The organism is Sphingomonas sp. ERG5, assembly GCF_000803065.1.
In the GTDB taxonomy this organism is placed as follows: domain Bacteria; phylum Pseudomonadota; class Alphaproteobacteria; order Sphingomonadales; family Sphingomonadaceae; genus Sphingomonas.
On the sequence record NZ_JSXI01000018.1, the window covers coordinates 222,054 to 276,372 of the forward strand.

61 protein-coding genes and 1 tRNA gene (2 of these 62 only partly in view) are annotated in these 54,319 nt (G+C 64.9%); 29 read left to right on the forward strand and 33 right to left on the reverse strand.

Features of this window, described 5'->3' with window-relative positions; genetic code table 11:
* On the reverse strand, nt 1–96 hold the 5' portion of the coding sequence (rpmF, locus tag OO12_RS06560) for a 50S ribosomal protein L32 (RefSeq protein ID WP_034157833.1). 84 nt of this gene lie to the left of the window's left edge; 96 of the gene's 180 nt are visible here — the first part of the coding sequence; the start codon lies at nt 94–96; its stop codon lies beyond the left edge, outside the window.
* Nucleotides 97–297: 201 nt separating this feature from the next.
* Between rpmF and OO12_RS06565 the strand changes: the two genes are divergently transcribed.
* Nucleotides 298–741, forward strand: a complete 444-nt coding sequence (locus OO12_RS06565) for an MAPEG family protein (RefSeq protein WP_200887394.1) — start codon at nt 298–300, stop codon at nt 739–741.
* Between the two features lie 7 nt (nt 742–748).
* On the opposite strand, the gene OO12_RS06570 is transcribed toward OO12_RS06565, so the two are convergent.
* Nucleotides 749–1,411: an MBL fold metallo-hydrolase gene (locus tag OO12_RS06570; protein WP_034157834.1), complete on the reverse strand. Its 663-nt coding sequence runs from the start codon at nt 1,409–1,411 to the stop codon at nt 749–751.
* A gap of 168 nt (nt 1,412–1,579) precedes the next feature.
* Here OO12_RS06570 and pabB point away from each other — a divergent pair, with 168 nt between their 5' ends.
* The 5 genes from pabB to OO12_RS06590 all read left to right on the forward strand — a co-directional run bounded on the left by pabB (nt 1,580) and on the right by OO12_RS06590 (nt 6,227).
* Nucleotides 1,580–3,379 carry an aminodeoxychorismate synthase component I gene (pabB, locus tag OO12_RS06575; RefSeq protein ID WP_443024552.1) on the forward strand — a complete coding sequence of 600 codons (1,800 nt, stop codon included), beginning with the start codon at nt 1,580–1,582 and terminating at the stop codon, nt 3,377–3,379.
* Between the two features lie 59 nt (nt 3,380–3,438).
* Nucleotides 3,439–4,638 carry a pyridoxal phosphate-dependent aminotransferase gene (locus tag OO12_RS06580; protein WP_034157998.1) on the forward strand — a complete coding sequence of 400 codons (1,200 nt, stop codon included), beginning with the start codon at nt 3,439–3,441 and terminating at the stop codon, nt 4,636–4,638.
* A gap of 195 nt (nt 4,639–4,833) precedes the next feature.
* Nucleotides 4,834–4,977 (forward strand): hypothetical protein, encoded by a 144-nt coding sequence (locus OO12_RS28885; RefSeq protein WP_200887395.1) that lies wholly within the window; start codon nt 4,834–4,836, stop codon nt 4,975–4,977.
* A 117-nt stretch (nt 4,978–5,094) separates the two neighbouring features.
* The gene (msrA, locus tag OO12_RS06585; protein WP_034157835.1) at nt 5,095–5,742 is read left to right on the forward strand and encodes a peptide-methionine (S)-S-oxide reductase MsrA; all 648 of its coding nucleotides are present in this window, start codon (nt 5,095–5,097) and stop codon (nt 5,740–5,742) included.
* A gap of 119 nt (nt 5,743–5,861) precedes the next feature.
* The gene (locus tag OO12_RS06590; RefSeq protein ID WP_152616293.1) at nt 5,862–6,227 is read left to right on the forward strand and encodes a hypothetical protein; all 366 of its coding nucleotides are present in this window, start codon (nt 5,862–5,864) and stop codon (nt 6,225–6,227) included.
* 54 nt (nt 6,228–6,281) lie between these two features.
* Here the strand turns inward: OO12_RS06590 and pdeM are convergent, their stop codons facing one another.
* On the reverse strand, nt 6,282–6,944 hold the full coding sequence (gene pdeM / locus OO12_RS06595) for a ligase-associated DNA damage response endonuclease PdeM (RefSeq protein WP_034157837.1): 663 nt from the start codon (nt 6,942–6,944) through the stop codon (nt 6,282–6,284).
* 119 nt (nt 6,945–7,063) lie between these two features.
* Here pdeM and OO12_RS06600 point away from each other — a divergent pair, with 119 nt between their 5' ends.
* Together OO12_RS06600 and OO12_RS27920 are read left to right on the forward strand one after the other, a co-directional pair.
* Complete coding sequence (locus OO12_RS06600) at nt 7,064–9,013, forward strand: potassium transporter Kup (RefSeq protein WP_034157999.1); 1,950 nt, start codon at nt 7,064–7,066, stop codon at nt 9,011–9,013.
* Nucleotides 9,014–9,172: 159 nt separating this feature from the next.
* Nucleotides 9,173–9,556: a hypothetical protein gene (locus OO12_RS27920; RefSeq protein ID WP_160296748.1), complete on the forward strand. Its 384-nt coding sequence runs from the start codon at nt 9,173–9,175 to the stop codon at nt 9,554–9,556.
* A gap of 48 nt (nt 9,557–9,604) precedes the next feature.
* On the opposite strand, the gene OO12_RS06605 is transcribed toward OO12_RS27920, so the two are convergent.
* The 5 genes from OO12_RS06605 to OO12_RS06625 all read right to left on the reverse strand — a co-directional run bounded on the left by OO12_RS06605 (nt 9,605) and on the right by OO12_RS06625 (nt 16,124).
* A complete protein-coding gene (locus tag OO12_RS06605; RefSeq protein ID WP_034158000.1) occupies nt 9,605–10,984 on the reverse strand; it encodes a M20/M25/M40 family metallo-hydrolase in 1,380 nt (459 codons plus the stop codon).
* A gap of 102 nt (nt 10,985–11,086) precedes the next feature.
* Complete coding sequence (locus OO12_RS06610) at nt 11,087–12,052, reverse strand: aspartyl protease family protein (RefSeq protein WP_052215593.1); 966 nt, start codon at nt 12,050–12,052, stop codon at nt 11,087–11,089.
* A gap of 43 nt (nt 12,053–12,095) precedes the next feature.
* The gene (locus OO12_RS06615) at nt 12,096–12,983 is read right to left on the reverse strand and encodes a retroviral-like aspartic protease family protein (RefSeq protein WP_052215594.1); all 888 of its coding nucleotides are present in this window, start codon (nt 12,981–12,983) and stop codon (nt 12,096–12,098) included.
* 58 nt (nt 12,984–13,041) lie between these two features.
* The gene (locus tag OO12_RS06620) at nt 13,042–15,429 is read right to left on the reverse strand and encodes a ligase-associated DNA damage response DEXH box helicase (RefSeq protein WP_268747912.1); all 2,388 of its coding nucleotides are present in this window, start codon (nt 15,427–15,429) and stop codon (nt 13,042–13,044) included.
* A gap of 20 nt (nt 15,430–15,449) precedes the next feature.
* Entirely contained in the window at nt 15,450–16,124 is a 675-nt protein-coding gene (locus OO12_RS06625) for a hypothetical protein (protein WP_052215595.1), read from the reverse strand.
* Between the two features lie 57 nt (nt 16,125–16,181).
* On the opposite strand from OO12_RS06625, the gene OO12_RS06630 reads away from it, so the two are divergent.
* Nucleotides 16,182–17,180, forward strand: a complete 999-nt coding sequence (locus tag OO12_RS06630; RefSeq protein ID WP_034158004.1) for a ligase-associated DNA damage response exonuclease — start codon at nt 16,182–16,184, stop codon at nt 17,178–17,180.
* Between the two features lie 122 nt (nt 17,181–17,302).
* On the opposite strand, the gene OO12_RS06635 is transcribed toward OO12_RS06630, so the two are convergent.
* From OO12_RS06635 to OO12_RS06675, 8 genes are all read right to left on the reverse strand, one after another.
* Nucleotides 17,303–17,701, reverse strand: a complete 399-nt coding sequence (locus OO12_RS06635) for a hypothetical protein (protein ID WP_034157839.1) — start codon at nt 17,699–17,701, stop codon at nt 17,303–17,305.
* Between the two features lie 88 nt (nt 17,702–17,789).
* Nucleotides 17,790–18,161 carry a putative quinol monooxygenase gene (locus OO12_RS06640; RefSeq protein WP_200887396.1) on the reverse strand — a complete coding sequence of 124 codons (372 nt, stop codon included), beginning with the start codon at nt 18,159–18,161 and terminating at the stop codon, nt 17,790–17,792.
* Complete coding sequence (gene rpoN / locus OO12_RS06645) at nt 18,158–19,675, reverse strand: RNA polymerase factor sigma-54 (RefSeq protein ID WP_034157841.1); 1,518 nt, start codon at nt 19,673–19,675, stop codon at nt 18,158–18,160. The genes OO12_RS06640 and rpoN overlap by 4 nt, the downstream gene beginning before the upstream one ends.
* Before the next feature lie 189 nt (nt 19,676–19,864).
* Complete coding sequence (gene lptB / locus OO12_RS06655; protein WP_052215596.1) at nt 19,865–20,641, reverse strand: LPS export ABC transporter ATP-binding protein; 777 nt, start codon at nt 20,639–20,641, stop codon at nt 19,865–19,867.
* A 181-nt stretch (nt 20,642–20,822) separates the two neighbouring features.
* Nucleotides 20,823–21,383 carry an LptA/OstA family protein gene (locus OO12_RS06660; protein WP_034157843.1) on the reverse strand — a complete coding sequence of 187 codons (561 nt, stop codon included), beginning with the start codon at nt 21,381–21,383 and terminating at the stop codon, nt 20,823–20,825.
* A 6-nt stretch (nt 21,384–21,389) separates the two neighbouring features.
* Nucleotides 21,390–22,028: an LPS export ABC transporter periplasmic protein LptC gene (gene lptC, locus OO12_RS06665; RefSeq protein WP_034157844.1), complete on the reverse strand. Its 639-nt coding sequence runs from the start codon at nt 22,026–22,028 to the stop codon at nt 21,390–21,392.
* Complete coding sequence (locus tag OO12_RS06670) at nt 22,021–22,641, reverse strand: ribonuclease D (RefSeq protein WP_034157845.1); 621 nt, start codon at nt 22,639–22,641, stop codon at nt 22,021–22,023. The genes lptC and OO12_RS06670 overlap by 8 nt, the downstream gene beginning before the upstream one ends.
* A 43-nt stretch (nt 22,642–22,684) precedes the next feature.
* Complete coding sequence (locus OO12_RS06675) at nt 22,685–23,491, reverse strand: TerC family protein (protein ID WP_034157846.1); 807 nt, start codon at nt 23,489–23,491, stop codon at nt 22,685–22,687.
* 208 nt (nt 23,492–23,699) lie between these two features.
* Between OO12_RS06675 and OO12_RS29360 the strand changes: the two genes are divergently transcribed.
* Both OO12_RS29360 and OO12_RS28450 read left to right on the forward strand, forming a co-directional pair.
* Nucleotides 23,700–24,485 (forward strand): cold-shock protein, encoded by a 786-nt coding sequence (locus OO12_RS29360; RefSeq protein WP_034157847.1) that lies wholly within the window; start codon nt 23,700–23,702, stop codon nt 24,483–24,485.
* A 673-nt stretch (nt 24,486–25,158) separates the two neighbouring features.
* Nucleotides 25,159–25,329, forward strand: a complete 171-nt coding sequence (locus OO12_RS28450) for a hypothetical protein (protein ID WP_160296749.1) — start codon at nt 25,159–25,161, stop codon at nt 25,327–25,329.
* On the opposite strand, the gene OO12_RS06695 is transcribed toward OO12_RS28450, so the two are convergent.
* Together OO12_RS06695 and OO12_RS06700 are read right to left on the reverse strand one after the other, a co-directional pair.
* Entirely contained in the window at nt 25,326–26,159 is an 834-nt protein-coding gene (locus OO12_RS06695) for a DMT family transporter (RefSeq protein ID WP_034157850.1), read from the reverse strand. The two genes, OO12_RS28450 and OO12_RS06695, sit on opposite strands and share 4 nt — an antisense overlap.
* Before the next feature lie 49 nt (nt 26,160–26,208).
* Complete coding sequence (locus tag OO12_RS06700) at nt 26,209–27,804, reverse strand: cisplatin damage response ATP-dependent DNA ligase (RefSeq protein ID WP_034158006.1); 1,596 nt, start codon at nt 27,802–27,804, stop codon at nt 26,209–26,211.
* Between the two features lie 49 nt (nt 27,805–27,853).
* Between OO12_RS06700 and OO12_RS06705 the strand changes: the two genes are divergently transcribed.
* Nucleotides 27,854–28,717, forward strand: a complete 864-nt coding sequence (locus OO12_RS06705; RefSeq protein ID WP_052215598.1) for a metallophosphoesterase — start codon at nt 27,854–27,856, stop codon at nt 28,715–28,717.
* 1 nt (nt 28,718) lies between these two features.
* Here the strand turns inward: OO12_RS06705 and OO12_RS06710 are convergent, their stop codons facing one another.
* The 4 genes from OO12_RS06710 to OO12_RS06725 form a co-directional block, all read right to left on the reverse strand.
* Nucleotides 28,719–28,904: a DUF1328 domain-containing protein gene (locus OO12_RS06710; protein WP_034157851.1), complete on the reverse strand. Its 186-nt coding sequence runs from the start codon at nt 28,902–28,904 to the stop codon at nt 28,719–28,721.
* A gap of 70 nt (nt 28,905–28,974) precedes the next feature.
* Nucleotides 28,975–29,472, reverse strand: coding sequence for a Dps family protein (locus OO12_RS06715; protein ID WP_034157852.1), 498 nt, complete (start codon nt 29,470–29,472; stop codon nt 28,975–28,977).
* A gap of 137 nt (nt 29,473–29,609) precedes the next feature.
* On the reverse strand, nt 29,610–30,176 hold the full coding sequence (locus tag OO12_RS06720) for a TMEM165/GDT1 family protein (protein ID WP_034157853.1): 567 nt from the start codon (nt 30,174–30,176) through the stop codon (nt 29,610–29,612).
* A gap of 9 nt (nt 30,177–30,185) precedes the next feature.
* Nucleotides 30,186–30,509, reverse strand: a complete 324-nt coding sequence (locus OO12_RS06725) for a hypothetical protein (RefSeq protein WP_235364697.1) — start codon at nt 30,507–30,509, stop codon at nt 30,186–30,188.
* Nucleotides 30,510–30,673: 164 nt separating this feature from the next.
* On the opposite strand from OO12_RS06725, the gene rpmG reads away from it, so the two are divergent.
* On the forward strand, nt 30,674–30,841 hold the full coding sequence (rpmG, locus tag OO12_RS06730) for a 50S ribosomal protein L33 (protein ID WP_034157855.1): 168 nt from the start codon (nt 30,674–30,676) through the stop codon (nt 30,839–30,841).
* Between the two features lie 143 nt (nt 30,842–30,984).
* On the opposite strand, the gene OO12_RS06735 is transcribed toward rpmG, so the two are convergent.
* Nucleotides 30,985–31,347, reverse strand: coding sequence for a response regulator (locus OO12_RS06735; protein WP_034158008.1), 363 nt, complete (start codon nt 31,345–31,347; stop codon nt 30,985–30,987).
* 39 nt (nt 31,348–31,386) lie between these two features.
* On the opposite strand from OO12_RS06735, the gene OO12_RS06740 reads away from it, so the two are divergent.
* Genes OO12_RS06740 through OO12_RS06750 form a run of 3 tightly spaced genes read left to right on the forward strand, consistent with a single transcriptional unit; the run spans nt 31,387 to nt 32,725 of the window.
* Nucleotides 31,387–31,656 (forward strand): DUF3572 domain-containing protein, encoded by a 270-nt coding sequence (locus OO12_RS06740; RefSeq protein WP_034157856.1) that lies wholly within the window; start codon nt 31,387–31,389, stop codon nt 31,654–31,656.
* The gene (locus OO12_RS06745; protein ID WP_034157857.1) at nt 31,653–32,276 is read left to right on the forward strand and encodes a hypothetical protein; all 624 of its coding nucleotides are present in this window, start codon (nt 31,653–31,655) and stop codon (nt 32,274–32,276) included. Before OO12_RS06740 ends, OO12_RS06745 begins: the two co-directional genes overlap by 4 nt.
* Nucleotides 32,273–32,725, forward strand: coding sequence for an acyl-CoA thioesterase (locus OO12_RS06750; RefSeq protein ID WP_052215599.1), 453 nt, complete (start codon nt 32,273–32,275; stop codon nt 32,723–32,725). The genes OO12_RS06745 and OO12_RS06750 overlap by 4 nt, the downstream gene beginning before the upstream one ends.
* 19 nt (nt 32,726–32,744) lie before the next feature.
* Here OO12_RS06750 and OO12_RS06755 read toward each other — a convergent pair whose 3' ends face one another.
* Entirely contained in the window at nt 32,745–33,236 is a 492-nt protein-coding gene (locus tag OO12_RS06755; RefSeq protein WP_034158010.1) for a winged helix-turn-helix transcriptional regulator, read from the reverse strand.
* A gap of 127 nt (nt 33,237–33,363) precedes the next feature.
* Between OO12_RS06755 and OO12_RS06760 the strand changes: the two genes are divergently transcribed.
* Nucleotides 33,364–33,678: a CC_3452 family protein gene (locus OO12_RS06760; RefSeq protein ID WP_034157858.1), complete on the forward strand. Its 315-nt coding sequence runs from the start codon at nt 33,364–33,366 to the stop codon at nt 33,676–33,678.
* Between the two features lie 58 nt (nt 33,679–33,736).
* On the forward strand, nt 33,737–35,827 hold the full coding sequence (locus tag OO12_RS06765) for a RelA/SpoT family protein (RefSeq protein ID WP_034157859.1): 2,091 nt from the start codon (nt 33,737–33,739) through the stop codon (nt 35,825–35,827).
* Between the two features lie 428 nt (nt 35,828–36,255).
* Here the strand turns inward: OO12_RS06765 and OO12_RS06770 are convergent, their stop codons facing one another.
* Complete coding sequence (locus OO12_RS06770) at nt 36,256–36,939, reverse strand: RlmE family RNA methyltransferase (RefSeq protein WP_034157860.1); 684 nt, start codon at nt 36,937–36,939, stop codon at nt 36,256–36,258.
* A 13-nt stretch (nt 36,940–36,952) separates the two neighbouring features.
* A complete protein-coding gene (locus OO12_RS06775) occupies nt 36,953–37,987 on the reverse strand; it encodes a Ppx/GppA phosphatase family protein (protein ID WP_034157861.1) in 1,035 nt (344 codons plus the stop codon).
* 192 nt (nt 37,988–38,179) lie between these two features.
* Between OO12_RS06775 and OO12_RS06780 the strand changes: the two genes are divergently transcribed.
* Nucleotides 38,180–38,253: transfer RNA gene (locus OO12_RS06780), tRNA-Gln, on the forward strand.
* A gap of 171 nt (nt 38,254–38,424) precedes the next feature.
* Here OO12_RS06780 and OO12_RS06785 read toward each other — a convergent pair.
* Nucleotides 38,425–39,231: a hypothetical protein gene (locus OO12_RS06785; RefSeq protein ID WP_052215600.1), complete on the reverse strand. Its 807-nt coding sequence runs from the start codon at nt 39,229–39,231 to the stop codon at nt 38,425–38,427.
* A gap of 175 nt (nt 39,232–39,406) precedes the next feature.
* Here OO12_RS06785 and OO12_RS06790 point away from each other — a divergent pair, with 175 nt between their 5' ends.
* Genes OO12_RS06790 through OO12_RS06815 form a run of 6 tightly spaced genes read left to right on the forward strand, consistent with a single transcriptional unit; the run spans nt 39,407 to nt 45,709 of the window.
* Nucleotides 39,407–40,114 (forward strand): hypothetical protein, encoded by a 708-nt coding sequence (locus OO12_RS06790; RefSeq protein WP_034157862.1) that lies wholly within the window; start codon nt 39,407–39,409, stop codon nt 40,112–40,114.
* The gene (locus OO12_RS06795) at nt 40,111–41,337 is read left to right on the forward strand and encodes a hypothetical protein (protein WP_034157863.1); all 1,227 of its coding nucleotides are present in this window, start codon (nt 40,111–40,113) and stop codon (nt 41,335–41,337) included. The genes OO12_RS06790 and OO12_RS06795 overlap by 4 nt, the downstream gene beginning before the upstream one ends.
* A 2-nt stretch (nt 41,338–41,339) precedes the next feature.
* Nucleotides 41,340–42,290, forward strand: a complete 951-nt coding sequence (locus tag OO12_RS06800; protein ID WP_443024553.1) for an AAA family ATPase — start codon at nt 41,340–41,342, stop codon at nt 42,288–42,290.
* Nucleotides 42,287–43,603, forward strand: coding sequence for a DUF58 domain-containing protein (locus OO12_RS06805; RefSeq protein WP_034157865.1), 1,317 nt, complete (start codon nt 42,287–42,289; stop codon nt 43,601–43,603). Before OO12_RS06800 ends, OO12_RS06805 begins: the two co-directional genes overlap by 4 nt.
* On the forward strand, nt 43,600–44,616 hold the full coding sequence (locus tag OO12_RS06810; protein WP_034157866.1) for a stage II sporulation protein M: 1,017 nt from the start codon (nt 43,600–43,602) through the stop codon (nt 44,614–44,616). The genes OO12_RS06805 and OO12_RS06810 overlap by 4 nt, the downstream gene beginning before the upstream one ends.
* Nucleotides 44,609–45,709, forward strand: a complete 1,101-nt coding sequence (locus OO12_RS06815; RefSeq protein WP_082006376.1) for an RDD family protein — start codon at nt 44,609–44,611, stop codon at nt 45,707–45,709. Before OO12_RS06810 ends, OO12_RS06815 begins: the two co-directional genes overlap by 8 nt.
* Nucleotides 45,710–45,753: 44 nt before the next feature.
* On the opposite strand, the gene OO12_RS06820 is transcribed toward OO12_RS06815, so the two are convergent.
* Nucleotides 45,754–46,233, reverse strand: coding sequence for a TlpA family protein disulfide reductase (locus OO12_RS06820; protein ID WP_327196007.1), 480 nt, complete (start codon nt 46,231–46,233; stop codon nt 45,754–45,756).
* A 151-nt stretch (nt 46,234–46,384) separates the two neighbouring features.
* On the opposite strand from OO12_RS06820, the gene argH reads away from it, so the two are divergent.
* Genes argH through OO12_RS06840 form a run of 4 tightly spaced genes read left to right on the forward strand, consistent with a single transcriptional unit; the run spans nt 46,385 to nt 50,070 of the window.
* Nucleotides 46,385–47,755 carry an argininosuccinate lyase gene (gene argH / locus OO12_RS06825; protein WP_082006396.1) on the forward strand — a complete coding sequence of 457 codons (1,371 nt, stop codon included), beginning with the start codon at nt 46,385–46,387 and terminating at the stop codon, nt 47,753–47,755.
* On the forward strand, nt 47,752–47,988 hold the full coding sequence (locus tag OO12_RS06830; protein ID WP_034157868.1) for a hypothetical protein: 237 nt from the start codon (nt 47,752–47,754) through the stop codon (nt 47,986–47,988). The genes argH and OO12_RS06830 overlap by 4 nt, the downstream gene beginning before the upstream one ends.
* A 31-nt stretch (nt 47,989–48,019) precedes the next feature.
* A complete protein-coding gene (lysA, locus tag OO12_RS06835) occupies nt 48,020–49,303 on the forward strand; it encodes a diaminopimelate decarboxylase (protein WP_034157869.1) in 1,284 nt (427 codons plus the stop codon).
* Nucleotides 49,300–50,070 carry an NAD(P)-dependent oxidoreductase gene (locus OO12_RS06840; protein WP_034157870.1) on the forward strand — a complete coding sequence of 257 codons (771 nt, stop codon included), beginning with the start codon at nt 49,300–49,302 and terminating at the stop codon, nt 50,068–50,070. Before lysA ends, OO12_RS06840 begins: the two co-directional genes overlap by 4 nt.
* 70 nt (nt 50,071–50,140) lie before the next feature.
* Here OO12_RS06840 and OO12_RS06845 read toward each other — a convergent pair whose 3' ends face one another.
* From OO12_RS06845 to fliR, 5 genes are all read right to left on the reverse strand, one after another.
* Nucleotides 50,141–50,731: a response regulator gene (locus OO12_RS06845; RefSeq protein ID WP_235364698.1), complete on the reverse strand. Its 591-nt coding sequence runs from the start codon at nt 50,729–50,731 to the stop codon at nt 50,141–50,143.
* 72 nt (nt 50,732–50,803) lie between these two features.
* On the reverse strand, nt 50,804–51,199 hold the full coding sequence (locus OO12_RS06850; protein ID WP_034157871.1) for a flagellar export chaperone FliS: 396 nt from the start codon (nt 51,197–51,199) through the stop codon (nt 50,804–50,806).
* Nucleotides 51,199–52,632, reverse strand: a complete 1,434-nt coding sequence (gene fliD / locus OO12_RS06855; RefSeq protein ID WP_034157872.1) for a flagellar filament capping protein FliD — start codon at nt 52,630–52,632, stop codon at nt 51,199–51,201. Before fliD ends, OO12_RS06850 begins: the two co-directional genes overlap by 1 nt.
* A 47-nt stretch (nt 52,633–52,679) precedes the next feature.
* Nucleotides 52,680–53,807, reverse strand: a complete 1,128-nt coding sequence (gene flhB / locus OO12_RS06860; protein ID WP_034157873.1) for a flagellar type III secretion system protein FlhB — start codon at nt 53,805–53,807, stop codon at nt 52,680–52,682.
* On the reverse strand, nt 53,807–54,319 hold the 3' portion of the coding sequence (gene fliR, locus OO12_RS06865) for a flagellar biosynthetic protein FliR (protein WP_052215601.1). The gene runs 267 nt beyond the window's last position; only the last 513 of its 780 coding nucleotides appear in the window; the start codon falls outside the window, past its right edge — the gene reads right to left on this strand; it ends in the stop codon at nt 53,807–53,809. The genes flhB and fliR overlap by 1 nt, the downstream gene beginning before the upstream one ends.

A 54,319-nucleotide genomic window follows, 5' to 3' on the forward strand; every position in this document is an offset into this window, starting at 1 on the left:
GTTCGGGCATTCCTGATAGGACTCGATCGGCAGCGAATCGTGGCTGCGGCGCATGCCGCGCTTCGACGGCGTGGTTTTTCTCTTGGGGACGGCCATTTCGGCGAAACCTTTGTCTGGATCAAAACTGCGATAAGCCCGGAACAGGCCCCACGCAACCGACGGATAAGGTCGACCGCAGGTGGCACCGGCGGCCGGACACGTCGCGAAGCGTTGCGCCTATAGCGATTTGGTGCGGCGTTGCAAGCTCGGGCATAGCCTGTCAGGGTCGGCCCCGAGGAAATCAGGGGGATAATGTCGATGGAAACGGTCATGTTGCCGATCACTTTGGTGACGGCGGGCGGCGCGGCGCTGATCGCGCTCTGGCTGGCGATTCGCGTCGGTCAGGTGCGGACAAAGGCCAAGGTCAGCATTGGCGACGGCGGCGACGCGGCGCTGATCTGCCGCATGCGCGCCCAGGCCAATTTCGTCGAATATGCCCCGTTCATCGTCATCCTGATCGGCCTGCTGGAATTCTCCACCGGCACCTCGATCTGGCTCTGGGCCGCCGGCGCATTGTTCCTGCTTGCCCGCGTCGCGCATCCGCTGGGCATGGACGGCCTCAAATATGCGCGAATGGTCGGGACGGTCGTCACCTTCGTGCTGCTGCTCGGCCTGGGCGGCTATGCCATCGCGCTGCCGCTGATCGCGATGCAACACGCCCCCGCCAACGACCCGGTTGAGGTGGTCGCCCCGGCCGGATAGCGGCGCGCTATCCGGCGAGGGCCGAATCGCTGACGAACGGGTTGTACGCGCGTTCATGGGCGAAATTGCTCATCGGGCCATGGCCGGGGATGAAGGCGGTGTCGTCACCCAGCGGCCATAGCTTGGTCGCGATCGATTCGAGCAACTGGCCATGGTTGCCGCGCGGGAAATCGGTGCGGCCGACCGATCCCTGGAACAGCACGTCGCCGACCAGCGCCAGCTTCGATTCGGGGTGATGGAAGATGACATGCCCCGGCGTGTGGCCGGGGGTTTCGTAGACATTGAAGGTCAGATTGCCGACGGTCACGGTGTCGCCCTCGACCAGCCAGCGGTCGGGCACGAACGCCTTGCCGCCGAAGATGCCGTATTTCGCGCCATCCTCGGCCAGCGTCTCGAGCAGGAACAGATCCTCGCGATGCGGCCCTTCGATCGGCACGCCGAGTTCCTCGGCGAGCGGCTTGGCTTCGCCGCAATGGTCGAAATGGCCGTGCGTCAGGATGATCTTCTCGACCGTCACGCCGTGCTGTGCCGCCGCCGCTTTCAGCTTGGGCAAGTCGCCGCCGGGATCGACGAACGCGCCCTTCATGGTCTCGGTGCACCACAGCAGGGTGCAATTCTGCTGCAGCGGGGTGACGGGGATGATGGTGGCGCGCATCGGGGGATTGGACATGCCGTGCGAAATGCTCGCGCCATGCGTTCCCGTCAATCGATGCGGGGCAATCAATGAGGGTCAATCTTCGGGTCGGTCCCTGGCCAGGCGCCGGTTTTGCGCCGGGCGGATCGGCTTCCGGCGGCATCGATCATCCGCCACTGGCACAGCGGCATGGTTTCGCTCTACATGGCAGCGGCGATGCCGATCGAAGATACCCCCTTTGTCCTGCTCGACGATGCCCGTGAGCGCGGCGCCCCGGCGCGGCTGTATCGCGCCCCGCTGCGCATCATCCGCGCCGATCGGGCGGCGGACGTGCCGGTGGCGCTGGCCGAGCTGAAGGCCGCCCGCGCGGCGGGCCATGATGCGGCGGGGTTCATGGCCTATGGCGCGGGCATCGCGCTCGAACCCAGGCTGATCGACCTGACGCGCGAGGCGGGGGAGGCGCCCGCGCTGTGGTTCGGCATTTTCGGCGCGGGCGAGCGGCTGGATGGCGCTGCCGTCGCGGCGCTGCTGCCCGATCCGGCCGGCGGCTGGCTCGGCGCACCCGAACCGCGCATTGACCGTACCGCTTATGATGCTGCGATCGCCCAGGTCCTTGGCCTGATCGAGGCGGGGGATATCTACCAGGCCAATCTGACGTTCCGCGCAACGGTTCGCGCGATCGGCCATCCGCTGGCGCTCTATGCCGCGATTCGGTCGCGCGCCCGGGCCGGTTATGGCGGGGTGGTGTGGACCGGCGCGGAATGGCTGTTGTCCTTTTCGCCGGAACTGTTCTTCTCGCTCAAGTCCGGCGTGCTCACTGCCCGGCCGATGAAGGGCACCGCGCGGCGCGGCGGCACGCCCGAGGAGGATCGCGCTTTGGCGGCGGGGTTGCAGGGCGACGCCAAGCAGCGCGCGGAAAACCTGATGATCGTCGACCTGATGCGCAACGACCTGACTCGCGTGGCCGAGCCCGGCAGCGTCGCGGTGCCCGAATTGTTCGCGGTGGAGGGCTATCCGACCGTCCACCAGATGACATCGACCGTTACGGCGCGGTTGCGCGACGGGCTGGATGCGATCGATGTGCTTGAGGCGATCTTTCCCTGCGGCTCGATCACCGGCGCGCCGAAAATTCGCGCGATGGAAGTGATCGATGCGGTCGAGGCCGATGCGCGGGGCGCTTATACCGGATCGATCGGCTGGATCGGCGCGGGTGGTGATGCGGCGTTCAATGTCGCGATCCGCACGCTGCGGCTCGCCCGCGATGCGGAAAGCGCGACGATTGGGCTCGGCTCGGGCATCGTCGCGGATTCGCGCGCCGACGAGGAGTGGGACGAATGCCTGGCCAAGGGCGCGTTCGTGACCGCCGGGCAGCGCGGTTTCGACCTGATCGAGACGATGGCGTTCGATCCCGAAATCGGTTTGCCGCTGCTCGAGGGCCATCTTGCGCGGATGAAGGCGAGCGCGGCCCTGTTCGGTTTCACCTTTGATCGCCATGCGGCGCGCAACGAGTTGCAGGCCGCGACATTCCGGCTGCGCACGGCATGCCGGGTGCGGCTGATGCTGGCGAAAAGCGGGGCGATCGCGATCGAGGTGTCGCCGCTGCCCGAGCCTCGCACGACGCCGATGGCGGTTGCTATCGTGCCGCTTCCCGTTGCGCCGCATGATTTCCGTTTGCGCCACAAGACCAGCGACCGGCGCTTTTACGAGGCGGCACGGCGCCAGTCGGGCGAGGATGAAGTGCTGTTCACCGATCCCGCCGGTTTCCTGACCGAAGGCAGCTTCACCTCGATCTTCGTCGAGCGCGATGGCCGGCTGATCACCCCGCCACTGGCGCGCGGCGTGTTGCCCGGCGTGCTGCGCGCCGACCTCATCGCCAGTGGCCGTGCGGTCGAGGGTGAATTGAGTCCGGCCGACCTGGCCGGCGGTTTCCTGCTGGGAAATGCGCTGCGCGGGCTGTTTTCTGCCATTGTTGCAGTTGCGAAATCGAACGGGGTCAGTCTATAGCCGCGCCGCTCCCCTGAGCCGCTCGCGCCTTGAGCGGCTTCTCAAGCGAGGTTCATATCATGCAGCCATCCGCCGCGCTCGCCCGCATCAAGCCCTCGCCGACGCTCGCGATCACGTCGCGCGTCCAGGAGCTGCAGCGCGAAGGCGTCGATGTGATTGGTCTCGGCGCGGGTGAGCCCGATTTCGACACGCCGGAATTCATCAAGGAAGCCGGGATCAAGGCGATCCGCGACGGCAAGACCAAATACACCAATGTCGACGGCACGCCCGAGCTGAAGGACGCGGTGATCTTCAAGTTCAAACGCGACAATGGCCTGACCTATGCGCGCGACCAGATCACCATCAACGCCGGCGGCAAGCATACCTTGTTCAACGCGATGGTCGCGACGATCGACGCGGGCGATGAAGTGATCATTCCGGCGCCCTATTGGGTCAGCTATCCCGATGTCGTGCTGTTCGCGAACGGTACGCCGGTGTTCGTCGAGGCGGGCCCGAAGCAAAGCTACAAGCTGACCCCGGAACAGCTCGAAGCGGCGATCACGCCGCGCACCAAATGGGTCATCCTCAATTCGCCGTCCAACCCGACCGGCGCGGCCTATTCGCGCGCCGAGCTGAAGGCGCTGGGTGAGGTGCTCGAACGCCATCCGCAGGTGTGGATCTTCGCCGACGATATGTACGAGCATATCATTTATGACGGCTTCGAATTCACCACCATCGCCGAGGTGTGCCCGTCGCTGTACGACCGCACGCTGACCGCCAATGGCTGTTCCAAGGCCTATGCGATGACTGGCTGGCGGATCGGCTTTGCCGGTGGCGCGCCCTGGCTGATCAAGGCGATGGCCAAGCTGCAGTCGCAATCGACCTCGAATCCCTGCTCGATCGCGCAGGCCGCATCGGTCGCCGCGCTGACCGGCGATCAGGCGTTTCTCAAGGATAATGCGGCGAAGTTCCAGTCGCGCCGCGACTTGGTCGTATCGATGCTCAATCAGGCGAACGGCATCACCTGCCCGCGGCCGGAAGGGGCGTTCTACGTCTATCCCGAATTCTCCGCGCTGATCGGCAAGACCACGCCGAAGGGCAAGCTGATCGACACCGACGAGGCATTTGTCGCCTATCTGCTCGACGATGCGAAAGTCGCGGCGGTGCAGGGGGCGGCGTTCGGCCTCTCGCCGGCGATGCGAATTTCCTATGCCACGTCGGAGGACCTCCTGCGCGAGGCATGCGAACGCATCCAGACGGCGTGCGCCGCCGTACGGTAATCGGGGGACGGCAACGTCTCTTACGAACAGGTGCGGGATGAACGATCCGGTCAGCGGAGGTTAACGCTGGGTTTCGCAAAGCCGCCTTGTAACGGGCCGGGACAATCCCGACCTGCACGTTTCCGATGGGCCGACTTTCAGGTCCGACACTGGATTTCGGCCTGCATGGTGCGACGCAGGTCCATGAGGTAGTTTATGCGTAGCATCCTGAAATCAGGTTTTCTGTGGCAATTCATCGGCGGTTTCGCGCTGGGCGCGATCGGCGTGTTCACGCTGCAGCCCGCCGCGACCGAGACGCCGGCAAACCCCGTCGTGTCGGCGGCGCACATCGCGCGCTGAACCGCGACCGGAACGCCGCGGCGTTCCTGAACTGCCGCTGGATGTAACCATGCGGTCGATCGCTTCGTATATCATGGTAACGGCGCGCTTCCCGGCGCCCCTTACGAGGCGGATGTCATGAACAGAGTCACCATCGCAGCCGCGCTTGCCGCCACGCTCAGCGCGTGCGGCATCGCCAATGCCGAACGCGCGGTGCCGATTCCCGCGGCGGCGCAGGACATGCCCCAGGCGAAGGGCTTGCAGACCGCGATACTGGCGGGCGGCTGCTTCTGGGGCATGGAAGCGGTGTTCGAACATGTGAAGGGCGTGCGGACCGTCACGGCGGGTTATGCCGGCGGCACGGCGGCGACCGCGACCTATGATCAGGTCTCGACCGAGACGACCCGCCACGCCGAGGCGGTGAAGATCGTCTATGATCCCGCGCAGATCAGTTACGGCACGCTGCTGCGAGTCTATTTCTCGATCGCGCACAACCCGACCGAGCTCAACCGCCAGGGCCCCGATACCGGCATCAGCTATCGCTCGGCGATCTTCCCGCAAGGCGCCGACCAGAAAGCGGTCGCGGCCGCCTATATCGCGCAGCTCGGCAAGGCGAAGGTCTTCCCGAAGCCGATCGTGACCAAATTGGAGGGCGGCGGCTTCTTCCCGGCCGAGGCCTATCACCAGAATTTCTTCGACCGGAACCCGACTCATCCGTACATCGTCAATATCGACAAGCCCAAGCTTGCCGCGTTCAGGGCCGGCTTCCCCTCGCTCGCGCGGTAGGGCATTGAGAGTCGGATGATTTTAGGTCGACCTCTCTCTGTTATCCCCGCGAAAGCGGGGGTTCCGCTTTAGCCCGGCATCGGGCGGTGCCTTATCCAGCCATGCCCGTTCGCACGAAAATGCTGATCGTCCTGATGCCCGTCCTGCTCGCTTCTTGTCAGAAGGCAGTTTCGGCGGAAGAGAAACCGGTGAACTGCAAGCTCATCACGTTCGTTCTGGTCAATGTCCGGGACAGATCGGCCGAACTTTCGATCGGCGATCGACCGGTGGAGGGGTTGAATATCGCGCCACCGGAGCAACACGGCATGGCGTCCGGCTCGATCAGGCGGCGCATCTGCGGGGATGTCGCCGTGCGGTTTCACTCCGGCGCCATCGACGCGTCTCGGCGGATCGATGCAGCCGGGGATTTGAACATCGTCTATATCGATCCAACGGAAAGGCCGATTATCCGGCCGGCCAATCACTCTTTTCCTCTGCTGGACTGATCACGCACCCTCTCGGCGTTCCGGAACGCCGTGATGGTTCGGAGTTTTCCGGGGTCACGCAGCCAGCGGGAAGCGCAGCATCCGGTTGTCGACCGGCAGCATTGCCTCGGCACCGGTGCCGACCACACCGACGATTTCCGGATGATCGGCATCGAGGCCGCCGGTCAGCGAGCCAAAGGCGGGTAGGATCAGCTTGGTCGCGGTCGCGACGAAACAGCGGCGCGACACATGGCGCCCGCGCACGGTGATCCGGAATTTCGGATGGAAATGGCCTGACAGTTCAGGCCGTGTCTCGTCACGTTCGGCTTCGTGGCGCAGCACCAGGCCATCGACCACGGCTTCGTCGATCACCGTGCCGCCGCAGCGATCGATCAGCGCGGCATCGTGATTGCCGGTGATCCAGGTCCAGCGGCGAGTCGCGGTCAGCGTGCGGAGCATCGCAGTGGCGCTGTCGGGCAAGCGATCGCATCCGGCCGAATCGTGGAAGCTGTCGCCCAGGCACCAGATTTCCGCTGCCTGGCTTTCCTCGGCCACCGCCGTCAACGCGGTCAGCGTCGCGATCGAATCATAGGGCGGCAGCATCTGTCCGCGCGCGGCGAACCAGCTCGCTTTCTCGAAATGCAGGTCGGCGACCAGTAAGGCACGCCGCGCAGGCCAGAACAACGCGCCTTGCGGTAGCGCGCAGAGATTGTGGCCGGCGAACGAAAAGGGAACCATGCCGTTGCTATGGCGTGACTTTTCCTCATGTTCAACTGGGCGATCAACGGCTTGTGCGAAATGACTTGCGCTGCATTGCAACAGGCGTAGAGCGCGCCGTCCCAATGACAGGCCAAAAGATGTCCTCCGGTACAGACACTTCCGGGCTTTCTGCCATTTCCCGGCCCGACATTTCCCGACCGGCCACCATCGCCTTGGCGATCGGTGCGATCGGCGTGGTGTTCGGCGATATCGGTACCAGCCCGCTCTACGCGTTTCGCGAAGCGCTGGGCCAGTCCGCGCTCGACGGGATCGATGCGAGCGAGATTCTCGGCGTGCTCAGCCTGGCCTTATGGTCGCTGATTCTGGTCGTCACGATCAAATATGTCATGTTCCTGACGCGCGCCGACAATCAGGGCGAAGGCGGCGTGCTCGCGCTGACCGCGCTGGCGCGGCGCGCGCTGGGCAAGCATTCGCGAATCGCGCTGGTGCTTGGCGCGGCAGGCGCATCGCTCTTCTATGGCGATGCGATCATCACCCCGGCCTTGTCGGTCCTGTCGGCGGTCGAGGGCTTGCGGACGCTGCCCGGCATTGGCGCATTGGTCGATGAACGGATGATCCTGACGCTGACCATCGTGATCCTCGTCGCCTTGTTCGTCATCCAGTCGCGCGGCACGGCCAGCGTGTCGAATCTGTTCGGCCCGGTCTGTATCCTGTGGTTCCTCGCGATCGGCGGACTCGGCCTTTGGCATATCGCCGACGAACCCTCGATCCTGCGCGTGATCTCGCCGCATTATGGCGCGATCTTCCTCTCCAATCACGGCGTCACCGGGCTTTTCGTGCTTGGTGCGGTTTTCCTGACCGTCACCGGCGCCGAGGCGCTGACCGCCGATATGGGCCATTTTGGCCGCCTGCCGATCCAGCTTGGCTGGTTCATGCTCGTCTTCCCGGCGCTGATGCTCAACTATCTCGGGCAAGGCGCGTTCGCACTGAACGCGCTCGAGGCGGCGCAGGCGGCGGGCACGCCGTTCACCAATCAGGATTGGTTCTTCCTGATGGCGCCGGATCAATTCCGGCCCTGGCTGGTCGCGCTGTCGATGCTGGCGACGATCATCGCCAGCCAGGCGGTGATCACCGGCGCCTATTCGCTGACTCAGCAAGCGATCCAGCTTGGCCTGCTGCCGCGCCTGCGCGTTCGCCAGACCTCGGCGCGGCATTCGGGGCAGATCTACCTTCCCTCGATCAACTGGCTGCTGCTGGCCGGCGTGCTGGTGCTGGTCACGCAGTTCCGCAGTTCCTCGGCAATGGCCGCGGCGTATGGCATCGCGGTGACCGGTACGATGGTCGTGACCACCTGCCTTGCCTATATCGTCGTGCGGCATCGCTGGAACTGGCCGCGCGCCACCGCGATCATGGTGGTCACGCCGTTCCTCGTGCTTGACCTGATCTTCTTCGGCGCGAACATCCTGCGTGTGATCGAGGGCGGCTGGGTGCCGCTGGTGGTGGCGGGAATCATTGCGCTGCTGATCTATACCTGGGTGCGCGGGCGCGGCATCGTGCGGATGTTCGAACAGCGCCAGAGCGTGCCGCTCGCCGACCTCGCCGCCGCCCTGTCGCGCCGTCCGCCCGAGCGGGTCGAGGGCACCGCGATCTTCCTCACCGCCAATCCGGACAGCGCGCCCGGCGCGCTGCTGCACAATCTGAAGCACAACAAGGTGCTGCACGAACGCAATCTGGTGGTCAGCATCCGCACCGCCGATCGCCCGCACGTCCCCGATGAGGAGCGCGCCGTGACGACTGAGGTCGACGCCAATTTCGCCACTGTCATCCTGACTTATGGCTTCATGGATTCACCCAATGTGCCGAACGACCTGGGCTTCGCGCCCTCTGGCCAGCGCATGCCGATGAACCCGGCCAAGACGAGCTATTTCATCGGCCGCAACACGATCAAGCCCGCCGCGAAGCAAGGCATGCCGCTCTGGCAGGATCGCATCTTCATGTTCCTGCAGCGCAACGCCAGCGACCCGACCGATTTCTTCAAGATCCCGCCGGGCAAGGTGCTGGAACTGGGTGAGCAGGTCACGGTCTAGAGCAGTTTCGAGCTGAATTGACCCCCACCACCCGTTCGCCCTGAGCGTGTCGAAGGGCACAGGCGGCGCATGGGCTTCGACAAGCTCAGCGCGAACGGTGAAAGGCGAGTCTCCCCAAGTCGATGCTGCTATAGCGCGGGGGACGATTGGGGTCTTGCCGTGGCCGGACGCGATCACTTCCCCGTCATCCTCGCGAAAGCGGGGATCCCGCTTCTTCTTCTTCTTCTTTATTCTTCTTGCGGCAGAGACCGGATCGGGACCGGTCGCCGATTCAACGGCTGCGCGGGACATGGCAGCGTGGGCCGGACGGAATGCCGGCGCTTTTCCGTCCCGCTCTTTCTCAGTCGTGAAGAATATCGGGCAATTCTCCCGCCCGTTCCGGCACGGAACAACATCGAATCCGCTGCTGTTCCGTGCTGTTATGACGCTGTTTCCATGCTGTTATCGAATAACAGCATTTTGGCCCGCAAGTCCTTGAACTATCTGCCGAAAATTGGGCCGAAAATCCAACGTAACAGCATTGGAAAAAATCGGCCGGTTTAACAGCACGGAACAGCAGGCGAATCGCAGGCGCGACTCGCCGCCCCGCGGCTATCCGGCATACACCTTCACCAGGTCGTAGAGATACGCCCGCCCGTCATAGAGCGACTTGACCCGGATCCGTTCGTTCAGGCCGTGAATGCCGTTGGCATCCTGGTCGATGAAGATTCCGGGCACGCCGTAAACCGGAATACCGATCGCCTGGAAGAAGATGCCGTCGGTCGCACCGGTCGACATCAGCGGCAGCATCGGCACGCCGGGGAAATGCTTCGCCGCGACCGCTTTGGCCGGGCCGACGATCTTCGGGTCGAGCGGCGGCGGCACCGCGGTTGGGCGCACCGGCATGTTCATCGTGACCTTGACCTTCGGCCCGGCCAGCTCCGTCAGCTTGGCGAGCGTCGCTTCGACCGTTTCACCCGGGAAAACGCGGCAATTGATATTCGCGGTTGCGCGTTGCGGCAGGGCATTCTCGGCATGACCGGCGGACAGCAAGGTCGCGACGCAGGTCGTGCGCAGCGTCGAATGCATCATCTTGTCGCGGCTGATCAGTTTGTCGGCTTCCGCGTCATTGGGGTTGGCGAGCAGGCGATTGATCGCATCGCCGACTGGACCCGGCGTCGACTGGGCGGTGGCAGTGAAAAAGGCGCGGGTGGTGTCGGTGAACTTGATCGGGAATTCATAGCCGCGCACCGCCTCGATCGCATCGGCCAGTTCATAGATCGCGTTGTCGGGCACTGGCTGTGAGCTGTGGCCGCCCGGGTTGGTCGTCTCGAAGGTATAATTCTGCGCTGCCTTCTCGCCGACCTGGATCGCCAGGACCTGTGGCTTGCCATCGGCGCCCGATCGCCCGCCGCCGCCTTCGTTGAGGACGAATTCGGCGGCGATCAGGTCGGGCTTGTTCTTCGTCAGCCACTGCGCGCCGTTCCAGGCGAAGGTGGTTTCCTCGCCGCAGGTCAGCGCCAGCTTGATCGTGCGTTTCGGCTTGTAGCCGCTGGTCTTGAAGCGAATCATGCTGTCCGCCCAGATCGCCGACATGCCTTTGTCGTCGACCGTGCCGCGGGCATAATAATAGCCCTCTTCTTCGGACAGCTTGAACGGGTCGCGCACCCAGTCCGCGCGCTTGGCCTCGACCACATCGAGATGGCCGAGCAGCAGCATCGGTTTCAGCTTCTTGTCGGTCCCGGGCAGGATCGCGACGATGCCGCCGTCCTTGGGGTGGTCGGGCACCGAGAACAGGGTGATGTCCTTGTCGGTATAGCCCGCCGCCTTCAGCCGTGTCGCGATCTGTGCCGATGCCTGGGTGCAGCTGCCGGTCGACAAGGCGGTGTTGGTCTCGACCAGCTCCTTATAGAGGTCGAAAAAGCTTTGCTGGTCGGGGGTCAGGGCCTGCGCGCTTGCCGGGCCGGGCTGCAGCATCAATGCCGCCGCCATGCCGATGCCGCCGATACGCGCCGTCAATGCCTTGATGCCCAGTCCCTGCACACTCTGTCCCTGCACACTCTGTCCCCGAAACAACGGTCCGCGGATTGGGACCTAATTGTAGCTTGAACAGGACGTGCCCGCAGAGCAACCCCTTGTGGCGAACCGACGCGCGGGCAGGGAAAACAGGATCTGGCGATTGGCGAAATCGATACTGACGCGCCGGAACAGCCGCATCGTGTCCATGCCGAGAATCAGGGCCGGTGTCGCCTCCAGTCCCAAACGCTTGAATGGCGGGGCGTCGGCGACCGCCATCGGCACATGATCGAATTCCAGGCCTGCGATGTGGAGGTCGCTGATCATCACATAATTGGCATTGAGTGTCTGGCCGGTGACGGACGTGATTGAAATCGGGCCGAGCGATCTGCTCGAACGCTGCGCCAGATTCAGCATCGCCTGATTGCCAACCGTGACTGGCGATCCGGTGTCGATGACGACCGATATGGGTTGGCCGCGGTAGCGCGCATTGGTCACGATCAACTGGCCATAAAGCGTCTTGGCGCTCACCAGAATATCGTCGGGACTGGTATTGCGTATCCGCCGCCCGGCCGGCGTCACCTTCATGGAAAGCCGGTCGAAATCGATGATGATGCGATGCCCCTGCAGCGCGTCGATACCCAGCATGCCCCGGGCGCCGATATTATCCGAGGCTAGCGCCGGCGCCTCGACATTTCTTGCCCCGAGCGTGCTGATCGACAATTCGGGGACATGGACCGTCTCGACCGTCGCCGCTCCGGCAAGTCCGATCAGGCGGACCGGCCGGCCGGCCGTAAGGGCAAGCATGGTGGCAAGCTCGCGCGAGATCACCGAGCGTTCGGCGCCCGTATCGATGACGAAGTTGAACGGGCCGCTGGCGCCGATCGACACCGGCACCGTCATGCGCCCGCTGCCATGGTCGAGCTTGATATCCAGGTCGGTGGAAGGGGGAGCGGGGAGTTCGGAGGGCGCCGGAACAGCCTGTCCGGCCAGCGGCACGGCGCTGGTGAGAGCGATCAGCGCAAGGGCGACCGAAATCTGCATCCGAACAAGCTGCGCCCGATTCGGACATATTGCAAGATGCCGGTCAGCTGCCGCCGCGACTGTCCGTACGGGGCTTGGAAAAGCGTACTTCGCGGTTGGCGAAATCGATCTCGACGCGCCGGAACAGGTTCATCGCGTCCATGCCGAGCAACAGCGCGGGCTTGTCGGTCAGCCCGAAGCGGCGGAACGGCGCGGCGTCGGCAAAGGCGACCGGAAGATTCTCGAATGCGACGCCACCGACCTCGACGCGTTCCACCTGGGTATAATCGGCCAGCAACAGGCCGCCGGTCACGCTGCGCAAACTGATCTGTTGCGCTGGGCCTTGCGTGCGGATGCGCTTGCGCAGCGCGGCATTGCCCATGGTGACCGAAGAGCCGGTGTCGAGGATCACGCGAATGCGCTGGCCGCGATAATGCGCGTCGGTGACGATCAATTGCCCAAGATAGCTTTTGGCCCGCACCACGATATCGTCGGCACGCGCGGGCGCGCGCCGCAGCCTTTTGGCCGACGGCGTCAACGTCATGCGGTTGGCCTCGAAATCGATCACCAGCGAATGGCCGCGCAATGTGTCGATGCCAAGCATGCCCTGCGCGCCGAGATTGATCGCTTCCAGCGCCGGCGCCTCGATCGGAGGACTGGTGATCGTGCTGACGTTGAGCGAGGGAATCGTCACGGTGCCGACATTGCTCGTCCCCGTCATGGCCGTCACCCTGACGATGCGACCGCGCGCCAGCCCGAGTGTCGTCGCCAGCTCGCGCGCGATCACCGTGCGTTCGGCGCCGGTATCGATGATGAAGGCGAACGGCCCGGCGTCGCCGATCGTGACCGGCACCGTCATGCGCTGATCGGTCACGCCCATGACCAGATCGCCGGTGGGCGCCGGAACGGCGGTCTGTCCGGTCAGCGGCAGAGCGAGCGCTGCAAGGGTCAAGGCGCGGATCAGGCGAATGACGCGAGGCTACGCCCGATCCGGACCTTTGCCAAGCGCCTCAATCGAGCCGCATCGCCTCCGCAGCCAGTACTTCCGCCTCGACCAGCAACGCGTCGTCGGCAAGGCCGGTCGCGACGCGTTCGCGCCCGATCAGCGTCAGCACCGGCACTGCCAATGGCGACAGGCGCGGCAAGTCGACATGCACCATCGTCTCGGCCGCGCGGTCGAGTAGTCCGGCCAGGCGCCCGACATCGGTCATCCGCGCGCGCGCGTCCGCCCAGGCCGCCTGGAGCAGCAAATGGCCGGGCTCGTATTTGCGCAGCACGTCATAGATCAGGTCGGTCGAAAAGGTGACTTGCTTGCCGGTCTTGCGCTTGCCCGGATGCTGGCGCTCGACCAGCCCGCCGATCACCGCGACCTCGCGGAATGCGCGCTTGAGCAAGGCCGATGTCTGCACCCAGTCGACGAACTCGTCCTCGAGGATGTCGGGCGACAACAGGCTTGCCGGGTCAGTGACGGGATCAAGCGCATAGCAAGCGAGCGCATAGTCGTTCGCGACAAAGCCCAGGGGCTTCAGTCCCTGCGTCTCCATCCGCCGCGTGATCAGCATGCCAAGCGACTGGTGCGCGTTCCAGCCCTCGAAGCTGTAGATCACCATATAATGCCGCCCCTCACGCGGGAAGGTCTCGACCAGCAACTGCCCCGGCTCGGGCAGGCGCGAGCGCAGCGCCTGGATCTCCAGCCATTCGCGCACGTCGTTCGGGAAACGCGGCCATTCGCTGCGGTCCCACAGGAAACCGCGCACCCGGTCGGCAAGGTTGGTCGACAGCGGCATGCGCGCGCCGCCATAAGTCGGGATTCGTGCCGGCCGCGCGGTAGCGCGCACCAGCACATCCTCGGTATCCACAGCCATCACTTCCAGGCTCATGCCGGCGAAGAAGAAGGTGTCGCCCGGCGACAGCGTGGCGGCGAACCCTTCCTCGACCTTGCCGAGCGTGCGGCCATTCTTGAAGCGTACGGTCAGCATCGTCGCTTCGACGATGATTCCGGCATTCAGCCGGTGCTGCGCGACGAAGCGCGGATGGCTCACGCGCCACGTCCCGTCGGGATCCTGGGTCAGCCGCTTGAACTTGTCATAGGCCTTCAGCGCATAGCCACCGTCGCGGATGAAGCCGAGCACGCGCGCGAAGGTCTCCTCGGTCAGCGCCGAATAGGGCAAGGCCGAGCGGATCTCGTCGAGCATCGCGGTTTCGGTGAACGGCGCGGCGCAGGCGCAAGCCATGATGTGCTGCGCCAGCACGTCGAGCCCGCCGGGGCGGAAGATGTCGGGGTCGAGCTCGCCCGCCTCGACCGCATCGAGCGCCGCGCGCGCCTCGAGATATTCGAAGCGGTTGCCCGGCACCAGCACGGCCTCGGACGGCTCGTCGAGCCGGTGATTCGAACGCCCGATGCGTTGCAGCAACCGCGACGATCCCTTGGGCGCGCCCATCTGCACCACACAATCGACATCGCCCCAATCGACGCCCAGGTCGAGCGAAGCGGTCGCGACCAGCCCGCGCAGCCGTCCCGCCGCCATCGCGCCCTCGACCTTGCGCCGCGCCTCCAGGCTGAGCGAGCCGTGATGGATGCCGATCGGCAGCCCCATCGCATTCGCTTTCCACAGATCCTGGAAGATCAGCTCGGCCAGGCTGCGGGTGTTGCAGAAGATGATCGAGGTCTTGTGCAACTCGATCTCCGCCATCACTTGCTCGGCGGCATAGCGGCCCGAATGACCCGACCAGGGCACGCGTCCCTCGGGCAGCAATATGGTGATGTTCGGATCGGCGCCCGGCTCGCCCTCGACCAGCGCGACCTGATCGATATCGCCATCGGGCGCGATCCAGGCGCGATAGCCATCGGCATCGGCGACCGTCGCCGACAGGGCGACACGCCGCAATCCCGGCGCGATCGCCTGCAACCGCGCCATGCACAGCGACAACAGGTCGCCGCGCTTGCCGGTGGCAAAGGCATGGACTTCGTCGACGACGATCGTCCTCAGCCCTTCGAACATCAGGAAACTGTCGGGATAGCTGAGCAGCAGGCTGAGCGATTCGGGCGTGGTGAGCAGGATCTGCGGCGGCCGGATACGTTGCCGCGCCTTGCGGTCCGAGGGCGTGTCGCCAGTGCGCGTCTCGACCCGGATATCGAGCCCCATCTCCTCGATCGGGGTGAGCAGGTTACGCTGCACATCGACCGCCAGCGCCTTGAGCGGCGAGACATAGAGCGTGTGCAGCCCGGATGTCGGCGCTTCGATCAGCTCGGCCAGGGTCGGCAGGAACCCGGCCAGCGTCTTGCCAGCGCCGGTCGCCGCGACGAGCAGCCCGTGCCGCCCGGCGCGCCCGACCTCCAGCATGTCGAGCTGGTGCCGGCGCGGCGCCCAGCCACGAGCGGCGAACCAGTCGGTCAGGGGAGCGGGCAGGGCAGGGGTCAAGGTGCGGGCGGCGATCCGGCGGGGCGGGTGACGAGCATCGGTGCGGCCTCGCCTCTGGACGACAGCCGTGCGCGCTCGGCCTGGGGGCGGTCCTGCAGCGACAGCCAGGCCTCGTCGCCCCTGGTGCCGATCCGCCAGCCTTCCGCATATTGGCCGACCGGATTGGCGTAGTTGACGGTGACGCCGGCAAAGCCGCTCTGCTCGTTGACGATCATCGATACGGCATCGCCGCCCGGCCGGTCGAGCGCGACCACGCCGCGGCCATTGTCGAGATAGGACATGGCGCCGCGTTCGGAACCGTTGCGGTCGTGCAGCACCAGGCCATAGCCGGCGGCGACGCGCGGATAGGTCTTGCCATCGAGCCGCGGCAGCGGCTCTTCGCCCAGCACCACGCGGTCCTCGCCGTTCGGGCCAAGCACGACGATCGAGGCGGTCTGGCCGTCGGTGCGCCTGCGCCCTTCGGTCGGGGGCGGCGCGCCGATTAGGATGCGCGGTTTGCCCGTCGTGTCGACGATGCGGATTGCCTGCGCTTCGATGGTCTTCGGCGTGCCGGCGGTGAAGGCGGAGAGCGCAAAGCCCATGACGGTCAGTCCCAGCGCCAGCAATGCGATCCGTTGATGTCGCACCTGCCGCTCGAGCCGTTCGAGGCGCATGTCCGAATCGACCATCATCAAACTCTCCCTGGCGCGCCGGTGGAACCTTGGCGGCATCCCGACCATATAGGCATGATGGCAAAGCTCGGCGACTGGATCGATCCGCAACCGCACGGCATCTATGTGAAACCCGCCGACATCTGGGTCGATCCCGCGCAGCCCAGCCCGCGCGCGCTGGTCACGCACGGCCATGCCGATCATGCGCGCGGCGGGCATGGCGCGGTCTGGGCGACGCGCGAAACGCTGGCGATCATGGAAACGCGCTACGGGCCGCAACCCGGTCACCCCGTCGCCTATGGCGAGATGCTCGATCTCGGCGCGGTCAAGGCGACCTTTGTGCCCGCCGGCCATGTCCTTGGCTCGGCGCAGATCCTGCTCGAACATCGCGGCGAGCGCATCGTCGTGTCGGGCGATTACAAGCGCCGCGCCGACCCGACCTGCGCCCCGTTCCAGCCGGTCACTTGCGATGTGTTCATCACGGAAGCGACCTTCGGCCTGCCCGTGTTCCGCCATCCCGAAACCGGCGATGAGATCGACAAGCTGCTGGCCGCGCTCCACGCCAATCCCGATCGTTGCGTGCTGGTCGGCGCTTATGCGCTGGGCAAGGCGCAGCGCGTGATCCGCGAGTTGCGCGACCGCGGTCATGCCGCGCCGATCTATATCCATGGCGCGATGCAGCGGCTGTGCGATCTCTATGTCGAACTGGGCGTCGATCTTGGCGTGCTGATCCCGGCGACCGGCGTGGCGAAGGCGGCGATCAAGGGGCATATCGTCGTCGCGCCGCCCTCCGCGCTCAACGATCGCTGGTCACGCCGCCTGCCCGATCCGATCACCGCGATGGCGAGCGGCTGGATGCGCGTGCGCCAGCGCGCGGTGCAGCGCAATGTCGAGCTGCCGCTGATCCTGTCGGACCATGCCGATTGGGACGAACTGACCGACACGCTGACCGAAATCGCGCCGAAGGAAGTCTGGGTCACGCATGGCCGCGAGGATGCGCTGGTGCATTGGTGCCAGACGCGGCAGATCAAGGCGCGCGCGCTGGCGTTGGTCGGTTATGAGGATGAGGATGATTAGAGTTTGATCCAGCTGCGCTGAAGCACGGCACCGGCCCGCTCCCCCACCCGGCCACCCATTCAGCATATTCTGTGGGTGGCCGGGTGGGGGAGCGGGCCGGTGCCGTCTTGCCGGATCAAACTCTAGCGCGCCGCGGCAGCGCGGTGCGCGACAAGATCCTCGAACAGCCACGCCTCGGCTTCGCCCGGATCGGTGAAGCATTGCGCCGAGCGTGATCCGATCGCGCGAATCAGCTGCATCCGCGCCAGTGACGAGGCGACGACAAAGGCAAGCCGGCGCGACCGATAGGCGGGATCGGCCAGCACCGAATGGAAATGGCCGACCACGTCCTGCGACTGGATTTTCATCTCGCGCAGATCGTTGATCGTCACGTGCTGGTTCGGCCCGCAGCGCAATCTGGCGTGCGTGGCACGCCGCGCAGCGAGAAAATCCCCGATTCGTGCCGGGGTGAAAAAGCCGCTCATCCGGATCCTGATCAGATCGCGCAAGGGGTCGACATCGATGGAAAAGGTCCCGTTCATATGACATTTGATACGGGGCGACCGCTACGAAATTACTAATGAGCAAAGGGAGATAGGGGCGGACTGCGGCGTCGGGGGCGGCCCGCCGTCAGGCCGCGACTTCGCTTGCCTCGTACAGGCTGATCGCGTCGCTGGCTGACGCGAGCTCGCGCACCGCTGCGATGAACTCGACCGATCCGGGCTGGACGAAATGAGTCTTGAGCGAGGCCATGTCGCGCCAGCGTTCGTAGAAGAACAGGCGCAGCGGATTCTCGCAATCGACCTGCACCGAATGGCTGATGCAGCCATCCTCGGTGCGCGAGCGGTGGACATGGTCAAGGCTCGCCTGGCGCAGCGCGTCGACTGTGTCCGGCTTTGCCGTGACGCTTCCCGTGACGATGATCATCTGCGCGTCTCCCCTGCCGAGTCCTTCAGGATCAGCGTGATCGCCGATATATATGCCCGCGAAGGACAGTTTCATGCCGCCCCTTCCAGCGCCTTGGCGCGCCGCCGCTGCACCGAGCTGCCGATTCCCAGAGCCTCGCGATATTTGGCGACGGTGCGCCGCGCGATATCGAAGCCCTTGGCGTTGAGCAGTTCGACCAACGTGTCGTCGGACAGGATCTTGTTCCCCTCCGCGCCGATCAGCGCGCGGATCGCGCTCTTGACTGCCTGGGCCGACACCGCGTCGCCGCCATCGGACGATTGAATCGCCGAGGTGAAGAAATATTTGAGCTCATACAGGCCACGCGCGCAGCTCATATATTTGTTGCTGGTCACTCGGCTGACGGTCGATTCGTGCATCTCGATCGCATCGGCGACCTGGCGCAGGGTCATCGGCTTCAGATGCGCGACGCCGTGCAGGAAGAAAGCTTCCTGTTGTTTGACGATCTCGGTCGCCACCTTGACGATGGTGCGCTGGCGCTGGTCGAGCGCCTTGACCAGCCAATTGGCGCTGGCGAGCATGTCGCTGAGCCAGGCCTTGGACGCCTTGTCCTGATGCCCGCCCGACAGTTCGACATAATAGCTGCGATTGACCAGCAGGCGCGGCAGGGTCGCGGCGTTGATTTCGATCCCCCAGCCATCCTTGCGTCGCGCGACGAAGATGTCCGGGGTCACCGCCTGCGCCGGCTCGCCGCCGAAACGGCAGCCCGGCTTGGGATCATAACCGCGCAGCTCGCGAATCATGTCCGCCATGTCCTCGTCATCGACACCGCACATCCGCTTCAGCCGCGCCAGGTCGCCGCGTGCGAGCAAGTCGAGATTGTCGATCAGCCGCGCCATGCACGGATCATAGCGGTCCGCTTCCCTGGCCTGCAGCGCGAGGCATTCGGCCAGGTCGCGCGCGCCGACCCCGGTCGGATCGAACGTCTGGATCGTCATCAGCACGGCTTCGACTCGCGCCAGCGCGACACCGAGGCGGTTGGCGATTTCAAGCAACGGCACGGTCAGGTAGCCGCACTCGTCAATCTGGTCGATCAGATGCGCGGCAATGAACATGTCGGGACCGTCGACCACTGGTCCCGCCTGGGCGAGAAGGTGATCGGCAAGACTAAGCCCGGTATCGGCGAAGCTGTCGAAATCGGGGCCATCCTCGCTTCCGCCACCGGCGCTGCCGCCGGTCAGCCCGAGTGCGCCGTCCATGCCGGCGCCGCCGGCCTGGTCGGACGGACTGTCGTGATGGAAGCTTTCGGCGGTGAAATCGACGTCGAGCGACGCCTCGCCGGTGGTATCGCCCCCCATCAACAATTCGTCGGCACTGGCCGGTTCGTCACGCGGTGCGGCGAATTCCTCCACTGGCGCATCGCGGTCCAGTGCGGGACCATCATCCTCGGCCGCGCCGCTTTCGAGCAGCGGATTCTTCTCGATTTCCTCGGCGATGAAGCCCTCGACTTCGAGATTCGACAGCGCAAGCAGGCGAATCGCCTGCTGCAATTGCGGCGTCATCACCAGCGATTGCGACTGACGCAGATCGAGGCGCGGCGCGAGACTCATGGGATGAGCGCCACCAGGGCGTCACCGCATCTTCCGTTCGCTTCAAGCCCTTTGGCTGCCTGCTCAAGGCAGGCGCCGAGGATAAATGTGGGTCGCTCCGGGGCCGACGTCGCGAAGCCTGCGCGAGCGGCCTGTTTCTCGACTGCGCTCGAAACGAACGGAGTAAGGTTGAGATGTGCCGTCATAAGGTCAGAGCGAAAAGCCCTCGCCGAGATACAGCCGCCGCACATTCGCGTCGGCAACCAGCTCGGCGGGCGAGCCGGTGAACAGCACCCGGCCATCATAGATGATATAGGCGCGATCGACGATATCGAGCGTCTCGCGGACATTGTGATCGGTGATCAGCACACCGATGCCGCGTTCCTTCAACTGGCAGACCAGGTCACGGATATCGGCGATCGAGATCGGGTCGATGCCGGCGAACGGCTCGTCGAGCAGCATGATCGAGGGGTCGGCGGCCAGGGCGCGGGCGATCTCCGCACGGCGGCGCTCGCCGCCCGACAGCGCCATCGCCGGCGCATCGCGCAGCCGCGTCAGGCCGAAATCGTCGAGCAGCTTCTCCAGCCGCTCGGCGCGCGCCGCCTTGTCGGGCTCGGCCAGCTCGAGCACGGTCAGGATATTCTTCTCGACCGACAGTCCGCGAAAGATCGACGTTTCCTGCGGCAGATAGCCAAGGCCGAGGATCGCGCGGCGGTACATCGGCAAGCCGGTGATATCGTCACCGTCCAGCATGATGCGGCCCGAATCGGGCTTCACCAGGCCCATCACCGAATAGAAGCAGGTCGTCTTGCCCGCGCCGTTCGGACCAAGCAGGCCAATCACTTCGCCGCGACCGACCGTGACCGAGACGTCGGACAGCACCACGCGCTTGTCATAGGACTTGGCGATCGACACCACCGACAACCCGGTCATCGCGGGTGATTCATGGATCGGCGGGATCGTCTCGAGGATGGCGGTGTCGGTCATCGGCGCGTCCGTACTCGCATCATAGGGTTAGCAAAAGCTTGCCAAATCACGACTTGGCAAGCTTTGTGCATGTCTCCTTTGCCGCAGCGCGGCGCGTTAGGGAAGGGCGGGGCGGCGAAACGGCGGAAAAACGCGCGGCGCCGTGATCGTCAAAGGCGGTTCCGGCCCGCTCCGACCGGGATCAATTCCGTTTCGGTACCGAGAAACGGCCTGTCACGCGTCCGCTCGGCGCCGTGGTCGTGCTGCCGTCCGGGCTGGGCCGGGACCCGCCGACCGACGATCCGTCGATCACGGCGCGTCCGGTGTCGAGATTGATCGTGAGTCGCCCGCCATTGACGGTGTTGCCGCCCTGCACGAGCGTGACCGCGCCAAGCATGGTGATGATACGGCGGTTGAGGTCATAGACCGCGAACTGCCCGCGCGCACTCTGGTCGGGACGAGTCACGACGACGCTGCCCGATGCGTCGAGCCGCGAAACCTGTGGGCTGCCGTCGACCACCTGGCCGGTATAGGCGACCGTCATGCGCGCCGAATTGAGTGTCATCTCGGCTTGCTTGACCGACACGCTGCCCGACAGGATCGCGCGATTGGCCTTGTCCTGCAATTCGATATGATCGGCGCCGAAATCGATCGGCGCGTTCGAATTATGACGCGTCTGCGCCCCCGCGGCCGTAGCGGCAAGGGCGAGCGCGGGGGCGAGCGCGGGAACGCAAATGGCGAACAGGCGGGCGGGCGTGATCATGGGCGCCTATCTGTTCCTTCCCGGCACGATCCGCAAGCGCGCGTTGCCGTCGAGCGTCACGACATGCGTCTCGAGATCGGCTTTCATGCCATTGGCGCTGAACGTGCCTTGCGGCACCGTGCCGGTCACCGCGTTGTCGCTTTGCATCTTGCGCGTCTTCAGGTCGACCGTCGCATCGTTGGTGTCGAGCTGATAGCCGTTTGCGGCCTTGAACCGGATCGGGCCATCGACCGCGACCTGTTCGGTGTTCATATTATATCGCCCCTTGCCGGCCATCAGCGTCGCGGGCCCGTCGGGCAGGCTGATCGCCGCGGTCAGCGTCCTGAGCTGGACGATCGGTTCGCGCGAGCTCTGCTGTACGGCCGAGCCGGCGGTCAGCGCGAAGGGCTGACCCTTGCCGTCCTCGCCGCGATACATTGCCTTCTGGATGCGCAGCCGCTCCTTGGCGACCTCGACCTTGTTCTTGTCGAGCAGGAAACTGACCTCGGCCGTCGTGGTCAACGGCGCCATGACCAGAAAAGCGGCAAGGATGCCGATCCCGATCGGCAGCAGGATCTTCGACCCGGCGACGACGCGGTCATGGCTGCTGCCGGGCGCTGCCCAGACCTGCCGTTCCGACCGGACCCGGGCCGCGACCTCAGACATGCGCGAAAATATCTATTTCGGGCCAGCCGGCCAGGTCCAGCTCGGCGCGGGCGGGCAGGAAATCGAAACAGGACTGCGCGAGTGCCATGCGGCCCTCACGCTCCAGCCGGCGGTTCAACTCCTCGCGCATCGCATGGAGAAAGCGCACGTCGGACGCGGCATAATCCTTCTGCGCATCGCTCAGGACCGGGCCGCCCCAGTCGGACGATTGCTGCTGCTTGGAAATGTCCTGGCCAAGCAATTCGCGCACCAGCTCCTTCAGGCCGTGCCGGTCGGTATAGGTCCGCACCAGCCGCGAGGCGATCTTGGTGCAATAGACCGGCGCCGCCGTCACCTTGAGATAATGGCTGATCGCGGCGAGATCGAAGCGCGCGAAATGATAGAGTTTCACGCGGCTCCGGTCGGCGAGTAGGGCACGCAGATTGGGCGCGGCATAGTCGCTGCCGGGCGCGAAGCGCACGAGATGCTCGTCGGGGCCGCCATCGGACAATTGCACGACGCACAGCCGGTCGCGCGGCGTGATCAGACCCATCGTTTCGGTATCGACGGCAATGTCGGCACCGGGCGCGAACAGGTCGGCGGGAATGTCTTCTTCGTGAAAATGAACGGTCATGCGAATCGCCTAGCGGCGATTGTCCCGGTGCTCAATGGTCCGCTCAATGGTCAGGCGCCGTGGATCCTCCCGCCGCGGCACGCTTCTCGCGGCGGCGGCGGGCGAAGATGTTGAGCGTTTCGACGCCGGCGGAAAAGGCCATTGCGGTGTAGATATAGCCCTTGGGCACATGCACGCCGAAACCGTCGGCGATCAGGACCGCGCCGATCATCAGCAGGAAACCGAGCGCGAGCATCACCACGGTCGGGTTGCGCGCGATGAAACTGGCCAGCGGCGTGGCGGCGAACATCATCACGCCGACCGCGAAGATCACCGCGACGACCATGACGGGCAAATGATCGGTCATGCCGATCGCCGTAAGGATCGAATCGATCGAGAAGACCATGTCGAGCGCAAGAATCTGCACGATCGCGGAACCGAAGCTCAGCGCGACGCGGCCCTTCTTGTCGAGCTGCTCGCCCGATTCCTCGGGGTCGACACTGTGGTGGATTTCCTTGGTCGCCTTCCACAGCAGGAAGATTCCGCCGGCGATCAGGATCAGGTCGCGCCAGGAAAAGGCGGTTTCGTAACTCGGCACGCCATGGTCGCCGATCGGCCCGGTCAGTCCCAGGTCGAACACGGTCTGGGTCAGCCCGGCGATCCACGCGATCATCGACAGCAGCACGAGGCGCAGGCCCAGCGCCAGGCCGATGCCGAGTCGCCGCGCCTTGGCCTGTTGGTGTTCGGGCAGCTTGTTCGACAGGATCGAAATGAAGATGAGATTGTCGATGCCGAGCACGACTTCGAGCACGATCAGCGTGGCCAGCGCCGCCCAGACGGCGGGATCGGACAACAGGGCGATGATCGACATGCTGCCACTCTGTGCCGTTTCAGCCACATGCGCGCAAGCGGACGGTGTCTACCGTGCCGTAATTCCGACGAATTCATTCGCAGCACGGGTCTTTTTAGGCTAGACCGACTCGGTGGCACGATTGGTTTGGTGCCCGAAGACCTGCGCTTTTCGTCCGGCGCTCGGTTCTTGATAGGCGATTTGGGCGGACCGGGAAGACGAACAGGGCATGAGTTTCGATAAAGGACGCCGCGGGGATCGCGGTGGGCGTGGCCGCGATAAGCGCGATGGTTTCGGCGGCGACGATTTCGGTGGCGGCAGCAGCTTCGGCGGTGGCGATCGTTTCGGCGGTGGCGGCGACCGCTTCGGTGGCGGCGGTGATCGCTTCGGCGGTGGCGGCGGCGGCGGCGGTGGTTTCCGCAGCGGTGGTGGCGGCTTCGGCGGTGGTGCCGGTGGCGGCGCAGGCCGCGGCATGCCCCCCCAGGTCGTTGGCGAAGGCACGGGCGTCGTCAAATTCTTCAATGGTCAAAAGGGCTTCGGCTTCGTCGTTCGCGATGATGGCGGCGAGGATGTGTTCGTGCACATCAGCGCGGTCGAGCAGGCCGGCCTGACCGGTCTGGCCGAGGGTCAGCCGCTCGGCTTTACCCTGGTCGACCGCGGCGGCCGTATCTCGGCGACCGACCTCAAGATCGAGGGCGAACCGCTCCCCGTCACCGACCGCGGCCCGCCGCGCGATCGTGACGCGGCTCCGGGCGGTGCACCGCGCGGTGGCGCCGGTGGCCCGCAGCGCGAGCTGACTGGTGAGAAGGCGACCGGCACGGTCAAGTTCTTCAATGCGATGAAGGGCTTCGGCTTCATTCAGCGCGACGACGGACAGCCCGATGCGTTCGTGCACATCTCCGCGGTCGAACGCGGCGGCATGACCAGCCTCAACGAAGGCGACCGGCTCGAATTCGAGCTCGAAGTCGATCGTCGCGGCAAATATGCGGCGGTGAACCTCACGTCGATCGCCTGAGCGGGCGACTCGGATGAATTGAAAAGCCCGGCGTGCTGAAAGGCGCGCCGGGCTTTTTCTTTGTCCGGCGCATGTTGCGCGGCATCTCCGCGTCTTCCGCGCGACCCCTTTGCCGCTTTGACCGCCAGGGCAATGGCATTCGGCGGCATGCCAGTTCGATTCAGATCTCTTTCAACGGGCGTCATGACGGGTTTCCGGTGCGGGTGTCGCGCGTCGGTTAAAGCCGGTCCGACGGGCCTTGAATCAGCAGAACCGGAAAACACGCCGCCATGACGACTGCCGCCCATTTCCCGTTATTCCCGCAGCACACGCGAAAAACTCCCGTGCGGATCCATCAAAACTCCCGCAGCTTTTCCCGCAGACTCCCGCAGAACCCTCAAAAAGCATTTTCCCCCGGAAACTCCCGCAACAACTCCCGCAGCTGCGGGAATTTGGACTGCGGCTTCGGAACGCCATGATCCCGCCGATTCAACCCCACGTCTCGAACCCTTAGAGCGGTTTCGAGCTGGGTTGATCCACCGCCCCCGTTCGCCCTGAGCCTGTCGAAGGGCACGCGCAGCGCATGGGCTTCGACAGGCTCAGCCCGAACGGAGGGGGCGATTCCACCCAAGTCGAAGCCGCTCTAGTACCACTCCCAGACGGCATCTCCCGCGCCGCCGTCCCGCTCTTTCACATGACGAACACGACACTCACGTTCCTGGTCATTCCCGACGTGCCGGGCACCTTCGCCGCCGCTGGTCTGGCGATGATCGTGAAGATCGACGCCCCAACCTTCTTTCCGCCTGCGGAAGAGGCCTTGGGGGCGGGCCTGAACCGGCGGCAAATGGAGAATGCGGCGATCTAACCGACCAGGATCAGCGCCGCCCCAGCCAATATCCCCAGCACGCCGACCACTCGTCCCGGTGTTACCGGCTCGCGCAAGAACAGGATCGAAATGACCAATGCGGTCACCATGCCCGTCTCGCGCAGGGCGGCAAGTGGCGCGGTCGGCCCGAGCGAGAACGCGTAGAGCGCCATGCCATAGGTCAGGATCGAGAGCGTCCCCGCGATGACGCCGGGCTTCCATTGCCGCCGCGCCGCCGCGAAGATGGCCCCGCGTGAGAGGATGCCGAACATCACCACCACCACTGCGCCCATCTGGACGAACACCCATATGATATAGCTGGCCGGTGACGGTGCCGCGCGCACGCCGATCGCATCGACCACGGTATAGGCGGCGATCGACACCCCGGTGAGCAGCGACCAGCCCAGCGCCTCGCGACCGATATGCCTGCCCGCGATCATCATGAACATGGCGATCCCGATCACTGCGATCCCGGCGATCTGGGCGATCGTCGCATGGTCGCCGAGCACGCCGATCGTGACGCCGGCGGTGATCAGCGGCGCACTGCCGCGCAGCACCGGATAGACCGCCGAAAGATCGCCGACCGCATAAGCGCGGACCAGGGAATAAAGATACAGAGCATGGATCACCGCGCTCGCCGCCAGCCATTGCCACGCACCATGCGGCAGCGGCACCAACAAGGTCGCGGGCAACAGCACCAGCGCGCTGGTCCCATCGGTCACCGCCCGCCCCGAGGCCTTGTCCTTGCCGCCCTTGACGATCGCATTGACCACGGCGTGGACTGATCCGGAGGCGATCATGAGGATCGAGGCGAGAGCGAGGGGCGGCACCGGTCGGCGGTGGCGATACGGCGCGTTCGACGCAAGTCCAATGCGCGCGTTACACGATCAGCCGCTTCAACCCCGCTACCGTATCCGCCTCGGCCGCCGGCTTGTCGGTCCGAATCCGCGCGATGCGCGGAAAACGCATCGCGACGCCGGATTTGTGCCGTTTCGATTCGTGGATCGAATCGAACGCGATCTCCAGCACCAGCGTCTTCTCCACTTCGCGCACCGGGCCGAAGCGATTGAGCGTGTGGCCGCGCACGAACTTGTCGAGCATCTTCAGCTCCTCGTCGGTAATGCCCGAATAGGCCTTGCCGACGGGGAGTAATTCTCCGTCCTCGGTCCAGCAGCCAAAGGTGTAGTCGCTGTAGAAGGACGATCGCCGCCCCGATCCGCGCTGCGCGTACATCATCACGCAATCGGCGGTCAGCGGATCGCGCTTCCATTTGTACCACAGCCCGACGCGCCGCCCGGTGACATAGGGCGAATCGCGGCGCTTGAGCATGACGCCCTCGATCGCCGCATCGCGCGCGCCGGCGCGAATGCCCTCCAATGCGGTGAAATCATCCGCCTCGATCAGCTGGCTGACATCGAAGCGCTCTGGATCGAGAGTCTCGGCAAAGCGCTCCAGGCGCACCCGCCGCTCGGTCCAGGGCAGCTCGCGCAAATCCTCCGCCCGGTCGAACAGGATATCGTAGAGCCGCACGAATGCGGGATAATCGGCCAGCATCTTCGCTGAGACGATCTTGCGCCCGAGCCGCTGCTGCAGCGCATTGAAGCTCGCCGCCCCGCCGCCATCTTCCAGCGCGCCGCCCTGCGCATCGCCCTTCACCATCAATTCGCCATCGACCACGCCGATGCCGGAGAAGTCGCGTGCGACCTCGGGGAAGCTCGCGGTGATGTCATCGCCCGCTCGGCTGTAGAGCCGCGTCGCGCCCGCGACATGGATGATCTGGACGCGGATGCCGTCCCATTTCCACTCGGCGGCATAATCGGCGAGATCGACGCGAAGCGCCTCCAGCGGATGCGCCAGCATGAAGGGACGGAATACCGGCACATCGGCCGTGGTGGGCTGCTCGCCGCGCCCCTCGGCCCAGTCGAACAGCGGCGCATAGGGCGCGGAGAGGCCATGCCACACTTCCTCGACCGCTTCGACATCGATCCCGAATGCGGTCGCCAGCGCGGTTTTGGCCAGCCGTGCCGACACGCCGATCCGCAGCGCGCCGGTGGCCATTTTGAGCAGCGCGAATCGCTCCTCGGCATCGAGCCGGTCGAGCATCGACGCGAGCGCCGCCGGGGCGTCCGACCGGGACAGCGAATTGAGCGTATCGACCGCCTGGGCGATGGTCAGCGGCCCGCTCGCCTCGGGCGGCATCGGCGGGGTCGGCCAGAGCAGAGCCACCGTTTCCGCGCTGTCACCGACATAGTCGCGGCTCATGCGGTACAGCACCGGATCGACGCGTGCCTCGATCAATCCGCGAATCACCGCCGGCTTGACCGCGGGCAGATCGAGGTCGCCGGTCAGCGCCGCCATTGCCCAGCCCCGGTCGGGATCGGGCGTCGCGATCAGATAGTCGCCGATCAGCTTCAGCTTCGCATTGCGCGACCGCGTATAGATCAGCGAATCGAGAAGATCGGCGAAAGCGCGCATGATGCGACAACGCATGGCGCATCGCGGACGCTCCCGCTAGGGAGCCGGAATGCGCCGCCTGTTCCGCCGACTCCTCAAAGCCACCGTCTGGATCGTGGCGCTTGCGCTGCTGGTCTTCATCTTCGGCCTTCTTCAGGCGCGTCGCGACCCGGTGATTCACCAGGGTCGCCTTGGCCTGGCCGACTGGCCCAAGGGCGCGGCGCCGATTCGGGTGCTGCTGCTCAGCGATATTCACATCGGCAATTTGACGATGAACCGTGCACGGCTCGACCGCGTCGTCGACCAGGCGATGGTGCAGAGGCCCGACCTGATCCTGCTCGCGGGCGACTATATCTCCGGTTATGAAGCGGGGACCGCGCAAGCGGTCGCGCCCGATCTCATCGCCGCCTTGTCCCGGTTACGCGCACCGCTCGGGGTGGTCGCGGTACTTGGCAACCATGACTATTGGACCGATGCGGCGACGGTGCATCGCACGCTGGCCGCGGCCAATATCAAAGTCCTGATCAATGATGCGGTTCAGGTCGGGCCGCTGGTGGTTGGCGGCGTCGACGACAAGACGGCCAAGCAGGACGATATTCCCAGGACCGTGGCGGCGATGCGCCGGCTGACCGGTGCGCATCTCATCCTGACGCATTCGCCCGACATCGCCCTAGTGATGAGGAATGATGCACAGCCGATTCTGGCCGGCCATACGCATTGCGGACAGATCGTCCTGCCCTGGCTCGGGCCAGTCCGCTCGCTGCTCGACAGCCGCGAACATTATCCGTGCGATATGCTGTGGCAGGGGCGTCATGCGATGATCGTGACCGGCGGGGTCGGCACGAGCGTCTTCCCCATGCGTATCGGCGCGCCGCCCCAAATGTGGCTGGTAACGCTGGGCCCACGAACCGCGAGCCCAGCGCCCAGGTCATAGGCTAGTCGAGCGCGTTCTTGACGCCCTTGCCGGCGGCAAGGCCCATCAGCAGCAGCACGACGAATACGGCGATTGCGACGAAGAACAGGATCTTCGCAATGCCGATAAATGTACCGCCCAGGCCGCCAAAACCAAGCAGCGCGAGGACGAGTCCGATAACGAGGAAAGTGATGGCCCAGCGGATCATGTGACGTCTCCTATTATATGGAGGCGAAACGACCCGCCGGGCGACGTTGTTCCGATAAATTACTGAAAAATCAGGCCCCGCGGCTCGCTTCGAACAGGAACCAGGCGCGCTCCTCGGCCAGGTCGGTCCACTCGTCGAGAATCCCGCTGGTGGCATTGTCCTTTGCCGCGTCGACAATATCCTTGGCCTCGCGCAGTGCCTCGACGAGCTTCAGATTGTCCTCGCGCAATTCGATCAGCATGTCGGCGGCGGCGACGAATGCCGCGTCATTGTCCTTGATCGTCTGGTGACGCGCAATGTCGCCGATCGAGCGCAAGGTGGTATTGCCGGTCTTGCGCACCCGCTCGGCGATCGCGTCAGTGGTGCCGAGGATCTGCGTCGCCTGATCGTCGAGCATCAGGTGATAGTCGCGGAAATGCGGCCCCGACACATGCCAGTGGAAATTCTTGGTCTTCAGATACAGCGCGAAGCTGTCGGCGAGGATGCCGTTCAATGCCTCGGCGACCGACTTGGCGGCATTGGTCTTGATGTCGGTCGGAGTCTTCAGCGGTGCGGGGGGCGTTGCCATGTCCATGTCCTCGGTTTCTTGTTGGGTCGTTGCGCTAACGGCTCGATAGCCGAAACGCTCCCTCGCGGCATGATGAAGTTCGCCGATTACAGTAATCGGGCATGGTGATCTGGCCAGGTGCCTCGGTGCCCCGGTGATCAGATCAGCCGGATCGCCCCGAGGCCGAGAATGGTGCCGACGATCAGGAACAGGATGCCGATGGTGATGCGGATCGCGGCGATCGACAGCCTCTTGCGCGCCGCTTCGCCCATCATGATCGCCGGGATGTTGACCGCCAACGCGCCGATCGTCGCGCCGACTGCGGCAAGCGCCGGGGATGAGCTGCGCGACGAGATGGCGAGGGTAATGAACTGGGTACGGTCGCCGGCGGCGAGGATCGCGACACCCAGCAGGCTGGTCATGAAGGCACCGATTCGCCAGCCTTCCAGCCGGTCGGGCGGCTTGATCGGGAACAGGGCCGATCCGCCCGCCGATAGCAGGGCAAGCGCGAGGAACAGGTCACGGGCATTGGGCGGCATATGCGGCCCGATCAGCATGCCGCCGATCGCTGCCACGCCATTGCCGATCGCCAGTGCGATCGCGGTGGCGAGGATGATCGCGCCGGGCCTGGCGAATCGGGTCGAAAGGATCGCCGTCAGCCATGGCGTCCGGTCGCTTGCCTGCGCCAGCAGCGCCGCGACAAAGGCGGCCATCAGCGCATCCATGGCTGTGGCTTAGCCGGTCAGGCGCACGGAACAGGCGGCGGCATAGGTCGCGCAGGCGGCAAGGTCGGTCCGCTCGCTGTCGACGGCATCGCTGAGCAAGGCCAGCCAGCCATGGATCAGCGGTCCGCGCTCGCCGCGGGCCAGCGCCGATTCGAGCGCCTGGGCGACGGTGACGGCGGGATGAATGCCGCTGCGATAGGCGATCGCGCGGATCGCATCGATCTCATGCGCGACATCGGCCGAGTCGCTGATCGACATGCGTGCGTCGATCAGCCCGATTCGCGCCGCCAGTTCCGCCCTGATGGGGTCGTATGCCGATTGTCCCTGTGCCATGTTCATGCTCCCAGCTTTGGCATGGAAGCTGCGCCCGATATGGTAAACAGGGGGTTAAACAGGCCCCGGACTTGACATTCGCACGGGTGTCGGCCAATCGCCCCGGTCTGTGAGCGGCGGCGCGTCCGCCGCTTTTGCATTTTTATCGTACAGGAATCGGGCTCATGGCCAAGCCGACAACCGTCAAGATCAAGCTGCTCAGCTCGGCTGACACGGGCTTCTTCTATGTCACCAAGAAGAATCCGCGCACCAAGACCGAGAAGCTCAGCTTCAAGAAATATGATCCCGTCGTGCGCAAGCATGTCGAGTTCAAGGAAACCAAGATCAAGTGATCCTGGCCGGCGACCCCTGGGGTCGCCGCTTGATCGTCCCGGCTTCGACCGGGCCCGGAGCCGCAGGGGTAACCCTCGCGGCTCTTGTCGTGTTCGCGGGAGGTGGGGCGGATCGCGCTATATCCGCCGCCGTCATCCGGGACTCAAAGTAACCCGGTCACCTCATCGATAAAGCGCGCCAGCGAAATCGGCTTCGAGACATAGGCATCGGCGCCGATCGCGCGGATCCGTTCTTCATCCTCGCGCCCGGCATAGGCGGTCACCGCCATCACCGGGATCGCCTTCAGCGCCTCGTCGGCCTTTAACTGGCCGATCAGCTCGAACCCGCTGACATGCGGCAACTGAATGTCCATCACGATCAGGTCGGGCGCGAACTCGCGCGCCCGTGCGACCGCCTCACGTCCGTCGCGCACGCCTTCGGTGACGAATTCGTGCGCGCGCAGCAGGTCGCAGAACAGCTTGAGATTGAGTTCATTGTCCTCGACAACGAGCACCCTTTTTGCCACGCGACGCCAATCCTTCCATTCTTCCTCCACTGATAGGCAATGCGCGTGCGCGAGACAAATGAAGACGCCGAGGAACTGGCCTTGCGCGCGCTGGTATGGACGCTGGCCGAGCCGGAGCGAGCGAGCCGCCTGCTCGACGTCACCGGGTTGACGCCCGCCGACCTGCGGGCGCGGGCAAGCGACCCGGTGGTGCTGGCGGCGGCGCTCGGCTTTCTCGAAAACCATGAGCCCGATCTGGTCGCCTGCGCCGACGGTCTGGGCGTTCCGCCCGCCGCATTGGTCCAGGCGCGCGCGAGGCTCGACGCATGAGGCCGCTGCTGATCACCGACTGCGATGAAGTGCTGTTGCACATGGTGCGTCATTTCGGCGTCTGGCTGGGGGAGACGCATGATATCGACTTCGCCCCCAATGGCGGCGACTTCTCCACCTCGATGAAGCGCCGTGACGGCGGTCCGGCTCCGGCGCGTGAGGAAATGTGGGCGATGCTCGACCAGTTCTTCCCGGCCGAGATGGATCGCCAGACGCTTGTGCCGCATGCTCGCGAAGCACTCGCCGCACTGTCGGAAAGCGCCGATATCGTCATCCTGACCAATTTGCAGGATCAGTGCCGCCAGCCGCGTATTGAACAGCTGGCGCGCTTCGGCATCGCGCACCGCGTCGAATGCAATCAGGGCGGCAAGGGTGACCCGGTCGCGCGGCTGGTCGCTGAGCATGGCAATCCGGTCACCGTGTTCGTCGACGATCTCGCGGTGCACCATGATTCGGTCGCGCGCCATGCGCCGCAAGTTCACCGGCTGCACATGATCTCCGAACCGGCGCTTGCCCCCAACGTCCCGCCCGCGCCCGCCGCGCATGCCCGAATCGACGACTGGGTCGCGGCCGAGGCGTGGATCGCGGCACGTTTCGCGGCTGGGGAACATGCGGCATGAGCGATGTTGTCGACGTGGCCGGCACGACCGCTCGGGAGGGCTTCGCTTTCTCGGTCCGGCTGAAGGTCCGCTATGCCGAAATTGACGGGCAGAAGATCGTCTTCAACTCGCGCTATCTCGAATATGCCGATGTTGCGGTGACCGAGTTCTGGGAGTGGACCGGGATCGAAGCGCTTCCCGAGTGGCGCTGCGCGGAATTCAACGTCCGCCATACCGAGATCGACTATCTGAAGCCGTTCCGATGGGGCGATGAGATCGACGCGTTCGTACGGCTCGACCGGCTCGGCGGCACGAGCCTGACCAAGCGCTTCGAGCTATGCCACGCAGTCACCGGCGAATTGCACTGCGCGATCCAGATGGTCAGCGTGAATGTCGATCTGGAAGAGGGCCGGTCGGCGCCGTTCCCGCCGGCGATCCGGGCGTTCCTGGAAACGCTCGTTTCCGGCTGATTCCACGCAACTGACGCGGCTATTCGGCCGCCTGCACTTCAGCGCTACCGGTCACGACGTCCTCGGGCAGCGCCCAGAGCAGATCCTGCTTGGTCAGCACGCGGCCGTCCCAGGCGCGGACCTCGATCGGCGCGATCGGGCGCATGTCGCGCTCGTCGACCAGCACCGGCGTTGCCGGCATGCCTGTTTCCCAGCGCTCGCCCCATTGTCTGAGTGCAATCATCGTCGGCAGCAGCGCCGATCCCTTGTCGGTCAATCGATACTCGATCTTGCGACGATCCTCGGGTAGGGCGTCGCGCTTCAGGATGCCGTGCTCGACGAGTCGCGCCAGCCTGTTGGCGAGGATATTGCGGGCGATACCCAGCTCAGACTGGAATTCCTCGAAATGATACAGGCCGTTGAACGCCGCACGCAGGATGAGGAACGACCAGCGTTCGCCCATCGCCTCGAGTGCGGCGGGAAGGCTGCATTCGGCGAGGTCGCGAAGAGGTTCACGCAGTTTATGCTTCATGATCGGCCAGCCTAACCCATTTTCCATGTCATGCGAACGAATTATCCGTTTTCAGTTGCAACCAGAAACCTAATCTACTAGGTGGCGATTAGCAACCTAGTTTGCTGCTTCATCCCCGGAGGAAAAAATGTCCCGCTTCGTTTCGCTCGCCATCGCTCTTGCTTCCACCACGCTGCTTCTGCCCGCGACGGCGGCCAGCGCAGAAGGCGTCGGCTATTACAACGCGACCCCGGTGACCGCACCGGCCAAGCCCAACGTCATCACCAACGGCATGATGTGGAAGTGCGGCGACACGACCTGCGTTGCCCCCAAGGGTTCGGCACGCGACAGCATCGTGTGTGAACTGGTCGTCAAGCGCGTCGGCGCGCTCACCACTTTCACCGCCAATGGCGCGGCATTCGATGCCGATGCGTTGGCTAAATGCAACTCCCGCGCCAAATAATCGGGGCCGGGCCTAGAATTTGTTGCAAAGCAGCAGCACCCGGCCCCATCTTGGTCGGGTGCTGCGCCAATATGAACTTATCGATCGGGTTCTAAGCTACGATCCCGACGCCGACGAGGCGCTGCTCAATCGCGCCTATGTCTTTTCGGTCAATGCGCATGGCACGCAGAAGCGCGCTTCGGGCGACCCGTATTTCAGCCACCCGATCGAGGTGGCGGGCATCCTGACCGAACTCCATCTCGACGATGAGACGATCGCCACCGCGATCCTGCACGACACGGTCGAGGACACGGTCGCCACGATCGAAGAAATTACGCGCATCTTCGGCCCCTCGGTCGCGCGGCTGGTCGACGGCGTTACCAAGCTTTCCAAGATCGAAGCGCAGACCGAGAATGAACGCGCGGCGGAGAATCTGCGCAAATTCCTGCTCGCCATGTCGGACGATATCCGCGTGCTGCTGGTCAAGCTCGCCGACCGGTTGCACAACATGCGCACGCTCCATCATATCGCCAATCCGGACAAGCGCCGCCGGATCGCGAAGGAGACGATGGACATTTATGCCCCGCTCGCCGAGCGGATCGGCATGTATGAATTCATGAAGGAGATGCAGACGCTCGCCTTCGCCCAGCTCGAACCCGAAGCCTATGAATCGATCGACCGCCGTCTTGCGCAATTGAAGGAAGGCGGCGGGGACCGCATCGCCAAGATCGGCTCGGGACTGAAGCTGCTGCTGTCACGCCACGGCGTCGAGGCGGATGTGTCGGGGCGCGAAAAACATCCCTATTCGATCTGGAAGAAGATGGCCGAGCGGCACATCAGCTTCGAACAGCTCTCCGACATCATGGCGTTTCGCGCGATCGTGCCGAGCGTCGAGGCCTGTTACGAGGCGCTGGGTGTGATCCATCGCCGCTGGCAAATGGTCCCCGGCCGCTTCAAGGATTATATCTCGACCCCCAAGCGCAACGGTTATCGCTCGCTGCATACTTCGGTCATCCATGCCGACAATACTCGGGTCGAAATCCAGATCCGCACCGAGGAAATGCATGAAGAGGCCGAACTCGGCCTCGCCGCGCACTGGGCGTACAAGCAGGACAAGGTGAAGCCGGAGACGCAGGTCAGCTGGATCCGCGACCTGATCGAAATCCTCGATACTGCGGAATCGCCCGAAGAGTTGCTCGAACATACCCGCATGGCGATGTACCAGGATCGCATCTTCGCCTTCACGCCGAAGGGCGAATTGCATCAGCTGCCCAAGGGCGCGACGCCGATCGACTTCGCTTATGCCGTGCACACCGATCTCGGCGACCAGGCGGTCGGCGCGAAGATCAACGGCCGCGTCGTGCCGCTCAGAACCCAGATCGAGAATGGCGACCAGGTGCAGATATTGCGCTCCAAGGCACAGGAGCCGCAGCCCAACTGGATGAACTTCGCCTTCACCGGCAAGGCGCGCGCGGCGATTCGCCGGCATTTGCGTCACAAGGAGCGCGAAGAGACCCAGGCGCTCGGCCACAAGATTTATGACGAGATCGTCCAGCGCTTGCCCGCACAGATCGCGGGAGACGCGCTGACGGCGGCGCTCAAACGGCTCAAGCTCCCCGACAATGCCGCGTTGATGGAGGCGATTGCGCGCCGCCGTATCACCGATGCCGACGTGATGGAGGCGCTGATGCCCGGATCGGCCGGTGCCGAGGCGATGCGCGAATTGCCGCCGCAATCGAGCGCGATCTCGATCCGCGGCCTGACCCCCGGCGTGGCGTTCGACCTGGCCGAATGCTGCCATCCCGTGCCCGGCGACCGCATCGTCGGCCTGCGCCGTCCCGATAAAGGGATCGAAGTGCATGCGATCGATTGCGAGAATCTGGTATCGGGCGACGATGCCGACTGGGTCGATCTCGCCTGGGGTGACAAGACCGAGGGCGCGATCGGCCGCATCCTGGTCGAGGTCAAGAACGAACCCGGCGCGCTCGGCACGATCGCGACGATCATCGGCGCGCAAAAGGCCAATATCGTCAATCTGCGGCTCGATAACCGCGACACCGGCTTCCACACCAACACGATCGATGTCGAAGTGCATGACGTTCAGCACCTGATGCGCGTCATCGCCGCACTTCGCGCTGCCGACGCAGTCAGCGCGGTCGAGCGGGTTTAGGCCTCAGGGACAAGGTATATCTGCGTCCGACCTGGGGCGCACTCAATGCTTCAAAACCTCTGCATGTTCCACGCCGATGGCTAGGCGTTCCGGATCAAGTATCAGATATATAGCGACATTTTTTAGGCCTCGGCCGAGGCGGCGGCGAGATAAGATACGTAACATACCGGTGTAACATATCTACCGCCGCCCCTTCCGGGAGGCCCGTCGCCGACAACGATTCAACCACCACGCTGGATCGGGCAGGGGATCGCTTGCCGGGCTGATACCGGCGCGCTCTTTCTCTTTGTCGAAAACAGCGTTGCCAGAGCGCCACCTGCACTATGGCTTCGCGCACGACCTAAGCCGCTATTTATGTGCCCGCTTCAACACTCACGCTCTTCGCTCGAAACGAACGGCGGGGGATGGGTCAGTTCAGCTGGAACGCCTCAGCGTTCTTCCTCGGCCGCGCGTCGGCCCTTGAAGCCCTGCGCCACGACATACCATTCGGACGACCCCTTGCGGCTCGCTGGCGGCTTGGCATGCTTCACGGTGGTGAAGTTGCGCTTCATCTCGGCGACCAGAGCCGCATCGGCGCCGCCCGCGAACACCTTGCCGATGAACGCGCCGCCCGGCTCCAGCGTCTCGATCGCGAAGGCGAGGCCGGCCTCGACCAACGCCATGGTGCGCAGTGCATCGGTCTGCGGATGGCCGACGGTGTTGGCCGCCATATCGGACAGCACCAGGTCGGGCGCGCCGCCCAGTTCCTCGATCAACCGCGCCGGGGCGGTATCGGCCATGAAGTCCATGTGCAGGATGACGACATTCTCGATCGGGTCGACCGGCAACAAATCGATGCCGACGATCGCCGCCTTGGGGTTCTGCCGTCCGACCACCTGGCTCCACCCGCCCGGGGCGATGCCGAGATCGACGACGCGCTTCTTGCCCTTCACGAAGCCGAAGCGCTCGTCGAGTTCGATTAGCTTGTAGGCTGCGCGGCTGCGATAACCATCGGCCTTGGCGCGCTTGACATAGGGGTCGTTGAGCTGACGCTCGAGCCAGCGCGTCGATTGCGCCGTGCGCCGCCGCGCCGTCTTGACCCGGACGCGCAGGCCTCCGCCATCTCTGCTCATAAGACGCCCTTGCTCACAATTTGTCGCCGCGCATCAACCGGCGTAAAATGCCTTCGCGAATACCGCGATCGGCGATGCCGAGCCGTTCGGCTGGCCATAAATCCATGATCGTCTCGAGGATCGCGCAGCCGGCCACGACCAGGTCGGCGCGCTCGGTGCCGATACAAGGCAGGGTTGCGCGCTCGCTCAGGTCCATCCGCGACAGATCAGCGCTGATCCGGCGCATCGACGTCGCCGGTACGATCAGCCCGTCGACTTGCGACCGGTCGTAATGCGACAGGCCAAGATGGACACTGGCCAATGTCGTCACCGTGCCCGATGTGCCGAGCAACCGCGGCCGGTCGATGCCGCGCGGCAAGCGGCTGGCGAACCCGGCAAAGCTCTCCGCGACAAGGCTGCGCATCCGATCATAGACAGCGAGCCGCCCGTTTGCGCCGTCGCCATGCCCGGCATGTTCGGTCAACGATACTACGCCCCAGGGCGCGCTGTGCCAGTCGAGCACAGTGGGGACGGTCGGCCGCGTATCGACCAGCACCAACTCGGTCGATCCGCCGCCGATATCGAAGATCAGCGCGGGATCGTCGCCCGGCTCGATCAGCACATGACAACCCAGCACTGCGAGGCGCGCTTCCTCCTCGGCCGAGATGATGTCGAGATGGATGCCCGTTTCGGCATAGGCGCGGGCGATGAACGCCGGTCCGTTCTCGGCGCGACGACACGCTTCGGTCGCGACGGATCGCGCCAGCGTGACGTTGCGGCGCTTCAGCTTGTCGGCGCAGACTTTCAGCGCCGACAAGGTGCGATCGATCGCCGCATCGCTCAGCCGCCCGGTCGCGGAAAGTCCCTCGCCGAGCCGCACGATGCGCGAAAAGGCGTCGACCACGGCAAAGCCTTCGCCCTGGGGTCGAGCGATCAGCAGGCGGCAATTGTTGGTGCCGAGATCGAGCGCGGCATAATGCCGTGCCTCCGGCCAGCGCGCACGCGGTGCGGCCTGGCCCTTGCCAGGGGCCGGCGCCGGACGGGCAGGATTCCCCTGCCGGTACGGCATTCTGGGTGACTGATCCCCCATGCCGTTCACACTCACCATTCTGTTCTGCCCGTCGCGGGCGCGAGATGCGCCCGTTCGGTGGTTGACGGCGATGCTAGCGCAGCATGACGGTAGCGGCAAGCGACGTACCGGGACCGGTGGCCAGTGTCGGTTGACACTGCCCGACCCGCCGCCTATCTCGCGGCCCGCTGTTGCCCCGTCGTCTAAAGGTAAGACTACGGACTCTGACTCCGTTAATTGAGGTTCGAATCCTCACGGGGCATCCAGCTTCTTCCGGTATTTCGCGATTTGGCGACAATCCTTCACGTCGGTGACGGTCGACGTAGAGATTGCGTACGGACGGCGCTGTCGTGCATCGATTCAGCAAAGCCATGTGCCGGCCGGTCTTTCTGCCAAGTCAGTCGTTTGTCGCGCGAATCACCGAGGGGTGCCCCCGCCTAGGCGAAAACCTCCTCAAGTTGCCGCCCCCGTGGGCCGTCCTTCCAATCGCGCAACTCGACATAGAGCGAGGTCTGTGCGGTGCTCCAGAAGGTGTTGATCAACGTCGCGATCACGGCGTTGCCGATCAGCCAGGTGATCGGCAAGCCGGTCTGGGTCATTTGCGCCATTGCCTGCAATCCGCCGTTGGTGATGCCTATTGCGAAGCCGAGCAGCGCCGAGGTAAGCCAATAGAATAGCAGGATGATCAGCTCGAGCCCGAAGATCTTCCACCGTGCACCCTTGGTCAGGCTGCGGCTGCGGCCGAGCGCCCCGAACACGCCGCTGCGTTCCTCGACCAGGACGGGAGCCGCGACTGACCAGATGAGATACAGAATAACGCCGGGTACGATCAGCAGCAGCAGGCCGAAACCGATGCTGAAACCGACGATCAGCGACAGGCCGATCAGCGGAAGTACCACGCGCAGCCCGGCAACCACGCTTTCGCCGAACGACGCGCGCCGGCCTTCGCTGTGCGCCATTGTTGCGCGCACCAGCGCGCCTTGCACGATCATCGACAGGACCAGCCCGATGATCGCCGAACCCATGGTGAGGATTGCGCTGTCGCGGACGCCATTCGGTTGCCCCACCAGTGAAATCTGCAGACGCTGGTTGAAATAGGCGATGATCACGCTGGGCAGCGCACCGAACAGAAAGGCGATGCTGAGCATCACCAGCGGGTTGGCGCCGATCGCGGCAAAGCTGCGATTCATGATCCGCCCGACCGAAACCGCTTCGTTCGACATTGGTGCGATGTTCGTCGCCATCTGGATTCACCCCCCAATTGCGCACTTTGGCCATGCCCCGGCCCTTGTGGGATAGCCTGACTCACCCGGCGCGCCCTGTCCACAGCGAACCGCTTGCTGGCGAACTTCTTCATTGCATGCGCGATCCCTTTGGATAAGTTCATGAAAGCGATTCATCGCGACCCGGGGAATATTCGTGACATCGGCATCATCGCAAGAAGCGGCGGCAGCCGCCGCCAGCCGCTTCTCTGCGGCGCATGATGCGTTGCGTGCTGATCCGTCAGTGCAGTTCGATCTGCGCGCCGCGCCACCGCCGCCAAAGCCTCCGGCATGGCTGATTCATCTCGGTGAATGGCTCGAATCGGTGCTGCGTCCGGTCGGACGGGGCCTCGCCTGGCTTTTCGGTCTGCTGCCGGATGCCCCTTATGCGCGCATCCTGATATGGGGTGTCCTTGCCGTCGCGGCGGCACTGCTGCTCTGGGTGATCGTCGATCGTGTCCGTTACGGCCAGTGGCGCTTGCCGCGCTGGCGCCGTCGCACGGTGACCGATGCGCTGCCCGAGGACGACCCGCAATGGACGCCGGAGGCCGCACCGGCCCGCGCCTGGCTGCGTGAGGCCGATGCACTCGCAGCTGAGGGACGCTATGCCGAGGCGGTGCACCATCTGCTCATCCGCAGTATCGAGGATATCGGCCGCCGCCGGCCGCGCTTGCTCCGCCCGGCGCTGACGAGCCGCGATATCGCCGCCGCCGATGGCATTCCGTCAACCGCGCGCGATATCTTCACCGGAATTGCGCGCATTGTCGAACGCAGCCTGTTCGGCGGCCGGGCGGTCGGCGCGACCGACTGGTCGGAGGCGCGCACCGCCTATGCCGACTTCGCTTTGCCCAAGGTGTGGAAATGAGCGACGCGTCCACTGGCCGGATTGGCGGCGGCGAATCCGCGTTCCGGCCCTTGACGGTGGCGCTGATGCTGATCGTCGGTATATTGGCATTTGTCGCGACATTGGTGCTCGGTGCCTATGCGCCGGATCTCCGGTCGGGCGGCACTGGCGGAACGCATGCGCTGTCGCGCGCTGTGGTCGGCTTTAGCGGCCTGTATCGTCTGGCCGAGGCAACCGGTCGTCATCCGCGTATCATCCGCGACGATTCCGATTTCGAAACCGAGGATCTCGTCATCCTTTCGCCGCCTGACGGCAAGACCAATGTCAGCGTGCCGATCCAGGGACGGACCGACAAGCAGACACTGATGATCTTGCCGAAATGGGACATCCAGGCCGATCCCGATGTCACTGGCTGGGTGCGTTATGTCGGCCTGTTCCCGCGCGGCGTTCCCGAGGGGGTCCTGGCCCCGGGCAATGAACTGACCGTTTCCCGCCATCCCAGCGGCGGGGCGCCGCTGATCGTGTCGGATACGATGATCGATGCGCAGACCGATGCCCCGGCTCGCTTCACCGCGCCGCGGCCGCTGCAGACCATTGCCGGCGCGAACCTGCGCCCCGTGATCACCGATGGCGCGGGGCGGATCGTGCTCGGCCAGATCGGCACCAGCCTGTACGTGCTTGCCGATCCCGACTTGCTGTCGAACCGCGGCATGAAGGATGCGAACCAGGCGCAGGCCGCGCTCGCTCTGCTCGATTATGTCAGCGATACCGACGCCGATGGCATTGCGTTCGACGTCACACTCAATGGTCTTGGGCATAGCCCGAGCCCGCTCAAGCTTATCTTCGCGCCGCCCTTTCTCGCCATGACGCTGGCGATCGCCGCTGTCTTGCTGCTGGCCGGCCTCTACGCGTTTGGCCGGTTCGGCCCGCCGCAACGTCGCCCGCGCGCGATCGCTTTCGGCAAGGCGGCGCTGGTGGACAATACCGCGGCCCTGGTGCGCAAGGCCAGGCGCGAAGCGATGCTTGGCGGGCGCTATGTGCAGGTCATCCGCGAACGCGCCATCGCTGCCTTTGGCGTGCCTGCGCGGTTGCGCGATGCGGCGCTCGACGCCTATCTCGATAAGCTCGGCGGACGCGGGACGTTCAGCGACCTCGCGCGCGCTGCCGAAACCGCCGACGACAGGCGCGCGCTGCTTGCCGCCGCGCAGGCACTCCATGACTGGCAAGGGGAGAAGAACGGGTGACGATGGAAGACGTGCAGGCATTGGCCGCACAGATCCGCGCGGAAGTCGGCAAGGCCGTCGTCGGGCAGGAAGCGACGGTCGAACTGATGCTCGTCGCGCTGTTCGCCGGCGGGCATATCCTGCTCGAAGGGCCGCCGGGCACGGCCAAGACCCTGCTTGCGCACAGCTTCGCGCGCGCGGTCGGGCTGGATTTCGGGCGGATCCAGTTCACTCCCGATTTGATGCCGGGCGACATCATCGGCGCGAACCTGTTCAATTTCCAGACCTCGACCTTCACCCTGACGCGAGGTCCGATCTTCACCGATCTGCTGCTCGCCGATGAGATAAACCGCACCCCGCCCAAGACCCAGGCGGCACTGCTGGAGGCGATGCAGGAACGCACCGTGACGATCGACGGCGAAAGCCTGGCGCTCTGCGATCACTTCATGGTCGTCGCGACGCAGAACCCGATCGAGCAACAGGGGGTCTATCCGCTGCCCGAAGCGCAGCTCGACCGCTTCCTGTTCAAACAGACGGTCGATTATCCCAGCGCGGCGGAGGAGCGCCGCATCATCGCCACGCATGGCGCGCGGCCTTCGGCGATGTCGCCGGAGAATTGGGGTGTTGAAGCAAAGGGCAGCGCCGCGACGATTCAGGCGGCGATCACGGCAGTCGCCGGCGTGAAGCTGGTCGATGAGGTGATCGACTATATCGCCGCATTGATTCGCGGCACGCGCGACGTGGCCGATCTGGAAAGCGGCGCTTCGCCGCGTGCCGGGGCGATGCTGGCCGGCGCGGCGCGCGCGCGCGCCGCGCTCGACGGGCGCGACTTCGTCATTCCCGACGACGTCAAGACCCTCGCGCCGCCGCTGCTGCGTCACCGGCTGATCCTGTCGCCCGCCGCCGAGATCGACGGACGCGCGATCGAGGATGTGGTGCACGGCATCATCGAGGCGATCGAGGCGCCGCGTTGATCTATCCGACGCGCATGGCGATCCTGCTCGCAGCGGCCGGTGCGCCGTTCGCGTTGCTTGTCGCCGTGTTCCTGCCAGGCAGCTGGTATGCCGGCCTGGCCTGGCCCGGCGCGGTGCTGTTGCTCACCGCACTCGATGCGCTGCTGGGGCTGCGACCGGGGCAGGGCAATGCGACGCTCGAATTGCCGAAATCGGCCAGCGTCGGGGCGACGATCGACGCGACGATCCGCGTGATGTTCACTGGATCGTCCGCTCCCGGACGCGTCGAAGTGGCGGTCGGCAACGATCCGTTGCTCGTACCGGCGGTAGACGACCGGCTTCTCCTGGCGATCGTCGGGAAGGCCGGCCTGGCGCCCCTCCCGCTCACGGCGATCCGGCGCGGCACCGCGCGGCTCGACACGCTGTGGCTGCGCTGGAAAGGTGGCTTCAGATTGGTGTGGAAGCAGCGCCGCATCGCGCAGACCGCAGCGATGCGCATCCTGCCCGATGTGCGCCCGGTGCGCGAGCGCGGCGCGCAGATCTTCCAGCGCCACGCACTGCAGGGCCTGATCGCGCAAATCGACCGTGGCGACGGTGCCGAGTTCGAATCGCTGGTCGAATTCCATTCCGGCATGGATCGGCGCGCGATCGACTGGAAGCAATCGGCACGCCACCAGAAGCTCCACGCCAAGGAATTCCGCACCGAACGCAACAACCAGATCGTCTTCGCGGTCGATGCTGGGCGGCAAATGTCGGAACCGGTCGCCGGGCTGCCGCGCGTCGACCGCGCCGTGGCGGCGATGCTCCTGACCGCCTGGGTGGCGCTGAAGCTCGGCGACCGGGTCGCGCTCCATGCCTTCGATTCGCGCCCGCGCATCGCCAGCGGGCTGATCTCCGGCGCGGGCGGTTTCAGCGAGCTGCAGCGCCTCGCCGCGGGGATCGACTATTCCGAGGATGAGACCAATTACACCTTCGCGTTGACCACGCTTGCGCAGCGCCTGACGCGGCGCTCGATGATTGTGCTGTTCACTGAATTCACTGACCTGACCTCGGCGGAGTTCATGGTCCGTGCCGCTGCGCGCCTGGTCGAAAAGCATTTGCTGATGGTCGTGGTGCTGCGCGATGAGGAACTCGAAGCGCTCACCGGCGCACGCCCGCGGACTCCGGCCGATGTGACCCGTGCGGTCACTGCCGCGGCGTTGCTGCGTGACCGGCTGCTCGTGCTGACCCGGCTGCGTCATCTCGGCGTGCATATCGTCGAAAGCGAATATGATCGCGTGGGAGACCGGCTGGTGAGCGGCTATATCGACCTGAAGCGGCGCAACCTGCTGTGAGCGCACTCGTCGAAGCCCAGCCGGTGCTGGTCAATGCCAGCCGTTTCCGCGCCGCGCATGAGGCCGAATGGGAACAGCTCGATGCGCTGGTCACGCTGATCGAGAAACGCTCGTTGCGGCGGCTCAGCGACGACGAACTGCTCGCCTTGCCACTGCTCTATCGCGCGACCCTGTCCTCGCTATCGGTGGCGCGTGAGACATCGCTCGACAATGCGCTGATCGTCTATCTCGAACAGCTTTGTACCCGTGCCTATTTCCAGCTCTACGGCGTGCCGACCTCGGCCTGGCGACAACTTGGCCAGTTCTTCGCGCGCGGCTGGCCGCGTGCGGTGCAATCGCTGTGGCGTGAAACCCTGGTCAGCCTGTTGCTGACCCTGGCGGGGACGATCGTCGGCTATCTGCTCGTCAAGAATGAGCCGAGCTGGTTTTACGGCATCATTCCGGGCGGCCTGGCCGGCGGGCGGGATCCGTCGGCTTCGGCCGAGACCCTGAAGGCGGTGCTCTATGCCGACCAGAAGGATTCGTTGGCGGTGTTCGCGACCTTCCTGTTCACTCATAATGCGCAGATCGCGGTCTTCTCCTTTGCGCTTGGTTTCGCCTTTGCGGTGCCGACGGTGCTGCTGATCCTCTATAACGGGTTGATGCTCGGCGCCTTTATCGCGCTCTACGCCGCAAAAGGGCTGGGCTATGCGCTGGGTGGCTGGCTGATCATCCATGGAACGACGGAGATTTTCGCGATCGTCCTGGCCGGGGCGGCGGGGTTCCGGATCGGCACGGCGATCGCCTTTCCCGGACGCCGCTCGCGCGCGGATTCGGCGATCGATGCCGGACGCACTGGCGCGCTGGTGATGGGCGGAACGGTCGTGATGCTGATGGTCGCGGGGCTGCTCGAAGGGGTCGGGCGCCAGACCATCAATGACGATCTGACGCGCTATGGTATCGGCGTGGCAATGCTGGTCGGCTGGGTCTTGTATTTCTATCTGCCGCGCCGCAGCGAGAGCGTCGATGGCTAGGAAAACGGGGGGCGCCGATCCGCTGCGCCGGCGTTTCGTGACGCCCGAAGGCGTCGATCTGAAGCTCGAACTTGGCAGCGCGGGGACGCGTGCCGGTGCCTTCCTGCTCGATGGGCTGATCATTGTCGGGACGCTGATCGTGATGACGATCGCCATCGGCTTATTGATGCGTGGCGCCGGAGCGGCGGAGATCTTCGCGATCCTCTGGCTGATCGGCTTCTTCGTGCTGCGCAATGGCTGGTTCGTCATGTTCGAAATGGGCGGGCGCGGCGCTACGCCGGGCAAGCGCGTGATGGGCCTGCGCGTAGTGGCGCGGGACGGCGCGCAACTGACCGGTGGCGCGGTGATCGCGCGCAATGCGATGCGCGAGATCGAGATATTCCTGCCCTTGTCGTTCCTTGGCTATCAAACCGCGCAAGGGACGGCGGATGCGTTTCTGGTGATCTTTGCGCTGCTGTGGAGCAGTATCTTCCTGTTCTTCCCGCTGATGAATCGCGACCGGCTCCGCGTCGGTGACTTGCTCGCCGGGACCTGGGTGGTGCGAGTGGCGCGTCAGAAACTTGGCGCCGATCTGGCCGCGCATCAGCCGGCGCAGCCACGCCGGACCTTCAGCGCGTCGGCGCTCAACTTGTACGGCGTCTATGAACTGCAGACGCTCGAGGATGTGCTGCGGCGCGGTCGCGACGATGCCGTGGCGACTGTCGCCGAGACGATTCGGCGCAAGGCGGGCTTGCCTTATGACGGCGACGATTATGCCTTTCTGTCGGATTATTACGCAGCCCTTTGCGAGCATCTCGAACGCGGGCTGCTGGTCGGCCGGCGGCGCGACAGCAAATCGGATATTCTCGCGAGCAGCGCGGGTCGGCCACGCCGTGTGTTCAGCGCGGCGGCGCTCACTATGTACGGCGCCCATCAACTGCAGAAGCTCGAAGACGTGCTGCGCCGCGGCAGTGAAGAGGAGGTGACCACTGTCGCCGAAATGATCCGGCGCAAGGCGGGTTTACCCAATGACGGTGACGATTCCGCCTTCCTGACGGACTATCACGCGGCGCTTCGCTTGCATCTTGAACGCGGCGAGATGGCTGGTCGCTGACTCCAAAGCAGGAGTGGTTGAGGAGCGGTAGCCCGACGCGGCACCTAGGCCGCTTCGGCCAGCAATTGCTTCGCGGTCTCCGACGTCCAGTCCATCCCGCCGACCATGCGCCACACTTCCTTGCCCGACGAATCATACAGGATGCTGGTCGGCAAGCTGGTCTGATAGGCGGTGCTGAGCCCGACATCGGGGTCGAGATAGGGTTTGAGGTTCTTCACCCCGGTCTTTGCGAAGAAGGGCGTGACCTTCGCGGCCCCTTCGAGATCCTGGCTGACCGCGACCACCGTCATCCGTCCGGCGATGATGTCGAGCGTGGGCATCTCGGCGATGCAGGGGCCGCACCAGGTCGCCCACAGATTGAGCAGCACGGGCTTGCCCGAAAAATCGGCGATCGAGGTCGTGGCACCTGCAAGCGTCTTGAACGACACAGTGGGCGCTTTTTCACCCTTATGACTGCGGTCCAGCGTACCGATCGTGTCGACGATCACCTTCTCGCCCTCTTTCGGCGCGTCTGCTGCTGGCATTGTCGCGCCCGATGAGGTCACTGTATTTACCGCCGTTACGGCGTTCGCTTGCTCCGCGCCCGAGTCTTGCCTATCGCAACCGCCGACCAGCAGGCCGGCTCCCAGGAGACATATGATCGTCGAGCGCAGCGACATGACAGGTTCCAATGCGATGTGGGGCGGGCGTTTTGCCGAGGGCCCCGCGGCGGTGATGCGCGAGATAAATGCCTCGATCCCGTTCGACAAGCGGCTGTGGCGGCAGGATGTCGCCGGTTCCAGGGCGCATGTCGCGATGCTGGGCAAGCAGGGCATCGTTTCGATCGAGGACGCGGCGGCGATTTCCGCTGGGCTCGACCAGGTCGCAGCGGACTACGAAGCCAATGGCGTGCCCGAAGACCTGACGCTTGAAGACATCCATATGCAGACCGAGGCGAAGCTCGCTGCGCTGATCGGCCCGGTCGCGGGTCGGCTGCACACCGCGCGCTCGCGCAACGATCAGGTCGCGACTGATTTCCGCCTCTGGGTGCGCGATGCGATCGACCAGGTCGAAGCGGCATTGGCGGGGTTCCAGCATGCTTTGCTGACGCGCGCAGAGGAGCATGCCGACAGTGTCATGCCTGGCTTCACCCATTTGCAAAGCGCGCAGCCGGTGACGCTTGGCCATCATCTGATGGCTTATTATGAAATGATCGCGCGCGACCGCGGGCGCTTCGTCGATGCGCGCGCGCGGTTGAACCGCAGCCCGTTGGGCTCGGCGGCGCTGGCCGGAACGGGATTCCCGATCGACCGCGACGCAACGGCGGCGGCGCTCGGTTTCGACGGGCCGACACGCAATTCGCTTGATGGGGTCAGTGACCGCGACTTCGCGATCGAGTATCTGACTGCCGCCGCGCAATGCGCGCTGCATCTGTCGCGGCTCGCCGAGGAATTCATTCTGTGGGCGTCGCAGCCTTTCGGCTTCGTTTCGCTCAGCGATCAATGGTCGACGGGCTCGTCGATCATGCCGCAGAAGCGCAATCCCGATGCGGCAGAGCTGGTGCGCGGCCATTCGGGCCGAATCATCGGCTGCCTGACCGCGCTGATGATCACTATGAAGGGCTTGCCGCTCGCTTATTCGAAGGACATGCAGGACGATAAACCGCCGGTGTTCGAGGCGCATGACCTGCTCGGCCTGTCGATCGCAGCGATGACCGGTATGGTCGACAGCGCGACTTTCCGCACCGATCGCATGCGCGGCGCGGCGGAAGCCGGCTTCTCGACCGCGACCGATCTCGCGGACTGGCTGGTGCGCGAGGGGGGTATCCCGTTCCGCGAAGCGCATCATATCACCGGCAGCGCAGTGAAGCGTGCCGAGCAGCTTGGCGTGGCGCTCGACAAGCTGCCGATCGCCGATCTGCAGGCAATCGATGCGCGAATCGACGCGCGGGTCTATGACGTGCTGAGTGTCGACGCCTCGGTCGCCAGCCGGACCAGCTTTGGCGGTACCGCGCCGGCCCGGGTGCGTGCGGCGATCGTGGCGGCGCGTGAAGGAGACGGACGATGAAAGCTGCGATTGCATTGCTGGCGCTGATGCTTGCGGGGTGTGGCGCCTCGCGAGGGCTGGAACCCGCGCCGGGCAAGACGCTGCCCGTCGCGCCTTATGGCGTGAAATCGACACCGACCGCCAAGGACTTGCTCATTCCGGGCAATCAGACCCGGCCCGAGCGCAGCGATGAATTGCTCAAAAGCTCGGACCAGCGACGCAGCGACGAGTTCGACCTTCCCCCGTCGAATTAAATGACTCCCTCGAATTGATGGCATTTCACTGATGGAAAATTTTACCGCCGTGAACGGCACGCTCCATGTCGAAGGCGTGCCGCTCCCTACGATTGCCGATGCGGTAGGTACGCCGGTCTATGTCTATTCGACCGCCGCATTCCAGCGCCATGCGCGCGCCTTTCGCGAGGGGCTGATCGGGGCGGGCGTCACTCGAATTCATCTCGCTTATGCGATCAAGGCGAATCCCAATCTTGCCGTGCTGCGCGTGCTTGCCAATGAAGGCTATGGCGCAGATGTCGTCTCGGGTGGCGAGATGATGCGCGCGCTGGCTGGTGGCGTGCCGGCCAAGGACATTGTGTTCTCGGGCGTCGGCAAGACTCGTGAGGAGTTAACCGCCGCGCTCGATGCCGGGATCGGCCAGTTCAATCTCGAGCTCGAGGAAGAGGGCGAAGTGCTTGCTGCGCTTGCCCATGCGCGCGGCATGCGCGCGCCGGCGACGCTGCGCGTCAACCCGGACGTGGATGCCGGCACGCATGCCAAGATTTCGACCGGGCGCAAGGAGAACAAGTTCGGCGTGCCGATCGACCAGGCGGTCGAAATGTATGGCCGGCTTGCCGAGCTCGACGGCCTCGCCTTGCATGGCATCGCGATCCATATCGGCAGCCAGCTGCTCGATCTCGCGCCGCTCGAGGCGGCCTATACCCGGATCGGCAAGCTGATCGCCGAGCTGCGCAAATTCGGCCATTTCATCACCCGTGTCGATCTCGGCGGTGGTCTCGGCGTGATCTACAAGGCGGGCGATGTACCGCCAAGCGCGGCTGATTATGGCGCGATGGTCGCTCGCGTGACCAGGGACTGGGATGTCGAGCTGATGTTCGAGCCCGGGCGCCTGATCGCAGCCAATGCCGGCGTGCTGCTGACCAAGGTGATCTGGGTCAAGCCGGGGGTGATCAACCCCTATGTCATCGTCGATGCGGCGATGAACGACCTGGCCCGCCCCGCTCTGTATGATGCCTGGCATGACTTCGCGGCGGTGCACCCCAATGGCGATCGCATGACCGCCAATATCGCGGGCCCCGTGTGCGAGAGCGGCGATACCTTCGCGATGGGTCGGGAGATCGATGCGGTCCATTCGGGCGACCTAGCGGTATTCCTTGGCGCCGGCGCTTATGGCGCGACGATGGCGAGCACCTATAACAGCCGTGCCCTGGTGCCCGAAGTACTGGTCGATGGCGATCGCTTCGCGGTGGTTGCCGACCGTATCCAGCCTGAAACCATCCTGGCGGCCGAACATCTGCCCGAATGGCTCCGAACCGATGAGGTTGGGGGATGACCTGGCACAGCCTGCCGCTGTTTGTGCGGCTGGCAGGCCGGCCAGTGATCCTGCTTGGCGACGGCGAAGCGGCGATGGCGAAGCGGCGGTTGCTAGAACGCGCCGGCGCCCTGGTCGTTGGCGAGGAAAGTGTGGCTGCAATGGCGATCGTCGCGATTGCGGATGAAAGCGAAGCCCGGGCGGTGGTCGATCGGTTGCGTGTCCGTGGGGTGCTGATCAATGCGGTCGACCGACCCGAATGGTGCGATTTCACCTTGCCGGCGATCATCGACCGCGATCCGGTGCTGGTTGCGATCGGCACCGGTGGGGCTTCGGCGGGGCTGGCGGCGGCGCTGCGCCAGCGGCTGGAGGTACTGCTTCCCGCCAGCCTGGGCCGGTTGGCGACGGCGCTGTTTGCCGGGCGCGATGCGATTCGGCGCAGCTATCCCGATCAGGGCGATCGCCGTCGTGCACTGGGCAGCGCGTTAGCCGAAGGAAGCGCGCTTGATCCGCTGCAGGCGGATGGGGATGCGGTTGACGCGTGGATTGGGGCAGGGCTGGACGCGCGCCCATCCGGATTGATCGAGATCGTGCTGACCTCGAGCGATGCCGATGACCTCACTCTGCGTCAGGCTCGGACGCTGGCGCTCGCCGATCGCATCTTTCACCGCGCCGATGTGCCCGTGGCGATCCTCAGTCGGGCACGGGCGGATGCGGCGCGGATCGAATGTGCCGCCCTGCCGGACGATCTTGGTGCGGGCCTGTCGGTGAACCTGAGGCTCGCCTAGGACGAATTCGAGCCACCACTCTCCGTTCGGAGCGAACGGAAGAAGGAGATTCCGCTACTTCAACTTCATTCTAGCCGTTCAGGTTTAACCGCTCGACCTGATCGTTGAGCGCCTGGATCGACGCGATCAGCCGCATCCGGTCGGCGCGTGTCTCGGCCAGTTCGGACCGCGCTTCGCCCAATTCCATTGCCCGCGCAGCAATGCGTGCATCGAGCGCCGCATTGGATTTCTTCAGTTCGTTGATTCGCCGGGCCTGGGCGAGCGTGCGCTCGATCCGCGCGGCGAGGACTTCGAAGGCGAAGGGTTTGGCGACATGATCGTCGGCACCGGCCGCCAGAGCCTCGACCGCGGCGGCGGGGTCGCTGCGGCCGGTGAGCATGATCACTGGCAAGTCGCGCGTTTCAGGATTGCCGCGAATCTCGTGCAGCACGGCGATGCCGGACATATGGGGCATAACCATGTCGAGCAGAACCAGGTCGAACCCGCGTGCGGCGATCAGGTCGAGCGCTTCGGCGCCATTGTCGCTGAGCGCAGTCAGATAGCCGAGATGGGCGAGTCGCCGACCGATCACGCCGAGATTGGTGCGGCTGTCATCGACCGCCAATATGGTGCGGACCGGCCCGTGCCGTGGTGGCATGCCCGATTGTTCGAATAGCTCCATGGTCGGTCCCCACTGGTGATGCGGGGACGCTAGTCCGGGGCGGTCATTATTTGGTTAACGCACCCGAAACGATCAGGCCGCACGCGCCTCGCGCCAGGCTTGCGCGATTTCGGTCAGGCTGGCCGCGATATCGCGAAATGGCGTGGGATCATGGCCGATGCTGGCCTCGACCACAGTGCGCCGCGCGCTGCCATAGAGTTGGGCGAGCGCCGTGGCGACGGTGCCGCCGGCTTCGAAATCGAGTCCGGCCTCGAGCGCGAACAGGATCGCGGTGGCACGGGTGACCTTCTCGCTCTTGATACGAAACTGGCGATTCTCCGCCGCCCAGGCTGCGGCACCAAGCGCGCGGATCAACTCCTCATAGAGCAATTGCACCAGCGCCGGCCCGTCGGCTTCCGCCGTACGTCCCGCAATGTCGATCTGGCGATAGGTGGATTCGGGGTCACGACCCAGTGCGGTGGCGTACATTATTTGCTGCTGTTCCAGGCGGCCACCTGCTGCTGCAGGAAGGTGAGCGTGGATTTATACGCAGCGACGCGCGCATCCATCGCGCCATATTGCTGGGTCAGCCGCTTGGTCATCACTGCCTCGGCGTCGGTCAGGTCGCTCTGGTCGTCAGCCAGGTCGGCCTGCGCCTTGGTATATCGGGTCGTGCTTGCGCCGAGCCCGACCTTGGTGTCGATCGCGGTGTTGGAAATGGTGGTCAGCGCCGCCGACAGGCCGTTGCCCGATGCGCCCTTGCCGTCGGCAAACATCGCCTCGACCGTATCGGGCCATTTCGTCAGCGCCTCGGTCAGCCGCGCGGCGTTGACCGACAACGTGCCGTCGCGGTTGGTCTGCACCCCGATCTCGGCTAATGTCGTGGGCACGCCGGCGGGCGCGCCGGTCAGCAGCGGGGTCAGGGTCAACTGGCGCATCGATCGCGCCAGCGTCGAGGTCGCGGAATCGCTTTTCAGTGCGCCGGTGGCCGGGTCGGTCTGCTCCTTGAGGACCGATCCGAGCTGATTGAACGTCTCGACGAAATCATTGACCGCCTGGGACAGTGCCGCAGTCGGCGCACTGGTGCCAAGCGTCACGGTCGTGCCGACGGCGGCGCTGAGCAGGTCGAGCTTCACGCCCGGGATCAGGTCGGTAATGCTGTTGGTCGGCCGCTGCAGCGCGACGCCATCGACCGCGACGATTGCGTCCTTCGCGACCGAGCCGATCGTCGTGCCGGTCGCGCCGGGACCCACATTGAGCGAGGACAGGCCGGGCGCGGCCGGGTCCTCGGTCGCAGTCAGGGTGAAGGCCTTGGCCTCGCCGGTCGCGCTCTTGATGCTCAGCCGCGAGCCATTGGCGTCGGTCAGCACGGTCGCGGTGACGCCGGCATTGGCGGCATTGATCGATCGCGCGATGCCGCTCAGGCCTGAATTGCCGGCGGTGATCGGAATCGTGATCGGGGTGCCGGCGCCGGCGGGGAAGTCGGTCATCGCGCCATCGACGACGGTCGCCTTGCCGAAGGTCAGCGTGAAGCTGCCTTGGCCCACCGCCGTGATCGGGCTGGCGACTGCGGGGCTGGTAGCGACCTGTGCGGAGGCCAGCTGGCGCACCTCGATCGAAGCGGACAGGCCGGCGAGCTTCGCCCCGGACATGCCGCTGACCTTCAGGATGTTGCTGTTGGAACTGGTCGGGGCGGTTGCCAGCGTGCCGCCCTTGGCCAGCGCGGCGAGCGCGCTGGAAAAGCCGGTAATGCCGCTCTTCAGGGTCGAGACGCCCGAGATCTGCTTGGTCAGCGCATCGGACTTGGCGGTCAGCTGCTTGGTCTTGTTGGCGAATTGTGCATCGACCAGCGACGCCACCAGCGCCTTGATATCAACGCCCGAACCGGCGCCGAGTGCGGAAGTGATCGAAGTGTCGGCCATGATATTCCTCCCGCTCCCCTGTAACAACGACCGAAGCCGATGAATCTTTAGCCCTGTTTGACCCCATTTTCGTCGAATCGCGCGGTCGGCGGCACCGCGACCGGCGGAGCGCTGCCCCCGGCGGCGACGTTGACGCCGAACACAAAGGCCAGGATCGTCGCAATCGCGAGATACAGGTCGTCGCGGACCTCCTGTCCCTCCCGGCTGGTATAATAAACGGCGCGGGCGACCGCGGGATATTCGAGCACTGGCACCTTGTTCTCGGCGGCAATTTCGCGGATCGCCAGCGCCAGCGCGCCGCGCCCCTTGGCGACCACCACCGGCACCTGGTCATTCTCGCGGTCGTAGCGCAGCGCGACCGCGAAATGCGTCGGGTTGGTCAGCACGACATGCGCCTCGGCCACGGCCTTGCGCGTGCCACGGCGCATCATTTCGCGCTGGCGCTGGCGGATCGCGCCCTTGGCTTCGGGCGACCCTTCGGCTTCCTTATGCTCGTCCTTCACCGCCTGCTTGGTCATGCGCAATTTGTTGAGCAGCCGGATCAGCTGGATCGGTACGTCGATCCCGGCGATGATCAGCAATCCTGCCGCCATCGCGAAGAGAATGCCCATCAGCGTGCCGCCAAGCGTGCTGGTCGCCGCCTCGATATCGGACGAGACCAACCCGATCATCATCTTCGACGACGACCACAGCATATAGCTGCCGATCGAGCCGAGCAGGAGGATCTTGAGCAGCGACTTGCCGAGTTCGATCCAGCCCTGCGGACCGAAGATGCGCTTCAGCCCCGATGCCGGATTGATCCGACCGGCCTTGGGGGCGAGCAGCTTGCCGTTGAAGTTGAGCGAGCCGAGCCCGAGCTGGCTGAGGATCGCCGCGCCGAGCGTGATGACGAACAGCGAGATCAAGGACGGTGCGAGCTTCCAGCCCGACGCCATGATCGGGCGGAACGGTTCGAAATCGTCGACATCACCGCGGCCGAACTGAAAGCTGGAGGTCATCACTGCCTTGCATGCGGCGACCAGTGAGGGACCGAACAGCGAAAGCCAGGCGCAGCCGGCCATCACCACCAGGGCGGTGGCGAATTCGCGCGAACGAAGAATGTCGCCCTGTTCGGCCGCATCGCGTTTGCGCTTCGCGGTTGGTGCTTCTGTCTTGTCGCCGAATTCCTCAGCCATCAGCCGAGCACCAGGTTCTGCGTCGCGGCAAGGGCCTCGCGGATGATGACGAGCATGTAATCGCCCATCGCCGGAAAGGCCATGGCGAGCGCAATGACGCCGACCGCGAGGCTGGCGGGCAGGCCGACCGCGAACAGGTTGAGCGCGGGCGCGGAGCGCGACAGCATGCCGACGACCAGGTTGAGGCACAGCAGCAGGAAGCCGACCGGCAGCGCGAGCAGCAGCCCGGCCAGGAACGTATAGCCGCCGAAAAAGGCAATGCCCTTCAATTGCTCGGCGCCCATCCACGCTGCGCCGACCGGCATCACGTCATAGCTTTTGACGATCATCTCGACCAGCACGAGGTGCCCGTTGACCGATAGGAACAGCAGGGTGAGCATGATCGAGAAGAACTGGCCGAGTGCGGGGCTCGACCGGCCGTTCTGCGGATCGATCGCATTGGCGAAACCGATGCCCATTGAAATGCCGATCACTTCGCTCGCCAGCATTGGTGCTGCAAAGGCGATCTGCAG

Excerpts from the sequence above, each read along its gene's own strand:
- OO12_RS06580 (WP_034157998.1), top strand. The coding sequence starts at position 3,439 with ATGCAGCCATCCGCCGCGCTCGCCCGCATCAAGCCCTCGCCGACGCTC.
- OO12_RS06795 (WP_034157863.1), top strand. The coding sequence starts at position 40,111 with ATGAGCGACGCGTCCACTGGCCGGATTGGCGGCGGCGAATCCGCGTTC.
- OO12_RS06850 (WP_034157871.1), bottom strand. The coding sequence starts at position 51,199 with ATGTACGCCACCGCACTGGGTCGTGACCCCGAATCCACCTATCGCCAG.
- OO12_RS06715 (WP_034157852.1), bottom strand. The coding sequence starts at position 29,472 with ATGGCAACGCCCCCCGCACCGCTGAAGACTCCGACCGACATCAAGACC.
- OO12_RS06840 (WP_034157870.1), top strand. The coding sequence starts at position 49,300 with ATGACCTGGCACAGCCTGCCGCTGTTTGTGCGGCTGGCAGGCCGGCCA.
- OO12_RS06815 (WP_082006376.1), top strand. The coding sequence starts at position 44,609 with ATGGCTAGGAAAACGGGGGGCGCCGATCCGCTGCGCCGGCGTTTCGTG.
- OO12_RS06630 (WP_034158004.1), top strand. The coding sequence starts at position 16,182 with ATGGCAAAGCTCGGCGACTGGATCGATCCGCAACCGCACGGCATCTAT.
- OO12_RS06635 (WP_034157839.1), bottom strand. The coding sequence starts at position 17,701 with ATGAACGGGACCTTTTCCATCGATGTCGACCCCTTGCGCGATCTGATC.
- OO12_RS06770 (WP_034157860.1), bottom strand. The coding sequence starts at position 36,939 with ATGAGCAGAGATGGCGGAGGCCTGCGCGTCCGGGTCAAGACGGCGCGG.
- lptC (WP_034157844.1), bottom strand. The coding sequence starts at position 22,028 with ATGTCTGAGGTCGCGGCCCGGGTCCGGTCGGAACGGCAGGTCTGGGCA.
- lysA (WP_034157869.1), top strand. The coding sequence starts at position 48,020 with ATGGAAAATTTTACCGCCGTGAACGGCACGCTCCATGTCGAAGGCGTG.
- lptB (WP_052215596.1), bottom strand. The coding sequence starts at position 20,641 with ATGACCGACACCGCCATCCTCGAGACGATCCCGCCGATCCATGAATCA.
- OO12_RS06660 (WP_034157843.1), bottom strand. The coding sequence starts at position 21,383 with ATGATCACGCCCGCCCGCCTGTTCGCCATTTGCGTTCCCGCGCTCGCC.
- argH (WP_082006396.1), top strand. The coding sequence starts at position 46,385 with ATGTGGGGCGGGCGTTTTGCCGAGGGCCCCGCGGCGGTGATGCGCGAG.
- OO12_RS06570 (WP_034157834.1), bottom strand. The coding sequence starts at position 1,411 with ATGTCCAATCCCCCGATGCGCGCCACCATCATCCCCGTCACCCCGCTG.
- msrA (WP_034157835.1), top strand. The coding sequence starts at position 5,095 with ATGAACAGAGTCACCATCGCAGCCGCGCTTGCCGCCACGCTCAGCGCG.
- OO12_RS06705 (WP_052215598.1), top strand. The coding sequence starts at position 27,854 with ATGCGCCGCCTGTTCCGCCGACTCCTCAAAGCCACCGTCTGGATCGTG.
- OO12_RS06830 (WP_034157868.1), top strand. The coding sequence starts at position 47,752 with ATGAAAGCTGCGATTGCATTGCTGGCGCTGATGCTTGCGGGGTGTGGC.
- OO12_RS06625 (WP_052215595.1), bottom strand. The coding sequence starts at position 16,124 with ATGATGGTCGATTCGGACATGCGCCTCGAACGGCTCGAGCGGCAGGTG.
- OO12_RS28885 (WP_200887395.1), top strand. The coding sequence starts at position 4,834 with ATGCGTAGCATCCTGAAATCAGGTTTTCTGTGGCAATTCATCGGCGGT.
- rpmG (WP_034157855.1), top strand. The coding sequence starts at position 30,674 with ATGGCCAAGCCGACAACCGTCAAGATCAAGCTGCTCAGCTCGGCTGAC.
- pabB (WP_443024552.1), top strand. The coding sequence starts at position 1,580 with ATGGCAGCGGCGATGCCGATCGAAGATACCCCCTTTGTCCTGCTCGAC.
- OO12_RS06565 (WP_200887394.1), top strand. The coding sequence starts at position 298 with ATGGAAACGGTCATGTTGCCGATCACTTTGGTGACGGCGGGCGGCGCG.
- OO12_RS06800 (WP_443024553.1), top strand. The coding sequence starts at position 41,340 with ATGGAAGACGTGCAGGCATTGGCCGCACAGATCCGCGCGGAAGTCGGC.
- OO12_RS06700 (WP_034158006.1), bottom strand. The coding sequence starts at position 27,804 with ATGCGCGCTTTCGCCGATCTTCTCGATTCGCTGATCTATACGCGGTCG.
- OO12_RS06745 (WP_034157857.1), top strand. The coding sequence starts at position 31,653 with ATGAGGCCGCTGCTGATCACCGACTGCGATGAAGTGCTGTTGCACATG.
- OO12_RS06820 (WP_327196007.1), bottom strand. The coding sequence starts at position 46,233 with ATGCCAGCAGCAGACGCGCCGAAAGAGGGCGAGAAGGTGATCGTCGAC.
- OO12_RS06675 (WP_034157846.1), bottom strand. The coding sequence starts at position 23,491 with ATGTCGATCATCGCCCTGTTGTCCGATCCCGCCGTCTGGGCGGCGCTG.
- OO12_RS06600 (WP_034157999.1), top strand. The coding sequence starts at position 7,064 with ATGTCCTCCGGTACAGACACTTCCGGGCTTTCTGCCATTTCCCGGCCC.
- OO12_RS28450 (WP_160296749.1), top strand. The coding sequence starts at position 25,159 with ATGACGAACACGACACTCACGTTCCTGGTCATTCCCGACGTGCCGGGC.
- fliD (WP_034157872.1), bottom strand. The coding sequence starts at position 52,632 with ATGGCCGACACTTCGATCACTTCCGCACTCGGCGCCGGTTCGGGCGTT.
- OO12_RS06775 (WP_034157861.1), bottom strand. The coding sequence starts at position 37,987 with ATGCCGTACCGGCAGGGGAATCCTGCCCGTCCGGCGCCGGCCCCTGGC.
- OO12_RS06760 (WP_034157858.1), top strand. The coding sequence starts at position 33,364 with ATGTCCCGCTTCGTTTCGCTCGCCATCGCTCTTGCTTCCACCACGCTG.
- OO12_RS06720 (WP_034157853.1), bottom strand. The coding sequence starts at position 30,176 with ATGGATGCGCTGATGGCCGCCTTTGTCGCGGCGCTGCTGGCGCAGGCA.
- OO12_RS29360 (WP_034157847.1), top strand. The coding sequence starts at position 23,700 with ATGAGTTTCGATAAAGGACGCCGCGGGGATCGCGGTGGGCGTGGCCGC.
- OO12_RS06740 (WP_034157856.1), top strand. The coding sequence starts at position 31,387 with ATGCGCGTGCGCGAGACAAATGAAGACGCCGAGGAACTGGCCTTGCGC.
- OO12_RS06610 (WP_052215593.1), bottom strand. The coding sequence starts at position 12,052 with ATGCAGATTTCGGTCGCCCTTGCGCTGATCGCTCTCACCAGCGCCGTG.
- OO12_RS06755 (WP_034158010.1), bottom strand. The coding sequence starts at position 33,236 with ATGAAGCATAAACTGCGTGAACCTCTTCGCGACCTCGCCGAATGCAGC.
- pdeM (WP_034157837.1), bottom strand. The coding sequence starts at position 6,944 with ATGGTTCCCTTTTCGTTCGCCGGCCACAATCTCTGCGCGCTACCGCAA.
- OO12_RS06845 (WP_235364698.1), bottom strand. The coding sequence starts at position 50,731 with ATGGAGCTATTCGAACAATCGGGCATGCCACCACGGCACGGGCCGGTC.
- OO12_RS06605 (WP_034158000.1), bottom strand. The coding sequence starts at position 10,984 with ATGGCGGCGGCATTGATGCTGCAGCCCGGCCCGGCAAGCGCGCAGGCC.
- OO12_RS06670 (WP_034157845.1), bottom strand. The coding sequence starts at position 22,641 with ATGACCGTTCATTTTCACGAAGAAGACATTCCCGCCGACCTGTTCGCG.
- OO12_RS06725 (WP_235364697.1), bottom strand. The coding sequence starts at position 30,509 with ATGGCACAGGGACAATCGGCATACGACCCCATCAGGGCGGAACTGGCG.
- rpoN (WP_034157841.1), bottom strand. The coding sequence starts at position 19,675 with ATGAGTCTCGCGCCGCGCCTCGATCTGCGTCAGTCGCAATCGCTGGTG.
- OO12_RS06785 (WP_052215600.1), bottom strand. The coding sequence starts at position 39,231 with ATGGCGACGAACATCGCACCAATGTCGAACGAAGCGGTTTCGGTCGGG.
- flhB (WP_034157873.1), bottom strand. The coding sequence starts at position 53,807 with ATGGCTGAGGAATTCGGCGACAAGACAGAAGCACCAACCGCGAAGCGC.
- OO12_RS06710 (WP_034157851.1), bottom strand. The coding sequence starts at position 28,904 with ATGATCCGCTGGGCCATCACTTTCCTCGTTATCGGACTCGTCCTCGCG.
- OO12_RS06640 (WP_200887396.1), bottom strand. The coding sequence starts at position 18,161 with ATGAAACTGTCCTTCGCGGGCATATATATCGGCGATCACGCTGATCCT.
- OO12_RS06750 (WP_052215599.1), top strand. The coding sequence starts at position 32,273 with ATGAGCGATGTTGTCGACGTGGCCGGCACGACCGCTCGGGAGGGCTTC.
- OO12_RS06590 (WP_152616293.1), top strand. The coding sequence starts at position 5,862 with ATGCTGATCGTCCTGATGCCCGTCCTGCTCGCTTCTTGTCAGAAGGCA.